This is a genomic window from Peribacillus muralis, from assembly GCF_001439925.1.
In the GTDB taxonomy this organism is placed as follows: Bacteria; Bacillota; Bacilli; order Bacillales; family DSM-1321; genus Peribacillus; species Peribacillus muralis.
Genome location: NZ_LMBV01000007.1, coordinates 138561 through 196231 on the forward strand (window position 1 = coordinate 138561; position 57671 = coordinate 196231).

Annotated in this window: 57 protein-coding genes, 1 pseudogene and 2 riboswitches (1 of these 60 only partly in view); of the genes and pseudogenes, 56 read left to right on the forward strand and 2 right to left on the reverse strand. The window is 40.2% G+C overall.

The features are described 5' to 3' along the window. The 29 genes from ASU00_RS11575 to ASU00_RS11700 form a co-directional block, all read left to right on the forward strand. A partial coding sequence (locus tag ASU00_RS11575) for an RHS repeat domain-containing protein (RefSeq protein ID WP_330219534.1) occupies positions 1–1544 on the forward strand: 1544 nt, incomplete at its 5' end. 20 nt (positions 1545–1564) lie between these two features. Beyond that, positions 1565–2032, forward strand: a complete 468-nt coding sequence (locus ASU00_RS11580; protein WP_057913618.1) for a hypothetical protein — start codon at positions 1565–1567, stop codon at positions 2030–2032. A 273-nt stretch (positions 2033–2305) separates the two neighbouring features. Next, a complete protein-coding gene (locus ASU00_RS11585; protein WP_057913619.1) occupies positions 2306–2632 on the forward strand; it encodes a hypothetical protein in 327 nt (108 codons plus the stop codon). A gap of 560 nt (positions 2633–3192) precedes the next feature. Next, the gene (locus ASU00_RS11590) at positions 3193–3771 is read left to right on the forward strand and encodes a hypothetical protein (RefSeq protein WP_057913620.1); all 579 of its coding nucleotides are present in this window, start codon (positions 3193–3195) and stop codon (positions 3769–3771) included. A gap of 97 nt (positions 3772–3868) precedes the next feature. After that, complete coding sequence (locus ASU00_RS11595) at positions 3869–4096, forward strand: Imm64 family immunity protein (protein ID WP_057913621.1); 228 nt, start codon at positions 3869–3871, stop codon at positions 4094–4096. Positions 4097–4255: 159 nt separating this feature from the next. Beyond that, entirely contained in the window at positions 4256–4405 is a 150-nt protein-coding gene (locus tag ASU00_RS26925; protein WP_152983741.1) for an Imm64 family immunity protein, read from the forward strand. A 285-nt stretch (positions 4406–4690) separates the two neighbouring features. Continuing rightward, the gene (locus ASU00_RS11600; protein ID WP_057913622.1) at positions 4691–5209 is read left to right on the forward strand and encodes a hypothetical protein; all 519 of its coding nucleotides are present in this window, start codon (positions 4691–4693) and stop codon (positions 5207–5209) included. Positions 5210–5257: 48 nt separating this feature from the next. Then, entirely contained in the window at positions 5258–5965 is a 708-nt protein-coding gene (locus ASU00_RS11605) for a CPCC family cysteine-rich protein (protein ID WP_057913623.1), read from the forward strand. 319 nt (positions 5966–6284) lie between these two features. After that, complete coding sequence (locus tag ASU00_RS25420; RefSeq protein WP_161809727.1) at positions 6285–6443, forward strand: hypothetical protein; 159 nt, start codon at positions 6285–6287, stop codon at positions 6441–6443. A 170-nt stretch (positions 6444–6613) separates the two neighbouring features. Next, positions 6614–7270: a hypothetical protein gene (locus tag ASU00_RS11610; RefSeq protein WP_057913624.1), complete on the forward strand. Its 657-nt coding sequence runs from the start codon at positions 6614–6616 to the stop codon at positions 7268–7270. Positions 7271–7718: 448 nt separating this feature from the next. Beyond that, a complete protein-coding gene (locus ASU00_RS11615) occupies positions 7719–8510 on the forward strand; it encodes a PhzF family phenazine biosynthesis protein (protein WP_057913625.1) in 792 nt (263 codons plus the stop codon). 241 nt (positions 8511–8751) lie between these two features. Continuing rightward, a complete protein-coding gene (locus tag ASU00_RS11620) occupies positions 8752–9339 on the forward strand; it encodes a YdeI/OmpD-associated family protein (protein ID WP_057913626.1) in 588 nt (195 codons plus the stop codon). Positions 9340–9483: 144 nt separating this feature from the next. Next, on the forward strand, positions 9484–9960 hold the full coding sequence (locus ASU00_RS11625) for a GNAT family N-acetyltransferase (RefSeq protein WP_057913627.1): 477 nt from the start codon (positions 9484–9486) through the stop codon (positions 9958–9960). Between the two features lie 225 nt (positions 9961–10185). Then, positions 10186–10461, forward strand: a complete 276-nt coding sequence (locus ASU00_RS11630; RefSeq protein ID WP_057913628.1) for a hypothetical protein — start codon at positions 10186–10188, stop codon at positions 10459–10461. A 75-nt stretch (positions 10462–10536) separates the two neighbouring features. Continuing rightward, positions 10537–11316 carry a VOC family protein gene (locus ASU00_RS11635; RefSeq protein ID WP_057913629.1) on the forward strand — a complete coding sequence of 260 codons (780 nt, stop codon included), beginning with the start codon at positions 10537–10539 and terminating at the stop codon, positions 11314–11316. Between the two features lie 140 nt (positions 11317–11456). Then, entirely contained in the window at positions 11457–11921 is a 465-nt protein-coding gene (locus ASU00_RS11640) for a GNAT family N-acetyltransferase (protein ID WP_057913630.1), read from the forward strand. 245 nt (positions 11922–12166) lie between these two features. Continuing rightward, positions 12167–13648: a helix-turn-helix domain-containing protein gene (locus ASU00_RS11645; RefSeq protein ID WP_057913631.1), complete on the forward strand. Its 1482-nt coding sequence runs from the start codon at positions 12167–12169 to the stop codon at positions 13646–13648. Between the two features lie 241 nt (positions 13649–13889). Then, positions 13890–15566: a urocanate hydratase gene (hutU, locus tag ASU00_RS11650; protein WP_057913632.1), complete on the forward strand. Its 1677-nt coding sequence runs from the start codon at positions 13890–13892 to the stop codon at positions 15564–15566. Continuing rightward, entirely contained in the window at positions 15563–16861 is a 1299-nt protein-coding gene (gene hutI / locus ASU00_RS11655) for an imidazolonepropionase (RefSeq protein ID WP_057913633.1), read from the forward strand. The genes hutU and hutI overlap by 4 nt, the downstream gene beginning before the upstream one ends. Before the next feature lie 245 nt (positions 16862–17106). Further along, positions 17107–17259 carry a hypothetical protein gene (locus tag ASU00_RS25760; RefSeq protein WP_169792910.1) on the forward strand — a complete coding sequence of 51 codons (153 nt, stop codon included), beginning with the start codon at positions 17107–17109 and terminating at the stop codon, positions 17257–17259. Between the two features lie 325 nt (positions 17260–17584). Further along, positions 17585–18970, forward strand: a complete 1386-nt coding sequence (locus tag ASU00_RS11660; RefSeq protein WP_057913634.1) for an MFS transporter — start codon at positions 17585–17587, stop codon at positions 18968–18970. A gap of 83 nt (positions 18971–19053) precedes the next feature. Next, positions 19054–20613, forward strand: coding sequence for a histidine ammonia-lyase (gene hutH, locus ASU00_RS11665; RefSeq protein ID WP_057913635.1), 1560 nt, complete (start codon positions 19054–19056; stop codon positions 20611–20613). Positions 20614–20707: 94 nt separating this feature from the next. Continuing rightward, the gene (solA, locus tag ASU00_RS11670) at positions 20708–21835 is read left to right on the forward strand and encodes an N-methyl-L-tryptophan oxidase (protein ID WP_057913636.1); all 1128 of its coding nucleotides are present in this window, start codon (positions 20708–20710) and stop codon (positions 21833–21835) included. Positions 21836–22088: 253 nt separating this feature from the next. After that, positions 22089–22847, forward strand: coding sequence for a LamB/YcsF family protein (locus ASU00_RS11675; RefSeq protein WP_057913637.1), 759 nt, complete (start codon positions 22089–22091; stop codon positions 22845–22847). 115 nt (positions 22848–22962) lie between these two features. Beyond that, on the forward strand, positions 22963–24102 hold the full coding sequence (locus ASU00_RS11680; protein ID WP_152983744.1) for an NRAMP family divalent metal transporter: 1140 nt from the start codon (positions 22963–22965) through the stop codon (positions 24100–24102). Between the two features lie 74 nt (positions 24103–24176). After that, the gene (locus tag ASU00_RS11685) at positions 24177–24968 is read left to right on the forward strand and encodes a putative hydro-lyase (protein ID WP_057913639.1); all 792 of its coding nucleotides are present in this window, start codon (positions 24177–24179) and stop codon (positions 24966–24968) included. Positions 24969–24989: 21 nt separating this feature from the next. Further along, the gene (gene pxpB / locus ASU00_RS11690; protein ID WP_057913640.1) at positions 24990–25769 is read left to right on the forward strand and encodes a 5-oxoprolinase subunit PxpB; all 780 of its coding nucleotides are present in this window, start codon (positions 24990–24992) and stop codon (positions 25767–25769) included. Then, a complete protein-coding gene (locus ASU00_RS11695; protein WP_057913641.1) occupies positions 25732–26724 on the forward strand; it encodes a 5-oxoprolinase subunit C family protein in 993 nt (330 codons plus the stop codon). Before pxpB ends, ASU00_RS11695 begins: the two co-directional genes overlap by 38 nt. A 101-nt stretch (positions 26725–26825) precedes the next feature. Beyond that, a complete protein-coding gene (locus tag ASU00_RS11700; protein ID WP_057913642.1) occupies positions 26826–27581 on the forward strand; it encodes an IclR family transcriptional regulator in 756 nt (251 codons plus the stop codon). A gap of 78 nt (positions 27582–27659) precedes the next feature. Here ASU00_RS11700 and ASU00_RS11705 read toward each other — a convergent pair whose 3' ends face one another. Then, the gene (locus ASU00_RS11705; protein ID WP_057913643.1) at positions 27660–28550 is read right to left on the reverse strand and encodes a LysR family transcriptional regulator; all 891 of its coding nucleotides are present in this window, start codon (positions 28548–28550) and stop codon (positions 27660–27662) included. A gap of 122 nt (positions 28551–28672) precedes the next feature. On the opposite strand from ASU00_RS11705, the gene hutG reads away from it, so the two are divergent. The 8 genes from hutG to ASU00_RS25430 all read left to right on the forward strand — a co-directional run bounded on the left by hutG (position 28673) and on the right by ASU00_RS25430 (position 35921). Continuing rightward, positions 28673–29647, forward strand: coding sequence for a formimidoylglutamase (hutG, locus tag ASU00_RS11710; protein WP_057913644.1), 975 nt, complete (start codon positions 28673–28675; stop codon positions 29645–29647). Positions 29648–29853: 206 nt separating this feature from the next. Continuing rightward, positions 29854–30009: a hypothetical protein gene (locus tag ASU00_RS25425; RefSeq protein ID WP_161809728.1), complete on the forward strand. Its 156-nt coding sequence runs from the start codon at positions 29854–29856 to the stop codon at positions 30007–30009. Between the two features lie 61 nt (positions 30010–30070). Further along, the gene (locus ASU00_RS11715; protein WP_057913645.1) at positions 30071–30742 is read left to right on the forward strand and encodes an SOS response-associated peptidase; all 672 of its coding nucleotides are present in this window, start codon (positions 30071–30073) and stop codon (positions 30740–30742) included. 354 nt (positions 30743–31096) lie between these two features. Further along, positions 31097–31203, forward strand: a riboswitch (SAM riboswitch). 107 nt (positions 31204–31310) lie between these two features. After that, positions 31311–32630 carry a Na+/H+ antiporter NhaC family protein gene (locus tag ASU00_RS11720; protein WP_057913646.1) on the forward strand — a complete coding sequence of 440 codons (1320 nt, stop codon included), beginning with the start codon at positions 31311–31313 and terminating at the stop codon, positions 32628–32630. 200 nt (positions 32631–32830) lie between these two features. Then, positions 32831–33034, forward strand: coding sequence for a YozQ family protein (locus tag ASU00_RS11725; RefSeq protein ID WP_057913647.1), 204 nt, complete (start codon positions 32831–32833; stop codon positions 33032–33034). Positions 33035–33607: 573 nt separating this feature from the next. Beyond that, positions 33608–35125 carry a cobyric acid synthase gene (locus ASU00_RS11730; RefSeq protein ID WP_057913648.1) on the forward strand — a complete coding sequence of 506 codons (1518 nt, stop codon included), beginning with the start codon at positions 33608–33610 and terminating at the stop codon, positions 35123–35125. Between the two features lie 189 nt (positions 35126–35314). Continuing rightward, positions 35315–35587: an HU family DNA-binding protein gene (locus ASU00_RS11735; protein ID WP_057913649.1), complete on the forward strand. Its 273-nt coding sequence runs from the start codon at positions 35315–35317 to the stop codon at positions 35585–35587. 166 nt (positions 35588–35753) lie between these two features. Further along, positions 35754–35921, forward strand: coding sequence for a hypothetical protein (locus ASU00_RS25430; protein ID WP_161809729.1), 168 nt, complete (start codon positions 35754–35756; stop codon positions 35919–35921). On the opposite strand, the gene ASU00_RS11740 is transcribed toward ASU00_RS25430, so the two are convergent. Then, the gene (locus ASU00_RS11740) at positions 35918–36697 is read right to left on the reverse strand and encodes a protein kinase domain-containing protein (RefSeq protein WP_236712707.1); all 780 of its coding nucleotides are present in this window, start codon (positions 36695–36697) and stop codon (positions 35918–35920) included. The genes ASU00_RS25430 and ASU00_RS11740 overlap by 4 nt on opposite strands. Before the next feature lie 497 nt (positions 36698–37194). Here ASU00_RS11740 and ASU00_RS11745 point away from each other — a divergent pair. The 19 genes and pseudogenes from ASU00_RS11745 to thiO form a co-directional block, all read left to right on the forward strand. Then, positions 37195–37440 (forward strand): annotated as a pseudogene (locus ASU00_RS11745) (flavin reductase family protein); the annotation flags it as partial. A 175-nt stretch (positions 37441–37615) separates the two neighbouring features. Next, on the forward strand, positions 37616–39097 hold the full coding sequence (locus ASU00_RS11750) for a 4-hydroxyphenylacetate 3-hydroxylase family protein (protein WP_057913651.1): 1482 nt from the start codon (positions 37616–37618) through the stop codon (positions 39095–39097). Between the two features lie 36 nt (positions 39098–39133). Next, positions 39134–39883 (forward strand): IclR family transcriptional regulator, encoded by a 750-nt coding sequence (locus ASU00_RS11755; RefSeq protein WP_057913652.1) that lies wholly within the window; start codon positions 39134–39136, stop codon positions 39881–39883. A 40-nt stretch (positions 39884–39923) separates the two neighbouring features. Next, complete coding sequence (locus ASU00_RS11760; RefSeq protein WP_057913653.1) at positions 39924–40484, forward strand: 3-hydroxyanthranilate 3,4-dioxygenase; 561 nt, start codon at positions 39924–39926, stop codon at positions 40482–40484. Next, positions 40469–41515: an amidohydrolase family protein gene (locus ASU00_RS11765; protein ID WP_201786290.1), complete on the forward strand. Its 1047-nt coding sequence runs from the start codon at positions 40469–40471 to the stop codon at positions 41513–41515. Before ASU00_RS11760 ends, ASU00_RS11765 begins: the two co-directional genes overlap by 16 nt. Further along, positions 41478–41939, forward strand: coding sequence for a RidA family protein (locus tag ASU00_RS11770; RefSeq protein ID WP_057913655.1), 462 nt, complete (start codon positions 41478–41480; stop codon positions 41937–41939). The genes ASU00_RS11765 and ASU00_RS11770 overlap by 38 nt, the downstream gene beginning before the upstream one ends. 46 nt (positions 41940–41985) lie before the next feature. Further along, positions 41986–43461 carry an aldehyde dehydrogenase gene (locus ASU00_RS11775; RefSeq protein WP_057913656.1) on the forward strand — a complete coding sequence of 492 codons (1476 nt, stop codon included), beginning with the start codon at positions 41986–41988 and terminating at the stop codon, positions 43459–43461. 17 nt (positions 43462–43478) lie between these two features. After that, a complete protein-coding gene (locus ASU00_RS11780) occupies positions 43479–44261 on the forward strand; it encodes a 2-keto-4-pentenoate hydratase (RefSeq protein ID WP_057913657.1) in 783 nt (260 codons plus the stop codon). Between the two features lie 16 nt (positions 44262–44277). Then, the gene (locus tag ASU00_RS11785; RefSeq protein WP_057913658.1) at positions 44278–45162 is read left to right on the forward strand and encodes an acetaldehyde dehydrogenase (acetylating); all 885 of its coding nucleotides are present in this window, start codon (positions 44278–44280) and stop codon (positions 45160–45162) included. 31 nt (positions 45163–45193) lie between these two features. After that, on the forward strand, positions 45194–46213 hold the full coding sequence (gene dmpG, locus ASU00_RS11790) for a 4-hydroxy-2-oxovalerate aldolase (RefSeq protein WP_405388258.1): 1020 nt from the start codon (positions 45194–45196) through the stop codon (positions 46211–46213). Then, a complete protein-coding gene (locus ASU00_RS11795) occupies positions 46210–46983 on the forward strand; it encodes a 2-keto-4-pentenoate hydratase (protein ID WP_057913660.1) in 774 nt (257 codons plus the stop codon). Before dmpG ends, ASU00_RS11795 begins: the two co-directional genes overlap by 4 nt. 784 nt (positions 46984–47767) lie before the next feature. Further along, the gene (locus ASU00_RS11800) at positions 47768–50518 is read left to right on the forward strand and encodes a pullulanase (RefSeq protein WP_057913661.1); all 2751 of its coding nucleotides are present in this window, start codon (positions 47768–47770) and stop codon (positions 50516–50518) included. Positions 50519–51044: 526 nt separating this feature from the next. After that, entirely contained in the window at positions 51045–52082 is a 1038-nt protein-coding gene (locus tag ASU00_RS11805) for a LacI family DNA-binding transcriptional regulator (RefSeq protein WP_057913662.1), read from the forward strand. A gap of 381 nt (positions 52083–52463) precedes the next feature. Continuing rightward, a riboswitch (TPP riboswitch) is annotated at positions 52464–52591 on the forward strand. 130 nt (positions 52592–52721) lie between these two features. Next, entirely contained in the window at positions 52722–53405 is a 684-nt protein-coding gene (gene tenA, locus ASU00_RS11810) for a thiaminase II (protein WP_057913663.1), read from the forward strand. 15 nt (positions 53406–53420) lie between these two features. Beyond that, the gene (locus tag ASU00_RS11815; RefSeq protein ID WP_057913664.1) at positions 53421–54005 is read left to right on the forward strand and encodes an ECF transporter S component; all 585 of its coding nucleotides are present in this window, start codon (positions 53421–53423) and stop codon (positions 54003–54005) included. Between the two features lie 12 nt (positions 54006–54017). After that, a complete protein-coding gene (locus ASU00_RS11820) occupies positions 54018–55499 on the forward strand; it encodes an ABC transporter ATP-binding protein (RefSeq protein WP_057913665.1) in 1482 nt (493 codons plus the stop codon). Then, positions 55496–56272 carry an energy-coupling factor transporter transmembrane component T family protein gene (locus ASU00_RS11825; RefSeq protein WP_057913666.1) on the forward strand — a complete coding sequence of 259 codons (777 nt, stop codon included), beginning with the start codon at positions 55496–55498 and terminating at the stop codon, positions 56270–56272. Before ASU00_RS11820 ends, ASU00_RS11825 begins: the two co-directional genes overlap by 4 nt. 35 nt (positions 56273–56307) lie before the next feature. After that, positions 56308–56919 carry a thiamine phosphate synthase gene (locus tag ASU00_RS11830; RefSeq protein WP_057913667.1) on the forward strand — a complete coding sequence of 204 codons (612 nt, stop codon included), beginning with the start codon at positions 56308–56310 and terminating at the stop codon, positions 56917–56919. A gap of 1 nt (position 56920) precedes the next feature. Beyond that, on the forward strand, positions 56921–57671 hold the 5' portion of the coding sequence (thiO, locus tag ASU00_RS11835) for a glycine oxidase ThiO (protein ID WP_057913668.1). The gene runs 374 nt beyond the window's last position; 751 of the gene's 1125 nt are visible here — the first part of the coding sequence; its start codon is at positions 56921–56923; its stop codon lies off the right edge, out of view.

Below are 57671 nucleotides of genomic sequence, written 5' to 3' on the forward strand. Positions count from 1 at the left end.
TATCTGCGTATGATAAAGGGTTAAGTGTGAAGAAGGAAACATTATTTAAAGATAAAAGTGATGATATCGATCATGTGAAATATGGTGTGGATGATGATATCCTACATGATTATCAATATGATAAAAATACAGAAGATAATCAAAGCATACTTAACTTGAATGATGGTGTCTTAAAGCAAACTTCACAATTTAATGATGCAAACTTATTAAGTTCATTAACGTACACAAGTAAAACAAAACAACCATTTGAGATTAAATATGATTACACAAAAAATAGTAATATCTCCAAAGAAGCAGTAGATGGTAATGTTTCAGTGTTTGAATACGATAAAAATGAGCAATTAACGAAGGAAACATTACCAAATGGCGATGTGAATACGTATGAATATGATGCAGTTGGTAATCGTACCAAATCCTATTTGAAGAGTAAAGAATATACATTCTCTTACAATGAAGCGAACCAAATTATAAAGAAAAATGCCACAGCATACAAATATGATGGCAATGGCAACTTATTAGAAGATGAAAACTACAAGTATGCGTACAATGAGCGTCAACAATTAACAAGTGTTAAAACGTCTGCTGACAAAGTTATCGCAGTCTATACGTATGATGAAGATGGTTTGCGTTTAACAAAAACAATTGGTACTACAACACATGAATACTTCTATAATGATGAAGTATTAGAAATGGAAATTGTCAAAGAAAATAATCAAATTACCCAGTACCGTTCCTATGAATGGGATGGTTACACAGCCCTTGGAATGATCATAAAAGAAAAAAACGCCAATGGCAGGTTCCAAACAAATCCATACCAATTCATTACGAACCACCGTGGCGATGTACTAAGCATTCGTGATGCAGATGATAAAGAAGTGGGTTCTTACGAGTATGATGCCTATGGTAATGTGTTAGCAGTTGAAGGGAATATCGGAAAAGAAAATCCTATACGATATGCTGGATATTACTATGATGAGGAAACCAAGAACTATTATCTTCAAGCACGTTACTATAACCCTGAAAATGGTGCATTCTTAGCATTAGATCCACATCCAGGGGATGAAGACGAACCTTTGTCACAAAATGGGTATACTTATGCGAATAATAATCCGATGAAATTTATAGATCCTGATGGCGAATATGCATGGGTAATTAAATATATTGCTAGATATGCTTTAAAGATGGCCTTAAGAAATCCTAAAAATATAAAATTCGTTTCAAAAAAAATAGCGTCCTTTGTTAAACAAAAACATGTGCAAAAGGCTTTAAAGAAAAGCGGATATAGTGTACAAACAAATTTAAAAGGTGGGTATATAATAAAGGTAATGCATAAAAATAAAAGAATGTTATCAATCGATTATCATGGATTATCTATTTTCAAAAAGAAAGGCGTAGATACACAGCGATACTCTATATTTCATATTCATCTAGGGGGCAGTAAAACCCACTATATTCCTAGGTCAATGATTCCTTCTGGGTTTAAGGTTAAGCCAAAATATATTAATAATAAGAATTACATTTTCATTTCAGAATTCCTATTTTAAACAAGGGAGGAATCCTATTAATGTATTATTCAAAGAAAGAAATTGAACATATGGAAGACCGATATGAAAACGAATTTTCACTCTCCATATTAACAGATAGAATCCCAGAAAGAATTTGTGAGATAGAAAACCCTAATTGGAAAGAATTTTTTTATAATTTCATGTCTCAGAATTACTCTTTACTAATACAGATACCGAATATGTTTCCAAAGAAAATTTTGATGAAAGAAAAAATCATTGAAAATAATGAATACTTCTCCTTGTTGAATGTTTCTAAAGAATCATTCAATGATAAGGTATTAGACTTTTTAGTTGAAAATGAATATATTAACGGTTTTAATTTCTTTTTAATCAAAAGAATTACTAACGTGGATTTCTCACTTCCCTTATCAACTATGAATAGACTAGAAATAAAAAGTTTGAAAGATAATGATATTTATATAACGAGAATAGATTTAAATGAAATAATTAAATTAGAATGGAAATAAGAGAAAAAGGCCAGACTTCTCTCCCATGCGAAAACCGTTATCTTCCAATAAATCGGAAAAGCGGAAGGTTAATAAAGAACGTCGGATAGAAATAAAATATAAATCTTATTAACCTTAATATGGGTATATTTGAAAGTGAAAACTAAAATCCACGCGGTTGCCCGTTAAAACTCCCATTCTGGCCCGTAAACTTATGGCCAGTCTTTTAAAAGGGAGATAGGAACGGAAGAATAAATAAAATGTTACATTCTATTAAATTGAGGTTATATGCATATGAATACATTCTTATTTTATAGTGTCTTAGGTTTATTTGGGATTCTATTGATTGCCAATTCAAGTGATCGGTTTATTAAGGATCATATTTTTTTAAAAATTGCGTTCGGTGTTATTGCCGTATTAAGCAGTTGTATAATTTTATATGCGTTTTTAGGACAAGATGAAGACTCTATTGTAAATGCGATACATTACTCTTTCGGTATGGGAGCAGCAGTAATGTTGCTACTTACGAGAAAATTTGAAGATGAACCTGATAGTAAAAAGAAAACTGGTGTATATGTAGGTTTTGTTATATTTATGCTATTAACAGTAATCACGAGTTAAGTATTTTAGGTGCAGTTTTATAGCTGCTTTAACAAAATTACCTTAGACATTTGAACTGTACCCGGGATAACGGACAAACATAAAAGTGTCCCTTATCCGGGGTTTTTTAGTTTCGATAGGTGCAATGAGTCTGGACGGAAGTTTTGATGAGTAAAAATATATATAGGGAAATTCAGATGGAAGGAAAAAAGTATATCACTATTGGATGAATTAACGTGGTGTTGTGGTAAACAGGAATAGCTAGTGAAAAGTACCTTGAAAAATTAGTCGGTGATGAATCACAAAAATATTATAAGACTAGCCTAGGGAGAAGGTATATTGACCAATATGCTAAAGGTATTGCACATGAGTCCAAAGTTGGTTATACTACGCTGTCAAAAAGAATAAAAACAAAGGTAAAGAAAGATGCGGAACTCATAATAAATAAGAAGATAAGAGGCGCTGTATGGCACTTCTTTAGGAGTGCTAGAACTGGGAAAGTAGGAGGGTCAAAAAACTTGTTAAATTAACTTAATAATCGCAATATTGATTATATCATTTATGATTAGGAGTGAAGATATTTGGACTACTCTTTAATGGACCCACCCTTTGAGGTAAAACCTTTTGAGAAAATGTCAGCCAAAGAAGCGAAGAAACACTTTAAATGGTATGTATTAGAAGTGCCCAATCGAATTAATCTTTTGTCGGTTTTATTTACTGCTACTGGGGGGAAGGGGAATTTACTGGATTTTTCGCCTATGTCATTAATTAGTTTATGGCAATGGTTCTTAACCCATATTAAAACTACCGTAAAGACCAAAGAAGAAATAGATAATGAACTACAGAATACTCCAGATTGGCTTAAAGAGGAAGTTAGAAGTAACAATAAAAAGTTAAGTTTAGGGAGTACCACCTTGGCAATGGATATAGCCATTTATTTTGCAGAAACAATTATAAAAAATTGTGATATGAAAGTAAAATGGGGATACATTACAAAACCTAAATCATTAGAGTATGTTAACAGCCCTGTTTTAGTGGGGTTCAAATATAATATGGAACTAAATCCAAGAGCTGTAGTTTACAATTTAACACTTGATGTAATTGATGGTAAAGGTAGTAAAGAAGCACTTTTTCAAGTAAGTATTCAATGTTTGGCTTGAGGATGTTTAATACATTTAGCTATGTATTTATAAATATCCACTTTACTTATGTATATTCCCGAAATAAGTTCTACTTTGGAAATAGAAAGAGGGAATCATGACAAATATCTTATCTCTTGGGATGGTATATGATTATTCATTTAATAAATCTGAAGAGTTACAAAGTATAATTCAATATTTTTTGACTTTGAAGAGCGATATATTTGGTATAAAGGTAAGTATGGATGAAGATGGTGAGAATTGGGTAGAAAGTCATCGGAATGAGAAGAATTTTCTTTTAGACTATACCTTATTAACAGAACACTTTTTCGGAGAAAGCAATTAATTGAGTTTTGGAGTCTAAATGGCTTATCTTTGACACTACGCATTGTTAAAGAAAAGGATTTCTTTGGGTATTTATTAGAATTTGACATGGAGCAGCTTCTAAATCAATATAGTCTGGGTTTAATTAATGAACTGATTATTAATTTAGTAATAGATACCTATGGCATATCATGATTCAGAAATCGAATACTCTCCTTCATATAAGGATCTGGTGAAAGTCTACTCAATATTAATGTTGCCAAGAGAAAAAAATGGGTTTGAAGTTATAAAAAACAATTGGCAAATAGATGGTATTACAAGTAGAAGTTAAATATAAATAGTTCTGAATTAGAATTAGGTTGAAAGAGTAAAGTGAACAATAGCTGTTCAAAAATGAACTAACCAAAGATTTTTGGACTTAGAAAAACACCAAACTACCCTGTTCCCTTTATTCTAAGAAAAATCCTCCTCATTCGTATAAACGCGGCTCATGGAGGTGCCTATGCTTGTCTTTGGGTTACCTTAAGGATTTTTATTAGAGCTTTTGTTAGTTAAGAGGTGCTTTTCAATTAAAAGCACCTCTTATATAAATCACCAAAAACTAGGAGAAAACAAGATGTTTAACGGTATTCTATCTATCATGTTATTGCAATTTCTATTAGTCTCTCCAGCAAGATCCTATTATAAAAGCTATGATAATTTAAGTTTACATAAAGTGCTCAAAATATATCTATTTTATATTGTTATTAATTTTCTTCTTTTATTATTGTTCGTGAAAGTAAATCCATATTGCCTAGCATTAATTTTACTTGTTAATGGATTAGTCATTATTATCATACATAGTAAGAAGGGTGAAAATTCAATATTAACTGACGATATGGACCCTAAGTATCAAAAAATCTTACTTTTGAATCAGAAAACGGATTTATTATTAGCTGGTGGATTATTCTTAATGTTGATGATTTCGTTTATAAGATTTCATACGGTGCTTGATGATTTTTTTGGTAATAGTAAATCACTTCTCATATATACGATGGTGTTAGCTGGAGTGACTTCTGTGAGTTACCTATACTATTATTTTAAATCAATAAAGGAGATAAAGAGATTCTTTGAAGGTATAAGAAATAAAATTTAGTGCGTTAAGCTGTATACGATTTTATAGGATTATTAAGGTGGGGTTTATGTGCAACGTGAAAAATGTCCTTGTTGTGGCTTTCCGACATTAGAAGAGCGTGGTGGTTATTATATTTGTGAACTTTGTAACTGGGAGGATGATGGACAAGACGATCCATATTCAGATGAAGTTTGGGGTGGTCCAAATGGAGATTATTCTCTTGCAGAAGCAAGAAGGAATTTTAAGAGAAATAGCATTATGTATCGAGATAATAGAAATATATTTAGACAAAACGAAAAAGAATTAGAAACCAAGAAATCTTTAATTCTTGCGTTTAAAGAATTAGATCAGTGTGAATCGGATTCAATGGAATATTTGTTACTTTGGCGCAAAATAGCGTCATACGAGAAGGTCTTAAATGAAATTGTTCATGATAAGAATCAAAAATATAGTAAAAATATAGAAAAAAATGAAGAATCCATCAATCTTATAAATTCCGAAGTTATAGAAGAAGTTATTACTGGCTTATTGAGGTTGGTTGGAAGTTCTAATAATCTAGATTTTGTTCAGGACATTATGATTGATTTCAGTGAACATGAGGATGCTACTATTCGGGGAACAGCTATACGGTGTTTTGGTCATATAGCAAAAAAATATGAAAAGATAAACAAAAATCTGATTTTGCTCATGATTAATCAAGGTTTACAAGATAAAAGCACTTTTGTAAGAAAACAGTCTCGTTCTGCATTGGTGGACATAAATTTCTACATAAAATAAAAGAGAAGAAATTAAATGAACAGGGATGCGATGAAATGGAGGCAAACCATATATTATCAAGTTTAAGACATTCAAGTGATGAAGTAGATTGAGATAAATATCACTCGTCGCTGGAGTTATATGGATGTGTTACGCAGCATGCGAAAAGATGTAAGAGTAAGCGGAAAGCAAAAAAGTAGTTTCCGGTAACTTTAAAGCCTACCTCATAAAAATGAAAGAACCTTGGAAGTGAGACGTCTACCAGGTTCTTTCGTTACGCCTGGATAACTACACTCCTGAGGAGATAAAAAGCTTGTGCCAAATGATAGGATGTGTACTTATGAAAGAAATTTTTCCATTATTTTTATTAGCATGGTTAATAATACTTGTAGTGCGTTTGATTTTCAGAGACTCAACTATGGTGGTGGATATTTGTGATTTTTCATTTATTGCAGTGGTCATTGTTTATATGGTTTTAAAAAAGTATAAAAAAATATAGTTGTATGTAAAAGGGGTGATGTTTGATGGCAAGCATCTCTTTTGTACTTAAAGTCGTTTATTTCCCCTATGTACATAGGGGAAATTGGTTTAAGGCATGCTCAAAAAAATTACTTTCATCGCTTTTTGGTCCAAGGGAAATATGTATATTTCTACAAAGAAGGAGATTAAATGTTTAGTATTAGTACAAAAAACTTATTATCTCAATTAGTTAAGTATGACTTTTATGATTGGGAGCAAAATGATGAAATAGAAGAATATATATTAAAATTCGGAATGCCGAATAATCTATTATTAAACGTAAATAATTTTTATGATTCATGGGGGTTTGATGCCGTTCAAAATGAGTTTGCCAATCCCTCGTATACCACTGAAGAGTGGCTGGAATTAGAAACGGTATTTTTTGATTGGTTAGGTAAGGCAGGAGATTTTCTTTTCCCTAAAGGAAAAGTGATAGCAACACCTAACTTAGAAAGAAATTGGTATTTAAATGGGGAGCAACCGCCCATATGGGATAATAAAAACAAATGGATGAAATCAGATTATGATAAATATATTTCATTATTACATAAATCCGAAGTTATTGAAGAAGGACCATCATTAAGAGAAGAATATAGAGCAGTAATGATTGAAGATTTCTCAGAGGTAAGAACACTAGGGAAACTTTCTGTGAAAGGCGTGCCTTTATTATTCTTTTTAGATGAAGATAAGGTCATAACTTTATCAGAATATTTGTCAGTTATCATTTATTTTAGAAATCCAACACTTTTAGAACAAAATAAAAATCACTTAAAAAGAATGCTTGATATAAAAATTTTGGAAGATTGAGATATTAATAGCGTGTGGATTATAATATATGTTGAACTTGGACGGCACGAATATGATTTAAATTTATTTACCAAAAACGGAAGATACGGTGAGTTTCGCTGTTGATCATGAACAGATTTATTTCTTCAAACCTATCAATTCCCATTAATATTTTTGGAGTAACAATGTAAAGCTGGTCATACTGATATTATCCCCTTAAAGTAGACAGTGTAAAAAGACCATGAACAAACATGGGTGTTACACTTATTTGTAGGGGATTTTTTTTTCTGAGAATAAGTTAAGTTTCAACCTATTCAGTATAACATTCCACTATGAATGCCCTCAGTTTTGGAGAATTTAAACTTTGACTGTATCATTCCGCTGGGATCGAAAAGGGTATGTTAGTTTAATGATGTGTTGTATAATAATGGATATTTAATTTAACTCATTTTGAATTGGGGGAAAGTATTTGAATAACCGAATTTATTTTATTAATGCTTTTTCTAAAGAAAAGTTCAAGGGGAATCCTGCGGCAATCGTTTTCATGAGCGAGAAAAGATCGGAAGAGTGGTTAAAATCATTAGCAGCAGAACTCAATCAACCTATCACAACTTTCATTACACCAAAAGGTGGAAATAGCTATCAGCTGAGATGGTTCACACCGACTAATGAGATTGATTTATGCGGGCATGGTACATTAGGCGCTGCTCATATTTTGTGGAGTGAGGGTTTCTCTTCGTCAGAGTCAGCCATAAACTTTTATACTCAGACAGGACTTCTTCGCTCTGAGTTGTTAGGACAACAAATAATCCTGAAGTTTGATATTAAGGAATCAACTAAAACAGAAGTGACTGAGACATTAAAACGCGTCATTCAGCTTCCTATAAAAGATGCTGCTTGGGCGGAAGATCGGTACATTTTAGAACTGGAAAATCAGCATTTGGTTCATAAAGCAGTGCCTAATTTGGAAGCAATTAAAGAACTGGACGGTCCAGGGATAATTATTACTAGTATTGGCTCAGATAAATATGACTTTGTATCAAGGGTTTTTGCTCCAAAGATAGGAATTAATGAAGATTACGTTACTGGGTCTGCACACTGTGCGTTAGCCTCATATTGGGGCTATCGTTTAAATAAAAAAGAATTTATGGCTTACCAAGATTCAAAGCGCGGCGGTGAAATAAAACTAAAGATAATGGGAGAAAAAGTCGAGTTGATTGGAGACTGTATAACTTTACTCAAGGGAGAACTTTATAATTAGTTGACTTGCGCTTCAAAGTACATTGTACGTTGGAGTCTGACTAACGGGGCAGATTAACGACATAGACCTAAGCCAGATCTGCTTGACACATCACCAATTCATGTCCTATTGTAAACCAGAAACCAACTGAAATTCAGGTACTAATAAATTGAAGGTTTGACCAGACTAGAAGTGGTCTGACTCGTCCGGGTGCAGATCTGAAAAAAAGATGATGAGTTATGTTAAAGAGGGGTGTTCTTTGATGACAAACAGTAAAACAAATTCTAAGGTTGATGAATTTTTAAATAAAGCTAAAAACTGGCAGGAAGAATATGAGGTATTGAGAAGGATTGTACTTGATTGTGAGCTGACTGAAGAATTTAAGTGGATGCATCCTTGTTACACTTATGAGAAAAAAAACATCGTTTTAATACACGGGTTTAAAGAGTATTGTGCGCTGCTGTTTCACAAAGGTGCTCTATTAAAGGATGTCAATGAAATTCTCATTCAACAAACGGAGAACGTCCAAGGGGCACGCCAGATTCGGTTCACCAATGTTCAGGAAATCGTTGCGATTGAACCAATCTTGAAAGCTTATATCCAAGAAGCCATTGAAGTTGAGAAGGCCGGTCTGGAAGTGGAGTATAATACAGAAATCATCATTCCAGAAGAGCTGCAAAATAAATTTGATGAACTCCCTGCCTTGAAAACTGCTTTTGAAGCATTGACGCCAGGACGGCAAAGGGCATATTTTCTTCATTTTTCTCAACCGAAGCAATCGAAAACTCGAGTTTCAAGGGTTGAAAAATGTACGAAGCAAATTCTCGACGGAAAAGGATTAAAGGATTAGTCTTTAGTGATTTGAAAAAAACAGCATGCAAACAAAAGTGTACTGTTTGGTACGCTTTTCTTTACTTAAAAGCTAAATGAGTTTAATTTTTTATGGACAATGAAATTCGGCAGTCTATTTAAACATATGGGTAGGAGGTTTTGTATGAATACATTGGATGAGGTAGTTTTACAGAAATATAAACCAGAACACTTGGAGTGGTTAAAAGCATTTGAATTACCAAAAGAACAAGAAAAATTCACCGCATTACCAACCAAGATGCTGGAAATAACGAAAGAGCGACATCCGATAGTAATTCTTAATCATAATGAACCAGTAGGTTTTTTCGTATTACATTCAAGTGATAGGGTAAAAGATTATACAAATAACCCTAAAGCCATGTTATTAACTGCACTTTCAATAAATCATTCCCATCAAGGCAGAGGATTTGCATATAATGGGATGAAAAAAATACAGAGCTTTGTCAATCAACAATTTTCAAATTGCGATGAAATTATATTAGCTGTAAACCATAAAAATGTTCCTGCTCAGAAGTTATATGAAAAAGTAGGTTTTAAAGATACTGGTACAAGGAAGATCGGAAAAATCGGAGAGCAATACATATATAATTTCATTTTTTGATAAAAAAGGGAATTTCGTTACCAAAGGTTGCAGACGCAGCCTTTTTCTTGTGTCACTAAAACGAGGAATTCATAGTAAATTCATTTTACTTTATAAGCTAGTAGTTTAGAAAATTCAATCTCGATTTATAAGGGAAAATATTCAAGTAATCCAGTGAATGTTGTGTTAAAATATGGATGTTGTCACAGGTGTTTCTAGTTAAAATTTGTTTAGGAGGTTAAATCCATGAATAAAAAATCAACTTTAATTGTTGGTTTTGGAGCAGTTCTCGCTCTATCCTATTTTATGAAAGACTTGCAGAGTACAGACGTACTTATACGAGATGAACTCCCAAAAGTTGAAGACCGGCAAACTAGCACGAATGGAAGAGATTCAAACATAGTTGTAACAACTGAAGAGCAATACAAGGTGGAAAATATCGTGAAACTGATGTCTGCCAAAGAAGTAGGGGTTTTAAATCAAGAGGGAGGGACAGCGGTCTTTTTCAAAAAAGCGAAATAAGTGTAGAAATGTGCTCACGAAGTTGCTCTGTTTACAAATAGGTAGGGTACCACCTCATATTTAGGGGGAAAGAATTTGATTACTCATTTCTCGGATTTAGAATTAACAACAGTATCTTTAGAAGGTGTAAAGCAATGTTACGCTAACAGACTGCAACTCCCCATGATCTATGAATCTAATGATTTTATTCGGTTTCAGCTTACGCCATTTACGACATTGAGTTTTAAAGAGTCCTACGAACCGGTGCCTCCAGCGCATTTTGCTTTTCAAGTATCATATTCCCTTTTTGATGAAGTAGCAGCTTTTTTACAACAATCTGGATTATTGATTCTAAGACAAGAACATGGTAAATATATCGACGATACAAATGGAAGGAAAAATCTATATTTTCGTGATGGAGACGGTCACCTTCTTGAAATCATTGCACATGATTATATAAATGAGGATGTAATAAACCCAACTGGGAAGTTAAGAACTCTCTATATAAGAGAGATTGGTTTTCCTGTTGATAACGTACCAACTTTTCGCGATTGGCTGAAAAAGGACTTTGGTATGAAAACGGGAAAAGAATCAAATATCTTTAATTTTGTAATAAGTGGAACAGCCCATGTTATAGTGGTTTCAAAACAAAGACCTTGGATTCCCATTGCCATGAAGGCATTACCGCCAAAGATGGTAGTGACATTTGGCACACCGCATGCAGAGTTTATTGAAACCCTCTCGAAAAACATGGAAAACTCTGTTTTAAAAGAGAAACTACATATAACGAAGGATGGTTATACTTTTCGCATTGAGCATTCTCCTGATTTTACCGCCTCTTTGACAGAAAATTTAAATTTACCTAAGTTTCATTGAGTTAAGATTGAAATGCATGATAGATATTTTACTAAGCTCAGTACAATCTGAAATTGAGGGTATTACTAAGGGAGTGAATATAACCGAAGGACAGGAATTCTTCTTTGTTTTAAGAAATAAGTTTATGAAGGGAAAGTCATATGCGAATTATTAGCGTGAGAGAACATCCGGAGTATAAAGAAAAAGCAATTAAATATTTTCAGTGTAAATGGGCAAACGAAAGCAGTAAGAAAGTATATGAGGACTGTATTACACACAGTATAGCAGCAGAATCTCCGTTACCTATTTGGTATGTAATGGAGGATTCGGGTGAAACTATTGGCTGTGCAGGTCTTATTAGCAATGATTTTATTAGTCGTATGGATTTATGGCCTTGGATATGTGCCCTATATATCGAAAATAACTATCGTGGTAGGTCTTTAGGCAAAGAGATGCTGATACGTGCTAAAGCTGATGCAAAAAAAGCGGGGTTCAGTAAAGTTTTTCTTTGTACGGACCACATAGGATTCTATGAAAAATATGGATTCACTTATATAGGTGATGGATACCATCCTTGGGGAAGTAGTTCAAGGATTTATGAGAGTAATATTCAAAGTGATTCATAATTGTTTGTAGGATTCTTAACGAGACTTGTTAGTATTACTAAGGGTCCATTGCTTTTTCCTTAAAAAACCTTAGTGATTCTAGTGTTTCCATATATATTTTCATATAGTTATATCATTAATAAAGTGAAGAAATTTATGATGGTAGTTCCTAAACGATGGATTTTTTGCCTCGATGACTTGTTCAAAGCATTCGCCTTCGAATAGAATGGAGAAAAGGCAGTGCTTCTTAGAAATGAGGTGATTGGTTGGAAATCCATTTGGTGGCAAAGGATGAGATAGAGGCTCAAGGAATTCGGTGGATTGTGGAGTCCCAGCTTACCGGAATTGAATTGATCCTATGGGAGACGATAGAAGAGTTTGATAGGGAGATGCGCAACCAGCAGCCGGAATTCGTCATTTTGGATATGGATATGTGGACAAATGAAAGTGAAGCGTTGGGTGTGTCATTAAAACGGAGGGGAATTCGATGGTTAGGCATCTCATCTGAGCGAATCTTTCAAACGGCTTATCGGGCCTTGAGTTTTCGTGCTGAAGATGTTTTATTCCGCCCCTTTTCTTCAGCGGATTTGGTAAAGCATATTCAACAACTGCGTTATCAATTGAGAAATGGGCAAGGAAATCACGCGACGAACACAATGGGTGAAGAGCATTCATTGGATATCGATTATCCGGATTTCTTCCTGACAGAGCGGAGGTATGATCATCGTATTACCATGGCAGCTTTTTTGACGCCTGATAATAAAACACTTCCTCTCGTTTATGATGAACTGCAGCGTTATTCCTTTATAGGGAAAAATCAAGTATTCGCTTTATCGGATTTTATTTTATGTGTACAGGAATCAAAGGGGGGCGAGGTATTCAAGGAAGAATACCAAGCATTCCTCGCTCAATGGAAAGAGAAAATGGATGAGCCTCTTGCCATCATCATCAAAGGGGCCACGGCTGCTGATTCTTTAAAAAAGGTCTATCAGCAAACACGTGAATTGACGAGACAAATCTTTTTTGATGGTTATGATATCATCTTAGCTGAAAGTGAACAAATGTCCCCGGTTGAGATGGATCCATTCCTTACTCCTCTTGAACAAAGACTATGGATAGAAATGCTCGAAAGACGTGATGCGAAAGCGATCAAGGACTGGATCGAACGGGAATTCCTTACTTTCCAACGGCCATACCCCGACCCGGAAATCGTTCGCATTCGCCTTACAAGCGTCCTTGCGCAGATCCGCAGGCATATGAAATCATATAACCTGCAAAATGCTTCTCTAGAAACGATTTATTATGACGTCTTCCAGCAAATTATACATAAACCAGTCATTCATCAAATCGTAAAAGCGTTGCACTCGTTCATCATCCATTTGCTTCATCAAGATCATGAACAAGTTCAAGAAGGAGCAAACACTTTAAGCGAAAAAGCAAGGGAACTGATTGAGTCCAACTATTGGGATGCGCAGTGGAATTTATCGGCCTGTGCAGACATTCTGAGGATCAATAAAAGCACGCTAAGCCGCCGTTTCGCAGCTGAGTCCGGCCTATCATTCCGCAGTACGCTGCATAATGTGCGAATAAGGGAAGCAAAACGTCTTTTAAAAGAAACGGATTTATCATTGGAGGAAATTGCACAATTGGCCGGCTATTCCCACCAAACCTACTTTAATGCCAAATTCAAAATGTTTGAGGCTTGTACCCCTACAGCGTACCGGTCGGGATTTAAAGGTTCTATGTAACGTTAAAACTTGATGCAACATCCAAATGTGTAACCTCTACAAATACATTCGATTTCAACGATTCAGTCGCTGCTGAATCGTATTTTTTTGATTAAAATAATAAAATGATTAAAATTATTCGTAATTATATAAACGTAACTGTAAATGTGTGAAACTATTTATAAAATAATCATTAAATTATAAGAAATTATCTGAATTTTTCCTATAGAATGAAAATATAACGAAACAAGGAGGCAATACAATGAACACGATCGCTAATAAGGTTATCCGGTATAGAGGAACGGATTTGCATACAAAAGGATGGCAGCAAGAGGCAGTGCTGAGAATGCTAATGAATAATTTGGATCCCGAAGTTGCCGAACGCCCTGAGGATTTGGTGGTATATGGCGGGATTGGGAAAGCCGCTCGTAACTGGGAATGTTTTGACGCAATCGTCAAATCGCTGAAGGAGCTTGAAGGCGATGAAACTTTATTGGTCCAATCAGGGAAACCGGTGGCCATTTTTAAAACGCATACAGATGCGCCACGTGTCCTGCTTGCCAATTCCAACATTGTTCCTGCCTATGCGAACTGGGAAACATTCCATGAATTAGACAAAAAAGGCTTGATGATGTATGGGCAAATGACTGCTGGCAGTTGGATATATATCGGGTCTCAAGGAATTGTACAAGGTACTTATGAGACATTTGCCGAGCTTGCCAAACAACATTTCAATTCTTCGTTAAAAGGTACCATTACGCTAACAGCAGGACTAGGTGGTATGGGCGGGGCACAGCCGCTGGCTGTTACGATGAACGGCGGGGTCTGTATCGGTATCGATGTGGATGAGACAAGAATCGACAGAAGGATCGAGACTCGTTATACCGATGTGAAAACGGATTCATTGGATGAAGCGATTCGTTTAGCAACGGAAGCTAAACATGCAGGGAAAGCATTATCGATTGGCTTAATTGGAAATGCGGCCGATCTTCTTCCCGAAATGATTGCGCGGAACTTTATCCCGGACGTCTTGACGGATCAAACTTCCGCTCATGATCCGCTAAATGGATATACACCTTCAGGTTTGTCATTGAAGGAAGCAGCAGAATTAAGGGATGCGAATCCAGAAGACTATATTAAACTCTCCAAAGCTTCGATGGCCAAGCATGTAAGAGCGATGCTTGAAATGATGGAAAAAGGAGCGGTGACATTTGATTATGGCAACAACATCCGTCAAGTTGCCAAAGATGAAGGGGTAGAGAATGCTTTTGACTTCCCTGGTTTCGTTCCAGCCTATATCCGCCCACAATTTTGTGAAGGAAAAGGTCCATTCCGCTGGGTGGCATTATCTGGTGATCCAGAAGATATTTACAAAACGGATCAAGCGATTTTAAGCGAATTCGCTGATAATGAACATTTATGCAACTGGATTAAAATGGCTCAAGAAAAAATTCAGTTCCAAGGTCTTCCTTCCCGCATTTGCTGGCTTGGTTATGGGGAGCGCGCCCGCTTCGGTAAAATCCTTAATGATATGGTTGCAAGCGGTGAATTGAAGGCGCCGATCGTAATTGGGCGTGACCATTTGGATTCAGGCTCGGTCGCTTCACCGAATCGCGAAACCGAAGCGATGAAGGATGGTTCGGATGTAGTCGCTGACTGGCCAATCTTAAATGCAATGGTGAATGCAGTGGGCGGAGCCACTTGGGTATCCGTACATCATGGCGGCGGAGTGGGAATGGGATACTCCATGCATGCAGGGGTCGTCATTGTGGCTGATGGGACGAAAGAAGCAGGAGCGAGGATTGAACGCGTCTTGACGACGGACCCGGGTATGGGTGTAGTTCGTCATGTGGATGCAGGATATGAATTGGCAGAGGAAACGGCCCGTGAAAAAGGAATCAATATTCCGATGCTTAATAAAGGAAATGATCAGTCATGACAAAACCGATTTGGATAAAACATGCCGCACAGCTCGCCACACTTGCACAAAATGGAAAAGGTCCTCGTTCCAAGGAGGCAATGTCTGAGCTGGGCTTGATTGAAGACGGCAGCATCTGGATGGAAGCTGGTTCGATTCAAGCGGTCGGTACAACCAAAGAATTGGAAGACCGCTATGCAGATAGGATCCATGAAGCTGAAGTGTTCGATGCCACTGGCCATTTGGTGACTCCAGGGCTAGTTGACCCTCATACACATGTCGTATATGGCGGGAGCCGGGAACGTGAATTTGAGATGCGTCTCGAAGGCGCGACATATATGGACATCATGAACGCAGGTGGGGGCATTCATGCCACCACCCGCATGACCCGTGAAGCAAGTGAACAAGAACTGATGGAGCAAACCACACGTCGCCTTGATTCATTTCTCGCCCATGGTGTGACAACGGTAGAGGGAAAAAGCGGCTACGGGATGAATGTGGAAACGGAATTGAAGCAGCTGAGGGTGATGAAGAAGCTGCAGGAAGAGCATCCAATCGATTTAGTTCCTACGTTTATGGGAGCCCATGCGGTTCCTGGCGATTATAAAGGCCGTGAGGATGAATTTGTCGATCATTTGATTAATGATATGCTTCCCATTATTTCAAAAGAAAAGCTGGCTGAATTCAATGATGTGTTTTGTGAGAAGGGAGTCTTTACTCCTGAGCAATCGGAGCGGATATTACATGCGGGAAAAAAATATGGATTGATCCCTAAAATTCATGCCGATGAAATTGAGTCATATGGTGGCGCTGAATTAGCTGCCAAAATAGGGGCGATTTCAGCGGAGCATTTATTGAAGGCTTCCGAAGCGGGAATTACAGCGATGGCAAAGTCAGGAACGATTGCCTGCTTGCTTCCTGCCACCGCGCTGTACTTAAGGGAAGAAGCGGCCCCTGGCCGAAGGATGGTCGATGAAGGTGTGGCCGTTGCCATTTCCACCGATTGCAATCCAGGTTCCTCTCCAACGACTTCCATGCCGCTTGTCATGAACCTGGCATGTATTTCGATGAGGCTTACCCCCGCCGAAGCCCTAACGGCGGCAACATATAATGCGGCTTGTGCCATCAACAGACAAGACAATGTAGGATCGCTTGAAGTCGGAAAACAAGCAGATGTCGTTTTATGGGATATTGAAAACTATCAGGAATTGCAATATTTATTCGGGGTAAACCATGTTAAGTCTGTATGGAAAAACGGTGTGCAAGTCGTGAATGATAGAGTGAAGACTGATTCCAAAAGCCTGACTGGCCTTTAAAAATCACTAAAAAAGATACGGCCTCGATTCTCAATCAATATCTACCCATTCCATCCGCTGAAAAAATCAGGGGATGGAATGGGCTTTTAGAAGTATTTATCAAATGTAATGGTGCTGAATGGTAGGATGGTGGTTTATCATCCTACCCATTGCCAGCGTTAAACGCTTTACTGCTTTACAGTGAAATTAAATGAAAGTGTTTTAGGGAAATCGTGGAAATGAATCTTCCATGTGGAGGGAATTTTATGTGGATAATCACTATCCATTCGAAAGATGGCATAAAAATGTTTGAGTTTACCACAGAAAAGGAAGCTAGGGAAAAATTCGAGGTAATAGAAGGCTGTAAAATTCTTAGTGAAGTCATTTATTTCAATGATTTATGGTTAGTTGAATCTTAAAATTAAGAAGAGAAACTATATATTAATAGCTTAAAAGACAAAAAAGGTAGAAAAATATGAAATAAATTATAAAAAGATTATTATTTCATAATTCATTGTTGGATTTTCTTTTTAGTATTAAGCTTAATCATAAAATGAAAAGCTAGCTGTAAATTAAGTTTTAACATGCATGCAGGTGTACATTCCTTTTCGTAAGGTCAGTAAAATGTCATTATTTAGTGTGAACTGAAATCTGTTCATTTAATTTCAGGGTCACTGCCGAAGTATTGCAGTAATAGGTTTTTCGATACATAAATCTGATAAATCAAAAAACGGAGGGGATTCTTTGAACGAACAAAAATTCACTATAGACGATGCCCCATTTAATAAGTTTCATTTTCGAATTGCTGGACTTACATTCGGTTCAAGCTTCTGTGATGGCTATTCCCTTGGGATCATTGCGATGGCATTGACAGTATTCGGGCCTCAAATGAATATGAATGCAATGTGGACAGGGCTGATCGGCAGTTCTGCTTTAATCGGTCTGTTTGCCGGATCTTTAATACTTGGAAGACTTTCTGATCGTGTAGGCAGACAGAAAATCTTTCTCGTAAACTTTTTACTTATCACGATAGCTACTATTTTACAATTTTTTGTTAGTGGTCCAGAAGAACTTTTCATTTTACGGTTACTAATTGGTTTTGGACTTGGAGGAGATTATGCCGTCGGTACGACTCTACTCGCCGAGTTTTCACCAAAAAAGTATCGCTCCTCGCTCCTCGCATCTATAAACGTAGTATGGACGCTTGGATATGTAGCATCAAACTTTGTTGGTCATTACCTGGGGCAGGTTGGTTCAGACTCATGGCGTTGGATGCTTGTTAGTGCTGCCATTCCGGCTATTGTGGTTTTAATCTTAAGAATAGGAACGCCTGAATCACCAAGATGGCTTGTCAGCATGGGGCGTGTCGAAGAAGCTCGCCAGATTGTAAAAAAACACCTTGGATCAAACGTTGAAATGGGAGAAACGATTACTGGTACTGAAAATCAAAAGACTCTAGGATTTCGTGGACTTTTCAGTAAAAAGCTTCGTAAGCGTACGGCTTTTGGTGGAATATTCAAATTAACTCTTGTTATTCCGTACTTTGCAATCTACACTTTCCTTCCGTCTATACTAAGTACAATGGGTTTTGAACAAAACTTTTTTGCCGATACCATGTTAAATCTATTCTTGCTTGTTGGGGCAATTTTTGGTCTTTGGTTGCTTGCAAAATTTTCTCGTAGAGGATTTACCATCGGGGCTTTCACGATCCTTACCGTTTCATTGTTTTCACTCAGCTTCTTACACAATGGTTCTCAATTCTTAATGTTGATAGCCTTCTTGATCTTTACTTTTTTCATGTCAGCAGCATCAAACCTTACATTAGTATACCCAGCAGAGCTTTTTCCAACTGAGATCCGTGGATCTGGAATAGGTATGGTTACGGCAATTAGTCGAATTGGTTCTGCGATTGGTACATTTCTGCTGCCTGTTTCTTTAAGTTCATTTGGATTAAGTGCTTCAATGGCAGGAATGGCAGCAATTCTGCTGATTGGCTTGATCGTATCGATAGCCTGGGCACCTGAAACGAAGAATCTTTCTTTGCATGAAGCAAGTGACCCTTTGCTAGAAGCGGGAAACTTTTCGAAGGGAACCGATATTCCCTTTACAGAAAATAAGAAAATAACATAAGATTAATTTCCACTTAATAAATGAGAAGGACCAAAACTTTTTTTCTCCTTCTTGATGAGTCATAGGTGAGGAGATGTGTAAGGATGATAACGACCGATTTTTTACACCCTAAAGATATTAAAGAGGTTGCACTAGGTGATGGTGCAGTCTCAATCGAAGAGATAATAGCGGTTGCAAGATATGGTGCAAAAGTTACTTTCACCGAGGCATATTGTGAAAGGGTGGATAAATCACGAAGCTTAATAGAAAAATTTTTAGAAGATAATAGATTGATTTACGGTGTAACTACAGGTTTTGGCAGTAATATGACAGAAGTGATTTCTCCACAAGACGCAGAAACCCTTCAACGGAATATTGTTCGTTCACATGCTGTTTCAGTAGGGGAAACTCTTGAAAAAGAAGTCGTAAGAGCCATTCAATTGATGATACTCGTGAATTTAGGCCAGGGTTATTCAGGGGTCCGTTTACAAGTTTTAAAGCTTATCGCTTCACTGTTAAATCACGATATACTTCCCTATGTTCCAGGTGAGGGGTCAGTGGGGTATCTGTCTCCTGAAGCCCACATGTCCTTATTGGTGATCGGGGAGGGACGGGCGTGGTACAATGATGAGCTTCTTCCGGGAAAGGATGCGTTAGCACAATCTGGATTGAAGCCCGTTACGCTTGGGTGTAAGGAAGGACTTGCTCTTATAAGCGGAACTGCTTCCGTCACTGCGATGGCTGTCCTGGCTTTATACAATAGCATGCAAGCAGCAAAAACCGCGGACATTACGGGAGCTATGTCATTAGAAGTGCTAAAAGGTACAATAAAAGCATTTGATCCCCGTCCACATGCATTGAAAAAACATGAGGAACAGGCTAAAACAGCCAGAAATGTAACAAGGATTCTTGAAGGCAGCCAAATCATTGATACTTACAAGGAACATAGATTACAAGATGCACTTAGCTTACGATGCATTCCACAAGTCCATGGAGCCATAAAAAGAGTATTGAAAGACGCTGCTGTTTCAATCGAAAATGAAATGAACTCTGTAAGTGACAATCCTCTGATTTTTCCGGAAGAGGAAGATGGAATTGCATTAATGGCTGGGAATTTTGATGGGTCGTTTGTTGGGATATACGCGGATACGATATCCATAGCGTTAGCAAACTTAGCAAAAATAACAGAACGCAGAATAGATCGGCTTGTAAACCATCACCTTAGTGAATTACCTAATTTCTTAGTAGTTAATCCAGGTTTAAATAGTGGCTACATGATTCCACAATATACAGCTGCCGGGCTATTAAATGAAATCAGGGTGCTCTCGCACCCAGCCACAATAGATAATATCCCTACATGCGCAAACCAAGAAGACGTGATAAGTTTTGCCTATTTCGCTTCGAAGAAAGCCTATCGGATTTCGAAGAAACTTGAATATATTTTAGCCATAGAACTGATGACGGCAACCCAAGCAATGGATTTTCATCTGCCCTTGAAACCGTCGCCGGTTACGGAGGGGGTATATCATTTAGTTCGGACCGAAGTCCCGAAGGTTGAAGAAGATCGCTTTTTCCATCCTGACATTGAAGCGATTTATAGGCAAATTCATGAAGGTGAAATAGTGAAGCTCGTTGAAATGTCGATCGGGGAAATAGAGTTCTAAAACCATGTGGAAGCAGTTTTACTTTATTTAATAAGGTAAAATGGCTTCCTTTTTTTAAAATGAAGGATCATATTTAAAGGAGGAGGGATGTAAGATGCATTATGATGTAATTGTAATTGGAGCTGGATCGATGGGTATGTCGGCAGGTTATTACCTTTCCAAGGCTGGGAAGAAGGTAGTATTATTGGATTCTTTCGTCCCGCCTCATAATAAAGGCAGTCATCATGGAGAAACAAGGATCATTAGACATGCTTATGGGGAAGGGGAAGAGTATGTATCTTTAGTCCTTAAAGCCCAAGAACTATGGAATGACTTAGAACAACTTACCGAAAGACAATTATTTCTTCGGACTGGCGTTTTGAATGCTGGCAGTCAGCAATCGCCTTTTATTAAGCAAGTGATCGCGAGTTCGAATAAATTTGGATTGCCCTTGGAAGTCCTCGGTGCAAATCAGGTTCATGAAAGATGGTCAGGCATCTCCCTGCCTGAAGATTATATTGGTTGTTTTGAACCGGCTTCAGGTGTTTTAAAAAGTGAAGAGTGCATTCGGGCGTATCAGCAACTTGCTGAATCACACGGCGCTGTCATCAAAGTGAACAGCCCGGTAAGGAACCTAACTGTCCAGAGTGAAGGGGTCACAGTTATAACCGATGACCAAAGCTTTCATGCCGAAGCATTGGTCGTTGCAGCAGGAGCTTGGTCACCGAAGCTATTGGGTATGTTAGGGTTGCATGCTCCCCTGACCCCTATCCGGAAAACCTTCGCATGGTTTGATGCAGATGAGAAATTATATGGTCACAATACCTTTCCTGCATTCACGTTCGATACGCCTGCAGGTATGTTCTATGGCTTTCCAAGTATAAGTGGTACTGGTTTGAAACTTGGGAGGCATGACGGGGGAAACGCTATAAATATCGATGAAGCGATGGCCCGGTTTGGTGAACTCGAGGAGGATGCAGGAGATTTGGTGCGTTTCTTGAACCAATTCATGCCTACCGGTCAAACATTGAAATACGGAAAAAACTGTATCTATACGATGACGCCGGATGAGGACTTTATCGTCGATCTGCATCCTCATCATCCCCATGTTGTCATTGCAGCTGGTTTTTCTGGTCATGGATTTAAGTTCAGCAGTGTAATTGGTGAAAGTTTAAGTGACCTTATCCTCTCAGGAAAGACTGAGAATGATATTTCCCCATTTTCGCTAAATAGATTCCATTAAGTTTATAGCAATGCTAGCCGTTGATTCCATTTCAAGAGAATCAACGGCTTTTTATTGTATTTATATTGCTCTGATTGGTAGACATGCAATAAACGTTAATCAGGTTATCTCCCAACTGTTGTCTAAAAAAATAATGCGTGATAGAATAAAAATATTCCGAAATTTGAAACTAAAATTCCGAATTTCGGTATTCCGCTACATACTGTTAAGGAAATGATAATTTGATTTTTTTGTTTATGAAGGAGGAGGATCAATGAATGCCGTTGATTTGAATTGTGATTTAGGCGAGAGTTTTGGCGCCTATCGTATGGGAAATGACAAGGAGATTTTAAATTATGTCACATCGGTCAATGTGGCTTGTGGATTTCACGCTGGCGATCCGAGCGTCATGCGAAAAACGGTAAAGCTTGCCTTGGAAAAAGATGTGAGAATAGGGGCGCATCCAGGTTTACCGGATTTGATGGGTTTTGGCAGACGCAATATGAATATTGCCCCACAGGAGGCTTATGATATGGTCGTCTATCAAATTGGCGCATTAAATGGCTTCTTGCAGGCCGAGGGCAAAAGCATGCAGCATGTGAAACCGCATGGTGCTTTGTACAATATGGCCGCCCGAAACGAAGCGTTATCCTTGTATATTGCCGAGGCGATATACAAAGTGAATCCTGAGCTCATTCTTTTTGGGTTGTCAGGCAGTGAATTGATTCGCGCTGGTGAAGCAGTCGGCTTGCGAACGGCCAGTGAAGTGTTTGCCGACCGTACCTATCAACAAGATGGTTCATTAACTTCCCGAATGGAGAAACATGCATTATTGGAAAATGATGAGGATGCTGCTGCACAGGTGATCCGGATGGTAAAGGAAGGGAAGGTCTTGTCCCAACAAGGGTCCGATGTCGCTTTAAGGGCAGATACCATTTGCATTCATGGGGACGGCGCACATGCGTTGACCTTTGCCCAGCATGTGAAAAAGTCTTTGGAATTATCTGAAATAACAGTCAAGTCATTCTCTTAATCATAGTACATAGGAGGTCAGTCCATTGGAGCCAAACAAACTTACTTCAGCTCAGGAAAAGATACCCGCAAAGCCGAAAACAAACCGCACTTTATTGCTAGGTGCTGCCTTCTTAATGGCAACATCGGCAATAGGACCAGGTTTTTTAATGCAAACGACCGTATATACCCAAAGTCTTGCGGCAAGTTTCGGATTCGTTATTCTTATTTCGGTCATTCTTGATATTTTTGCCCAAACAAATGTATGGCGCATCATTGCTGTATCTGAAAAGCGCGGTCAAGAGATTGCCAACATGGTCCTGCCTGGACTTGGTTATGTCCTGGCCGCACTCATCGTCATGGGAGGCCTTGCCTTCAATATAGGTAATATTGCAGGAGCAGGACTTGGCCTGAATGCAATGATAGGGATATCGCCTACTGCGGGAGCCGCAATAAGTGCGGTCATCGCTGTCTTGATATTTGTCGTTAAAGAAGCAGGAAAGGCCATGGATCGCTTTACGCAAATCGCCGGCTTCTTCATGATCTGTTTGATGATTTACGTAGCCTGGACAACCTCTCCTCCAGTAGGGGAAGCGGTAGTGAGGACGTTTGCGCCTGTTCAAATCGATATCATCGCCATCGTAACATTAGTGGGAGGATCGGTCGGTGGCTATATAACATTTGCAGGGGGGCATCGTCTTTTGGATGCAGGCGTGAAAGGCGTTGGAGCATTACCTCAAGTTACTAAAAGCTCGATAGTGGGAATCTTGATCACAACCGTCATGCGCGTCGCGTTATTTCTGGCAGTGCTTGGTGTCGTATCGAAAGGATTGCAAATCAATCAGGATAACCCGGCAGCATCCGTTTTTCAACTGGCTGCTGGTGACGTAGGATACCGCATATTTGGGGTGGTGATGTGGGCTGCAGCAATCACTTCCGTTGTTGGAGCTGCCTATACCTCCGTTTCCTTTATCAGAACATTCAGCGAAACGATCAATAAAAAGGCGAACTGGATAATCATTGGTTTTATTATCGTCTCGACAGTTTGCTTCTTGTTAATTGGCCAGCCGGTTAAAGTACTGCTTATAGTAGGCGCCATAAATGGATTGATTTTGCCAATCGCGCTTGGGACACTATTGATTGCCGCATATAAGCGAAATATTGTCGGCGATTATAAACATCCACTATGGTTAACGATATCCGGAGTTTTTGTCGTAATCGTCATGGCGTTAATGGGAGGATATACAATAATCAAACAATTGCCTGCACTATTTTAATAGAAATGAAGACAAATATTATAAGCAGGAAGGTTGTTTCAAACCTGCCAGTCTTGAATAGGAGATGTTCAGATATGATCGATCTGTCTCAAGTGACCCCTGCTGAGTTGCGTTCAATGATTCGGAATGATGAATTGGTAAAACCGACCGCAGGTATGGCTACCGGGTATGCACAAGCAAACGTAGCCATTTTAAAAAAAGAACATGCTTTTGACTTCTTATTATTCTGTCAGCGCAACCCAAAATCATGTCCATTGCTGGACGTAACGGAAATTGGTTCACCCATTCCCGCATTTGCCGCTCCCAATGGGGATATACGTACAGATATTCCTAAATACAGGGTATACAAATACGGGGAATTGGTGGATGAGGTAACGGACATAGCAAAATACTGGGAAGATGATATGGTTGGTTTTCTAATTGGGTGCAGCTTTACATTCGAACACGCTCTTTTAAATAACGATATTCCGATTCGCCATATTGAAGAGAGCTGTAATGTACCGATGTATAAAACCAATATTCCTTGTATCGAGGCAGGAATTTTCCATGGCAAAATGGTGGCTAGCATGAGACCGATTCCACAAGAGGATGTGGTGAGGGCTGCTCAAGTGACCTCGCGTTTTCCTGCCGTTCATGGCGGACCGATCCATATTGGTGACCCTGAAGCAATCGGGGTGTCCAACATCCAGCATCCGGACTTTGGTGATCCCGTAACGGTGCATCCGGGGGAAGTGCCAGTCTTTTGGGCATGCGGCGTAACGCCTCAAGCCATCGCCATGGAAACCAAGCCGGAGATCATGATCACACATGCACCTGGACATATGTTTGTAACGGACATCCGTGATGAAAAATTAGCTGTATTATAATGGTCAGAAAGAGATGAGTTTATGCCGAAAAATCTATTGAATGAAACTGCTTGTAACATGTCTCCCTTGGGCGATTCCGCCATCGTAATCACATTTGGGAATGGAATCGATTATAGCGTTCACAAAAAGATAAAATTGTTCATGGATTTGTTGGAAGAAGACCCTTTTGCCGGGTTTGTGGAATGCGTACCGGCTTTTACGAATTTGACGGTTTTTTATGATCCGCTCGTAATCTATAACACTCATAAGTCAAGCAATGAATCTTTTTCTCCCTATGAGGTGGTACGGTCGCTCTTAGAGGGGAAACAGAGGGATTCAATAGAAGATAAAAAGCTGTCACATCGAACGGTTTCCATTCCCGTTTGTTATGGAGGAGAATTTGGTCCGGATTTGGAATATGTAGCTCGTTATCATGATTTGACCACTGATGAAGTCATTCATATCCATTCTACGGGTGAATATTTGGCATACATGATTGGATTCGCTCCTGGCTTTCCGTTTCTGGGCGGACTTTCGGAAAACATCGCGACACCAAGGCGAGCTTCGCCGAGAATGACGATACCAGCAGGGGCAGTCGGGATTGCCGGTAAGCAAACAGGGGTATATCCGATATCAACACCAGGTGGATGGCAATTGATCGGACAAACGCCCGCTAAACTATTTTTACCGAATGTAAATCCCCCAAGCTTATTACAAGCGGGAGACATGGTGAAATTCCAACCAATCTCTGAACAGGAATATAAAGAAACCAAGGGGGGATCAGATGAGTCTTCGCATAATCAAGCCAGGATTATTGACTAGCATTCAAGATTTAGGCAGAAAAGGATTTCAGCAACATGGGGTGATCGTAGGGGGAGCGATGGATGGTTATTCATTACGAATGGCCAATATGTTGGTAGGCAATGACCAAGGAGAAGCGGCCTTGGAAATTACCCTGATGGGCCCAACGATTAAAATGGAGAAAGATTGTCTACTATCGATAACGGGTGCGAATTTAACTCCTACAATCGACAATCATGCCGCTCCGATGTGGAAGCCCATTTATGTTAGGGAAGGATCGATTCTGCGTTTCGAAGGGTGTAAATCAGGCTGCCGGGCTTATTTATCCGTTGCCGGGGGATATGGTATTCCAGAAGTGATGGATAGTAAGAGCACTTATTTACGGGCTGGAATTGGCGGCTATATGGGAAGAGCTTTAAAGGCTGGCGATGTGCTGGCATGTGAACCTCGAAAAATTATCGATGGGCAGAAGTTGAAGGGCTCTTTTTCCTTTCCGATGTGGTTTGTCAATGAAAAAGAGTTCATGGGAGCACGAAATCCAGTCATTCGTTTCATTATTGGAAGCCAGTACGAGCATTTCACGAATGATAGTAAAGATCGTTTTGAAAAGGATTCATATAAAGTTTCCAATCAATCTGACCGCATGGGGTATAGACTATCAGGTCCGGCGCTTGAGCTGGAAAATAATAAGGAGTTGCTTTCCGAGGCGGTCACTAATGGCTCGATTCAGGTTCCGCCAGATGGAAATCCGATCATTCTCCTTGCGGACAGGCAAACGACGGGAGGATATCCTAAAATAGCTCAGGTGATTACCGCAGATTTACCAATGATCGCTCAAGTTAAACCAGGGGAGTCGATTCAATTTTCCCGGGTGACCTTAAGGGAGGCAGAGCGCCTGTATCTTCATAAAGAACGACAAATGAAAGAATGGAAGGCTTCGATTACATTGGCCTTGAATAATTGGCTTCTCAATTAGTTCCAGCAGGAGGTTCCCGGATTGGGTGCCTTCTTTTCCTGTTTCAGATCGTTTTTTCGTTTATAATAGAATGAGAGATGAACCTTGAAAGGAGACAATGAATGCAAGCACATAACAAAACCGTCGTCAAATCGATGCAGATCCTTACCCTTTTCATCAATCATCCGAAACTTACCTTTAATGAAATGATGGAATACGCCAACCTGCCTAAAACCTCATTGCATCGGATGGTGGGCTCATTGGAGGAAATGGGGTTTTTAACGCGGGATGAATTCGGCTATTATTCACTAGGCCTAATATTCTTGCAGTTTGGTCAGCTGGTGGGGGAGCGTTTGGATATCAGATCAATTGCCTATCCCATCATGAAGGACCTTCGGGATGACGTTGAAGAGGCCGTGAATTTAATTGTGCGGGATAAGGACGAAGCTATGTATATTGAAAAGGTGGATACGTTGCAACCCGTTCGGCTTTATACCTCCATTGGCAGGCGTTCACCACTGTATGCCGGCGATTCTCGGATCATTCTCGCGTATATGCCTGAAGAAGAACGTGAAGCGTATATCGACAGCACCGACCTTAATCCAATAGCGATGGGAACGATCACCGATAAAAAAACACTCCAACATTCTTTGGATGAAGCGAGGTTGAACGGCTACACGATAACTTCATCAGAATTGGAGAATTATACAAAATCGGTCAGTGCACCGATCCTTAACGGAAAAAATCAAATTGTCGCTGCCATTAGCGTCGCTGGGATTGAAGCGAGATTTCAGGAGGATCGTCTGCCTGAATTAATAGATAAAGTAACGAAAGCTGCCAAAGAGATTTCCATGAAACTAGGTTCACAAACTCAATAAGTAAAGTTTATTTACATAAACGAACATACCGCCTTAGTGAAAAGGGGGTATGTTTTTTCGGAATGGGTGAAGATACCTTTATTCCTTGCTCTTGAAAAAGCTCTCGATCTCATTAACCAACTTATATACAGAAGGCGGCAAATATCGATCCTTCAAGTAAGCTATATAAACCGTTCTTTGCAAAAACTTTGAATTTATTTCAAGTGTCGCAGTATTCGCATATGCAACGGATTTAATATAGCTTTCCGGTAGTATCGTCACGCCCAAGCCTTCGTCCACCAAACTGCAAGCTGTTTCCAATCTTTCAACTTCGTAAAAGATGTTTGGGGTAACCTTTTCATTTTTGAATGCCTCCATTATATCATCTCTTGTTTGAAATCCAGCTGTACTGATGATCAATTCTTTATTTGGAAGGTCTAGGAAAGTGATGACTTCTTTTTCATTCAAGTCGTCATCTTTATGGACCAATAGCTTGAATTTTTCATTATAAAGGGGAGTGGATGTGATTTTGTCATCGTTTATCGGCTGATTCGTGATCGTGAAATGAACTTGATATTGATTTAGCGAATCGATAACATGTTCTTCGCCCAAGATCTCCCGGACCTTTAAATGGATTTTAGGATGATCGAGTTTAAACGTCCTGATGATTTTCGGAAACCAAATTTTGAACGATTCAATCAAACCGATAGATATTGTTCCGCTTCCAGCCTGCTTCATTTCCTCAAGCTCCACTTGCATATTATTGAATCTTCTCAGCAAATCCTGAGATCTTGAATAAAAAATGGCACCTGCCTCCGTAAGCTCGATTCCCCTTGTGTTACGTTCCAAAAGTTGTAAATCAATTTCTCTCTCCAATTTCATGATCGCATTGCTTAAGGAAGGCTGAGATATATGCAAAATCTTAGCTGCTTTAGAGTAGCTCCTCTCCTCGACAATGGTAATGAAATAACGAAGTTGGCGAAGATCCATACTAGTCTCCTTTTATAGTTTTAAACTATAGATATATTGAATTTTGATATTAGCAATTATATATCATCTCCATTATAATGTAAAAAAAGATATTTCTGAATTTTGTAATTAAAGGAGAAACCATGTATAGTAAACCGACTTTGACATATTGGAACGGCAGAGTGGATTCCGAAACGGACTTGGAGAGCTTCAGATACCACCAAAGAGTGATAGTGACGCCAATAACGGATTTAACCATCCCTGCCAAAGGATTAAACGCTTTTGGAATGATTGGCTTCAAATGTGATGAAGGAGTCAAAAGGAACAAAGGAAGGATCGGTGCTGCAGAAGCCCCGGATTTTATCAGGCAGTCATTGGCAAAGCTGCCCTGTCATTTAACACGGGAAACGAAGCTGGTGGATGTTGGCGATGTCGTATGTGAAGTCGAGGAAATGGAGACCGCCCAAGACCAATTGGGCACAGCTGTTGCCAAGGTTTTGGAGAGTGAAGTGACTCCCATCATTTTAGGCGGCGGACATGAAACCTTTTATGGCCATTATCTTGGGGCTAGGAAATTCCTTGGACCAAAGGCTAAATTGGGAATGATCAATATTGATGCCCACTTTGATATGCGTCCTTATGAAAAAGAAAGCTCATCAGGCACGATGTTCAAACAAATCTTGGACAATGATCAAAATAGTAGATATTTATGTGTGGGAATTCAAAAGCAGGGCAATACTAAGGCCCTATTTGAAACGGCCGAAACAAATAAGGTCGACTACATATTGGAAGAAGAGTTGTCCTTGAAAGTATTGGATGATACTAAGCATGAGATCAACGAATTCATTAAGGAAAATGATTTCATAATTCTCACCTTATGCACCGACGTCATCGATTCAGCTTATGCACCTGGCGTAAGTGCGCCATCGCCGTTCGGGCTCGATCCGAAATTGGTACGTAGCCTGCTTAGGCATGTCGTTTCAAATGATAAGATTCTTTCCTTTGATATCTCGGAAGTGAATCCAAGTTTGGACGAAAACAATAAAACCGTTACATTGGCGGCACATTTAGTTAATGAGGTGTTGCTTCACTTTACAAAAAGAACCAATGATTGTTGAAATCATGGGTTGAAGCATTTCTTTCTATTTCAATATCATCTCTTTTTCTGTATATAAGTAAGATCGAGACTGGGCGTGAACGATTCACGGCAGTCTTTTTGGTTAGAGGGGAGGAAGCGAAGACCTCGCTATTAATGATACATGATGCTACAAGGATGTTTATGGTTTATATTATCTACCATCCAGGAATATAAGGGGGGATCTTTTTGAATGAATATCATGTAACGGTCAGGAATGGCAGTACAATGATTCTGTCAGAAATCATCGTAGCTGAAGATGAAAGGGAAGTGCTGGGAACGCTTTTAATTACCAGTGAATTATTTAATCAACCATTCACAGACATTAGGATTTTAGAACGCTGATTTGTTCCTGTGCTGACAATTTGCTACACTGTAGTAAATCATTAGGACGGTAGGCGATAGTATGTGCGGACGTTTCACCCTTTTCACGGATATGGAAGAGATAAAGGAACGCTTCGATATCCAATGGTCATCTGATGCAGAATACAGTTTCAGTTATAATATAGCGCCTTCCCATTCCGTGCTTTCCGTCATTAATGACGGGACAAGAAACCGACTTGGATACCTTCGGTGGGGACTCATTCCATTCTGGGCCAAGGATGAAAAAGTGGGCTATAAAATGATCAATGCCAGGGCGGAAACCATTTCAGAAAAGACCAGCTTCAAAAATGCGTTTAAGAAGAAACGGTGCTTGATAATCGCTGATTCCTTTTATGAGTGGAAGAAGACGCCGGAACGAAAAATACCGATGCGAATCAAATTGAAGGATGCCACTCCATTTGGTATGGCAGGTCTGTTTGAAACCTGGAAATCACCAGAGGGCATCAGCATCCATACATGCTCAGTTATCACGACTGCGCCCAATGAGCTGATGACGGGAATCCATGATCGCATGCCAGTCATCCTAAAACCTGAAGATGAAAAAGCATGGTTGGATCCTTCGATTCATGATACGGCATATTTGCAGCGATACTTAAAGCCTTTCAATTCTGATCAGATGGAAGCATTTGAGGTATCGACTGATGTGAATTCGCCAAAAAACAACTCGCCTAATCTTATCCAGCAAATTTGCTGAGTGGTGGTTGAGACTTACTCAAACTGTATACATGCTTGAACCGCCCCGTACATGTTAGACACCAACCTAACATGTACGGGTGTTTTTTTATGGCTAATTTCGTTTGGACTTTGTGCGTTTCATTCCATTCATTGAAGCGCTAAGGGATCAATGGTAGTCCAATGGAACTTGGAAATGTCGGCCATTCTTTAGGGACAATCGAAATAGCCCTGAATAACTTCTTTATAAACATTTTAAGAACCGAAGTGGAAGACTTTTAAGTTAGCCCTTGCGAAAATATAAAAAATAATGTACTCTTAAATTTGCTTTTCGATGCGACTTTCGATGTCGTTGCTATCATTATACAATATAATCTTCTTATCAAGAGAGACGGAGGGACTGGCCCGAGGATGTCTCGGCAGCAGACTTTTCTAGAGTGCTGTGCCAAATCCAGCAGGTTCATTTCGCCTGAAAGATAAGGAGGGTGTTTTTTATAAATTAAAAGACCTCTTCTTGTTTTACTGGAAGAGGTCTTTGTTTTTTCATTGGGTTTGATACAACACTAATAAACAAATAAAAGGAGTTCATCATGAATACAAACAACAAAGGAAATCCGTGGGCATTGATCCCGTTTGTCGTTTTTTTGATTTTATTTATAGGATCAGGAATCATTACAAAAGATTTTTATTCATTTCCAGTAATAGTGGCAATATCCATTGCATCAGCAGCTGCATTGGCCATGAATCGTAAAGAGTCATTCAATCAAAAGGTCGAAATTTTTTGTAAAGGAGCCGGCGACTCCAATATCATGTTAATGGTTATCATTTTCCTTTTGGCCGGCGCTTTTTCAGAAGTGGCGAATGGCATGGGGGCCGTTGAAGCAACGGTCAACCTTGCTTTAGCCGTCTTTCCGCAAAATCTTTTGATGGTAGGGGTCTTCATAATTGCCTGTTTTATTTCTTTATCCATGGGAACAAGCATGGGAACGATTGTAGCCCTTGCTCCAATTGGGGTAGGAATTAGTGAGCAAACAGATATAACACTTGCGCTTTCAATGGCAGCTGTTATCGGTGGTGCCATGTTTGGAGATAACTTATCGTTCATTTCTGATACGACGATTGCGGCAGTACGGACACAGGGAACGCAAATGAAGGACAAATTTAAAGTGAATTTTTTCATCGTCTTGCCTGCGGCTATCATCACATGTGTCATTCTAGGAATATTAACGGTAGGTGAAGAAGCAGCCATTACTCAACATTCCTATAATTGGGTGAAAATCCTTCCATACCTTTGTGTATTGATCACTGCATTGGCAGGTGTCAACGTGTTTCTTGTTCTTTCCGTCGGCATCGTATTTGCCGGTATCATCGGTTTAGCGGATGGCAGCTATAAAATATTGGAAGTCATTCAAAAGATGGGAGATGGAATGGCTGGCATGTATGAAATATCGTTCCTGGCGATTTTAATTGCAGGTATGGTAGCTGTCATCCAACATAATGGCGGCATTGATTACCTGCTCCATGTTGTCACTCAAAAAAGCAAATCAAAAAAAGGTGCTGAATTCAGTATTGCCGGACTTGTTGGTTTAACAAACCTATCTACGGCAAATAACACGATTTCGATCATCATTGCCGGCCCATTAGCGAAAACCATTGCAGGAAGGTATGGAATCGACCCTCGTAAATCGGCGAGCCTGCTCGACGTTTTTGCTTGTTGTATCCAAGGATTAATTCCCTATGGCGCACAATTGCTCGTTGCAGCGGGAGTGGCAAAAATTTCGCCAATAAGCATCCTGCCATATTCATATTACCCGATACTAATAGGGATTTGTGGAGTCATAGCCATCTTGATAGGATATCCGCGATTTCGGGCGGGAGAAGATATCGAAGTGAAAGAACGAACATCTTAATTCTGGTAAACATCCTGAGTGATCAGGGTGTTTTTTTGATTTGCCTGTAACTATTCGGTTTAAAGCGGGAGATAATTGTCATATTTTCTTATGCTTTTTTGATAATTGAATAATGCTTTATTTTTTGCATAAAATAGCCTTGTCTTTATGAATATCCGTCAAGTAATGATGGGACAAGTTAAAAATTGGGAGTGAAAATAATGGATAACAAAAAATCAAAAGAGGAAGCTTTAAATATTGCTGGAAGAGTGTATGATGTCAGTGATTACAAACGTGATGACACGTTATCATCCGGTCTTGCCACGACCCATGAACAAGTTTCTGATGCGTATAACGCTAGCGGGATAACGTCCACAGATCGAAATAAAAAGGATAGTGAGACGGAAAAAGAGGTAACTGAGTAAAAAAAAGAATGAAATATCGATCCCAGCCCCAAACTTGTTGAAATTTCCCAACAAGCTAGGGGCTTTGTTTTTATTATAGTTGCCCCACGATGGTCGGTTCATTAGGGTTATAGACCTTCTTCAGCAGAGTAATGTTGCCCTACCAAAACGCAGCTGATGCATGTGTTTGCGATAATCATGCTTTCCTGTCAGGTTGACTGCCAGAGTTGAATCATGTTTCCCTACATTGGAAGTTGTCTAACGTCGCCATACCCCATCGTTCTGCCTCCCAAAATACCCACAAAGAAGACTTCGTTATGATTGCAGGTGAATGAGTGATGCGCAAGGAATTATTCTGATATATACTGGAAATGGAACAGCTAACCATTTTGATTAGCTTGCAAAGCTCTTAAAGAGATAATTATAAGTTCCCGACGGGTATGTCTTGTCACTTGCTTAAGATTATTGAAGCCATTTTTATTGGTTCGGTATATGCTTGTGGCCATAACAGATAGATATGCACTGAACTGCGCTTAAGGAAATGGTAAGCATACATAGGCGCAGTCATAGACTTGGAGTTATAGGGGGATTGGAATGAAGGCACGATCGATCATGATACAGGGGACGGCATCCGATGTAGGGAAGAGCTTGATTTGTACGGCATTATGCCGGGTTTTTTCCAATAAAGGATACCGTGTCGTCCCATTTAAATCGCAAAACATGGCTTTGAATTCCTATGTAACCTTGGATGGTGGTGAAATAGGACGGGCCCAAGGAGTGCAAGCTGAAGCGGCAAGGATTGTGGCAACGACCGATATGAATCCGATCTTACTGAAACCGAAGCAGGATATGGTGTCGGAGGTCATCGTGCACGGAAAGCATTTTCAGGATATGAAAGCCTTAAGCTATCGCAATCAATTTGTCGAAAAGGCGATGCCCATCGTCCGTAAGTCAGTGGAAAAACTGCAGCAGGAATACGACATCATCGTGCTCGAAGGTGCAGGTAGCCCAGCCGAAATTAACCTTAAGGACCGGGATATTGCAAATATGCGGATGGCCAAGCTTGCGGATGCCGCTGTCATTTTAGTGGCCGATATCGACCGTGGTGGAGTATTTGCGTCCATCATCGGGACACTGGCATTATTGGATGATGATGAACGCGATTGTGTAAAGGGAATCATCATCAATAAATTTCGGGGCATGCGTGAACTACTGGACGACGGCATCGAATGGGTGGAAAAGGAAACCGGCATCCCCGTTCTCGGGGTCCTTCCTTATTTGGACGTAAACATAGAGGCGGAGGACTCGCTCGCACTATCTTCCTTACGATTTAAAAAATCTAAAAGCGGAGAATTCCCCATTGACGTGGCAGTCTTGAAATTTCCGCACATCTCCAATTTCACTGATGTGGATCCTTTTTTCGATGAACCGGGAGTAGGTGTCAGACTAGTCGCAAGTGTTTATGAACTAGGTAATCCCGACCTTCTTATTTTGCCTGGTACAAAAAACACGATCGAAGATTTAAATTGGTTGAAACAGGTGGGGTTGGATCGTGCCATAAAGGAGCTGCGTGAACAAGGAACAATGATCTTTGGTATATGCGGAGGCTTTCAAATGCTTGGAACTAAGCTTTTCGATCCTGACGGGGTCGAAGGCAATGGGGAAAATGCAGAAGGTCTTTCATTGCTTCCCGCGGAAACTGTATTCCAAGCAGAAAAGAAAACGGTACAAATGGAAGGTGTCCTTTCTTCTGGAATATTGGCAGGTGAAATGAACCTGAGCGGATTCGAAATCCATTTAGGCAAGACGACATTGGAGTCACAAGTAAGGCCTTTTCTACAACTGAAGGATGGAAGACAGGATGGGGCCATAGCCACTGACAACAAGGTCTTCGGCACATATCTTCATGGGATTTTCCATAATCGCTTATTCACTAGACTACTGGTTAACCAAATTCGCCGCAGCAAAGGGCTGGATGAAGTGAGGGAAACCGTGCAAAGCGATTCGGAGTTACGAGAGGAAGCCTATAATCTTCTAGCCTCCCATTTGGAAGAAAATATTGATATGGAACCCATTTATCAATGGCTGCAGCTTGAGACACTGGGAAGTTGAAAAATGTAAGGACGAAAATCTGTCATCCTCCTGATTAAATCCTTTTATTCTACAGGAAATGGACAACAATACATTCGTCTAGGGTTAAACTGCCTTTTATTTAGCCATATTAAGTGACAGAGGCATATAAGATATGTTATGTTGTTTTCTCTACATACTTTAAAGAATATAAAAGGATGAGGTGTTACTATGAATAAAACAGAATTAGTGAGCAGTGTGGCAACACAAGCTGAATTGACAAAAGAAGAAGCAAAAAAAGTGGTGGATGCATTGTTTGAAACAATCACGTCTACACTTGCTAAAGAAGAAAAAATCCAATTAGTTGGTTTTGGTACTTTTGAAGTGCGCGATCGTGCAGCTCGTACAGGAAGAAACCCGCAAACAGGTGAAGAAATCCAAATTGCTGCAAGCAAAGTACCCGCTTTTAAAGCAGGTAAAGAATTAAAAGAAGCTGTAAAATAATAGATGAACGGAGAAAAACCCTGGCGCTGTAAATCGTCAGGGTTTTTTTCAGCACTTATAAAAAATGAACGAAACTTATAGTACATAATAATAAGGTTTATACTGTGACTATGTTAGGCTATATGAATAACAAGCTTTAAAACCAAAATAAATGGAGGTGAAAGAAATGCTGAAGAAAATCATGAAAAAAATCAAACAGCTTTCCCAGGGCAGCAGTGAGCGAAGACATGGTCATCATCGCCGCGGCGGCAGTAGCAGCAGCCGGGGGTATAAAAGATCCCCGATGAGCGGAAGTGACCGCTACAAGAGAAAGGGTCGGGGCAGCAGCAGCTAATTCAATTTCGTTATTGCAGTTTGCAGATCCATTGAGATTTCACGGATATCAGAATAAGGGGCTTGGATGCTCAATAACCTTTTCAGGATATGCACCGTTTCTTTTTCTAACGAAAGCTCTTCTGTCCAAGGAAGAGCTTTTTTGTCAGTGGGCGAATATGTTGTATAAAGAACAAATAGGAGTATTTCGCCCAAGTCATAAAAATCCTGCCGTTTCATTTCCAAAACAAGTTCATCTGGAGAATCTGCCGAAACGATACGTTTAGACAAACCAAAGTCTATTAAAATCGGCTGAGTGTTTTGAAGTAAAATATTGGGTATCCGTAAATCTTGATGGAAGATGTCATGATCATGCAGGTAAGAAACTAACCGGACAAGCTCATTAAGAAAATGTAGGGACTCCATTTCAGTGAACGTTATATGCTTGTTGAAAATGTGTTCTTCCAAATTATCAGTTTCAATGAAATCCATCACAAAATAAACATGTCCATCATGCGAGAACTTTTCGTGGAATTTTGGGATGTTTTTATGGTTTAACAATCGTAAAATGGACATTTCATTTTCAAACTGCTGCAGCTCTTTTTTGCTGCGGCGTTTACTATTCCGGAGCTGCTTAATCACGATATTTTCATTCGTTTTCCAATCATTGCAAAGATAAACAATACCGTAGCTTCCTTTTCCGATTACAGCCATTACCTCATAACGGTTATTCAAAACCGTCCCTTTTTTTAAAGGACCATCCACAAAAATTTGATAAATCTTTCTAACAGAACGCAAAATCGAAACTTCCCTCACCACTTTCATAGATTCTAAAACACACACAACTACTACAAATCAAATCATGGATAGTGTACCACTGAAATATGAAAAGGAGGTAATGAAAGAGACAGCAAAATAACGGAAATTATAAGCCTCCTAAAAAACCGCGAGTAAAATGGAGAGTAAACCTCCGAAATTGGCTATTAAACCGCTCAAACTCACGAGTAAACCGCTCAAATTACGAGAGAACCTTCCTATTTAATCAAAAATTCGCTCAAATTAGAGTAGAGGAAACCAATTCGTGAGCAAAGTGTCTAAATTCACGAGTAATCTCCCGAATTAGTAGATTTTCAATTTAAAAATTCTAAAAACTTTTTCTTTAAATTTCATAATGTGAAATTGAAGAATTTTTAAAATTATTAAGTTTAATATAATAAACTCATAATAAAAGCGTAGGAGGTGAAAAAAATAATGGGCGTGAGTTGAGTAATCGTTGTGGTTAATTCCCAACTCAAGTCATCATAGTGAGCTGGATTGATGGGAAAGTCCTAATAGGCATCACTGTAAATTTATTTACTTCGGTTTCCTTCGATCACCCGCTTGCTTTAGTATCCGTTCATAAAGATGCAAAAGACTGTACTAGCATGAAAGCTAAATTTTTTACCATCAATATTTTGTCGGTTGAACAAGATTCCATTGCATGGAAATTTGCAGCAAGAATGTTGGAAGTTGACTGCGATAACAAGGGGATATTGCCATAAATAAATGGAAGTGCTGCTTGGCTGGAGTGCTAACAATGGAAAGAGTATGACGCTGTTGATTATGTACTATTCATCGATGAGATCCAGGAGATATACTCCGAATATTTGGAAGCGCTTACTTATTATCGAGCAGAAATGGGTTCTACAAAACAATATGTAAGTTAGGGGAGAGTTTATGGGGATTAAAACCGGCGAAGAATATATTAATAGAATTAAATCCAGAAAGCCAGATGTCTGGCTTGGTGGAAGAGTGGTTGAAGATATCTATAATGAGCCCATTTTTAATCAGCCGATACAAGAAATTGCCAAGCTGTATGACATTCAACATGATCCGGAATATCAAGATGAAATCACCCACATTTGCTATGAAACCGGAGAACGTGTTAACAATGCTTTCTTATTCCCGAAGACAGCGGGGGATTTGCAAAAAAGAAGTAAGTTATTTGAAGTGTATGCCAGGATGACATATGGGCTAATGGGGAGAACGCCGGACTTTTTAAATGTCGTGGTCACTTCCATGGCACATAATTCCTGGTTCCTTGATAAATACAACAAAGATTGGTCTAAGAACATCCATGATTATTATACCTATATTCGTGATAATGATTTATTCTTAACGCATGCGATCATTAATCCTCAAAATGATCGAAGCAAGCAATCTCATGAACAAAAAGAAACATATACCCATTTAGGTACAGTTGAGGAAACAGAAGAAGGTATACTGGTTCGCGGTGCAAAAATGTTAGCCACCCTTGCACCTATTACAGATGAGGTGATTATCTATTCTTTCCCAGGTTTCACACCAGGGGATGAACGTCACGCGGTGGCATTTGCACTGCCGATTGATACGCCTGGACTGCGCATAATCTGCAGGGAACCAATGCAAGACGGAACACGCTCAATGTTTGACCACCCACTTGCCTCTCGCTATGAGGAAATGGATGCAATGCTTGTATTTAATGATGTACTGGTTCCTTGGAATCGCGTCTTCCTTTACAACAATGTAGAGGCGGCAAACCGCTTGTATCCAATGACTGGGATCGCTGAACAGCCTGCTCACCAATCAGGAGTGCGTGGATATATTAAACTGGCATTTGCCGTTGAAGTTGCTTGTAAAGTGGCAGACTCTATTGGAGTTGATGGATTCCTGCATGTACAGCGTGATCTGGGTGAACTTGTTCAATCCGTCGAAGTCATCCGTTCACTGCTTCGGGTAGCGGAATATGAGTACACGATTAATGACTACGGTGAGGCCCGGCCAAATCCTGAGGCTTTGGAAACGATTCGCGGCTTCCTTCCCGAAATGTATCCCCGTGCCATAGAGGTTATCCAGACCATTGGGGCTGGTGGCCTGTTGATGTCTCCGACAGGGGCAGATTTTGATAATCCGGAATTGCGCAGGGATATTGATAAATATTATGGAGGACGCAGCGGAGTGTCAGCCCAAGATCGGGTAAGGGTGTTTAAACTTGCTTGGGACTTATGCGGTGAAGCATTTGGGCAGCGCCTTCTTCAATACGAGCGTTATTATACGGGTGATCCGGTTCGGAAAAGAGCCATTTTTTATAATAAATATAAGAAACACAAGACCTTTACCATGGTCGATGAAGTGCTTAACAAACCGATTCAAGTAGCCATCGATGTGGTTAAACATTAATTTTAATAGTTGAATAGGGAGGGGGGGGGGACCGTCATGATTTCGTCGGTTGAGAAGGTAATAAAGATACTGGATCTATTCACTAATGAAGAACCCTCACTTGGAAATAAGGAAATAGCTGAAAAATTGAATATGAGTCCAAGCTCTTCTCATCATCTTGTGAAAACGATGTGCAAGGATGGAATGCTGATCCAAGGAAAAGATCGAAAGTACCGGCTCGGATGGAAGTTACTTGAGTGGGGCAGTAAAGTCATGTATCAACAGGATATTCATTATGAGGCAGGTCCAATTATCAGTAACCTTGTCCTGCAATTTAGAGGAAATTCTCACATTGGCATGTTTCACGAAGGCGAAGTCAGGTTTGTGATGAAAATGTCGTCCCCTCATGCTGAGCATATGACCACATATATAGGAGCAAGAAGACCAGCTCATTGTACGAGCAGTGGGAAAGTATTACTTGCCTTTAATCCATCCTTTATTCAGCCTACGCTTGCGAAAGGGCTATTGAAGCACTCAACTAATACGATTACTTGCATCGATCAATTCAATGAAGAGTTAAAGGCCGTACGTAAGCAGGGATTTGCGATTAGTGATGATGAAAATGATTTTGGGTTATATGGAGTTGCTGCACCCATTAAATCCTACAATGGCCAAGTAATTGCAGCCCTTAACCTTGTCGGGGATCGAAATTATATGATTGGAAAAGAAAAAGCAAGAATTATTCAGTCGGTGATTCGTTCGGCACAAATGATTTCAAAACAGGTTGGTTATATGTCGATAATGTAAATTTTCAAAATATTAAGAAAAAATAGGAGGTAATTTACTTATGAAGGAAGTTGCTCAATCTTTAAAATTACAGGCTAGGTCATTAAACCTATTGAAAGTAATTGAGGACAATAAAAATTTATTGAAGCCGCCGGTCAATAACAAAGTGCTTTGGGAAGATTCCGAATTTATTGTGATGCTTTTGGGTGGCCCGAATTATCGGCGGGACTTTCATGTCGATCCTTCTGACGAGTTGTTTTATCAGATAAAAGGCTCGTGCTATGTAGAATGCATCAATCAAAACGGTGAGCGTGAAGTAGTGGAGGTAAAAGAGGGGGAATTGTTCATGCTGCCAGCTGATGTACCGCATTCCCCTCACCGTGTATCGGATACTTACGGCATTGTGGTAGAACGTAAGCGCGCAAAAGGTGAGCTGGAAGATTTTGTTTGGTTCTGCGGGAATTGTAACCATGAGATGCACAAAGTTACGGTCCAATTGACCAATATTGAAGTTCAGGTGAAGGAAGCCATTGAAGCTTTCAACGGTAGTGAGGAATTGCGCACTTGTAGTGAATGCAGTCATGTCATGTCAGAGAACGTTGAGGCTTGGAAATGCGAATAGATTTTCATACACATATTCTACCGTTGGATCTGCCAGACTTAACGGATGAATGTGGACAGGGTCGCTGGCCGGTACTAGATCAGAAATGTTCTTGTGGAGCGGATATCATGGTAAGCGGAAAGCTGTTCAGGAAAGTGACTGACCAAGTATGGGACGCTGAAAAACGCATTCAGGATATGGATGCGGAAGGGGTCGATATGCAGGTGCTCTCACCGGTGCCAGTGACATTTTCATACTGGGCGCCAATCGACCAGGCGCTATACATGTCCAAATTCCAGAATGATTTCATTGCTGAGACTGTGAACAGGCATCCTGATAGGTTCATCGGTCTTGGTACCGTACCTCTTCAGGATATGGAAGTGGCGATAGGCGAAATGGAACGCTGTAAATTTGACCTTGGCCTGGCGGGGATCGAAATCGGTACGAACGTAAACGGAGAGAACCTGGATTCACCTGTTCTATTGGAATTCTTCCAGTTGGCTGAAAAATGGAATGTCCCACTGTTTATACACCCATGGGAGTCAATGGCAAAAGACCGCACGGAACGTCATAACCTCATGTATACAATAGCGATGCCGAGTGAAACGGCATTGGCAGCAGCAAGTATTGCATGGAGTGGCGTCATGGAAAGATTTCCAAACCTGAAAATCTGTTTTGCACATGGAGGTGGCTCATTTCCATATATTTTACCGCGCATCGATCAGGGATGGAAAGTATGGCCTGAATTAAGGAAAACATCAATGCCACCAAGCTATTATGCACAAAAGTTTTATTTCGATTCCCTGAACTATGATACCCGTAATATTCAGCATTTGATTGACCGTTTTGGCTATAAGAAAGTGCTGATGGGATCCGACTATCCATTTTTATTGAGAGAAAAGCCTCCAGGTAAAGTGATTGATGACACTCTAAATCTATCAGATGAAGTGAAAGTGAATCTTTTAGGGGGAAATGCATTGAGGTTTTTAAATTTGGAATCTCGAGAGGAGAAGCATGGAAAAACAGATAAAAGCACCAGAACAAATCCTTGAAGAACTTGGAATCAAGCTTGAACCGCCAAGGAAAGCGGTCGGCAACTATGTCAGCCACGTCCGGGTGGGAAATTTGATTTTTACATCCGGACAAGGTGTTGATGAGTATCACGGCAAGCTGGGCATAGAGCTGACGGAAGAAGAGGGGTACCAGGCAGCGAGGCAGTCCATGATTAATCTTCTGCGGGTGCTGAAGGAAGAGCTTGGAGAATTATCCAAAGTGAAAAAGGTAATCAAAATTCTCGGAATGGTTAATTCAGCGGAAAATTTCACAGGCCAGCCGAAAGTATTGAATGGCGCGTCAGACCTGCTTGTTGCCGTATTCGGAGAGAGGGGTAGACATGCTCGGTCAGCAGTGGGAATGGCCCAGCTTCCGAATAATACGGCAATTGAAATTGAAATGATCGTGGAAATACAAGATTGAGGCACTTGTCTAAGCCAATACCTCAATAAAGGGAGAGGGATGTTTCATGCAAGCAGCAAAAGATAGTAAATATACAGCTAAATCTATAGATTGCCGGCACTTTATTAACGGGGAATTCCTGAATCCAAATCAATCCAAGACTTTTGATAATATCAATCCCGCAATGGAAGAAAAACTTGGATGGGTTGCAGAAGGTGGAAAAGAGGAGGTGAATCTGGCTGTTTCTGCAGCAAGGCATGCACTTAAAGGTCCTTGGAAATCTTTTAGCGATAGTGAACGCTCTAAGGTTTTAAGGAGAATTGGCGATCTCATTTTGGAAAAGAAAGAAGAACTGACAATTTTGGAAACACTTGATACAGGGAAACCATACAGCCTTGCACTGGAAATGGATATCAAGCGTTCAGCTCACAATTTCCACTTTTTTGCGGACTATATCACTACACTTGGTAATGAATCTTTCAATCAGGATAATATTGCCCTTCATTATTCGATTAGGCGGCCTGTAGGTGTTGTTGGAATGATTAATCCGTGGAATTTACCTTTACTATTGTTGACATGGAAATTGGCACCATGCCTGGCAGCTGGCAATACAGCGGTTCTGAAACCAGCTGAACTGACACCGATGACAGCCACTAAGTTAATGGAGATATGTAAGGAAGCAGGGGTTCCTGATGGCGTTGTCAACCTTGTTCATGGATTTGGTGTAAATTCAGCCGGAGCTGCTCTAAGCGAACATCCGGACGTCGATGCGATAACTTTCACTGGAGAAACTAAAACGGGAACGGCGATTATGAAAGCTGCCGCACCTACGTTGAAAAAAATCTCTTTTGAACTGGGCGGGAAAAATCCGAATATTGTGTTTGCAGACTCGAATCTTGATGAAGTAATCGAAACGACATTGAAATCCAGCTTCATGAACCAAGGTGAAGTTTGTTTATGTGGTTCACGAATTTATGTTCAACATGGATTGTATGACGAATTCCTTGAAAAGCTGGCTTTACGAACAAAAAAATTAAAAGTTGGCGATCCGTTTGATTCCGAAACGGAGGTAGGGGCTGTAATAGGAAAAGAACATTATAAAAAAGTGATGAGTTACATTGATTTGGCGAAAGAAGAAGGAGCAAGAATAGTAACGGGTGGAAGAAGAGCCGGACAGTTTGAAAAAGGCTTTTACATTGAACCGACTATCATTGCCGGGGTTACGCGTGAATCCCGTTGTGTACGGGAAGAAATTTTTGGTCCTGTAGTAACGGTCATGCCTTTCGAAACGGAAGAAGAAGTACTAGATCATGCGAATGACACTCATTACGGACTGGGGGCAACGATCTGGACCAATGATTTAAGGAGAGCGCATCGTGTCGCTTCTAAAATAGAAGCGGGCATTATCTGGGTGAATACGTGGTATTTGCGTGATTTGCGTACACCTTTTGGTGGTATGAAGCACAGTGGCATCGGCCGTGAAGGAGGATCGCATAGTTTCGAATTTTACAGTGAATTGTCTAACGTCACGATTAAATTATAAGGACGGAGGAAAGAATCGTGAACACTAGTTTAATAGAATGGTCTTCCAGGTTTTTGGAAGCGGAAAAAACAAGAATTGGAATAGCGGCCCCCACCAGTGTAATGCCGGATTTGGATGTGGAAAATGCCTACCGGATTCAGCTTGAAACGATTCGAAGGAAAATCCAATCTGGTCATGAAGTATCAGGCAAGAAAATAGGCCTGACTTCTAGAGCCATGCAGGAGGTTCTGGGAGTGAATGAACCAGATTACGGACATTTACTTGATGTGATGAGGGTGGACAATACTGGCTGCATTTCCTGTTCACGGTTGCTTCAACCGAAAGTGGAGGCAGAAGTAGCTTTTATTTTAAAGCAAGATCTGCATGGTCCCAACATTACGGTTAATGATGTAATTGATGCCACGGACTATGTGGTTGCAGCAATCGAAGTGGTTGATAGCCGGGTGATGGACTGGAAGATAAAACTTGCGGACACTGTGGCGGATAATGCCTCATCAGGTTTATATATTTTGGGGGATCGCAAAATCAAATTACGTGATATCGACCTCCCTTCCGTCCATATGAGTTTATATAAAAATGGTGATTTCATGAACGAAGGAACAGGTGAGGCAGTATTGGGAAATCCAGCAGCATGTGTAGCTTGGCTTGCCAATAAACTGCATGCGTTTAAGGGTACATTGAATGCAGGTGAAGTCATACTATCAGGTGCATTATCCGCTGCAACTGAAGCGAATCCGGGTGACCATTTTTCTGCTGACTTTGGAGAAAAACTTGGAATAGTCTCGGTTAATTTTGAGTGAAAGGAGCTCAAGCGACATGAAAAAGCTAAAAGTAGGCATTATCGGATCAGGGAATATCGGGACGGACTTAATAATGAAAATCCATCGGTCGGATGTTCTCGAAATGTCGGTAATGATTGGTATTGATAAGGAATCAGAAGGTTTAATGAGGGCTAGAGCGCACGGACATCATATCATTGCAAATGGCCTGGATGGATTTTTGGAAAAGCCGGAGCTTGCAGACATTTTGTTTGATGCCACCTCCGCGAAGGCTCACGTGATGTTTCACTATGAAGCTCTGAAAAAGTTGAACAAAAGGGTCATAGACTTAACTCCGGCCGCGATCGCACCCTTTGTTGTTCCTTCTGTCAATTTACAGAACAATATGGATGAAATGGAAGTTAATATGATTACGTGCGGCGGTCAGGCGACAATCCCAATAGTTCATGCGATCAGTCAAGTGGCCCAGGTCGAGTATGCCGAAATAATCGCGACCATTTCCAGCAAGAGTGCCGGTCCCGGAACTCGGGCTAATATTGATGAGTTCACCCAAACGACGGCAAGGGCACTAGAGCAGGTAGGTGGAGCGAAAAAAGGAAAAGCTATCATTCTGCTAAATCCGGCCGAACCGCCACTTATTATGAGGGATACGATTCATTGTCTGCTTCAATCGGATTCTTTTGATGTGAAAGCGATAAAATCGTCCATTAATAAGATGGTGGAAAAAGTATCTGAATATGTGCCTGGCTATCGTCTGAAGACAGAGCCGATAATTGACGCGAAACAAATAACCGTATTTCTTGAAGTGAAAGGGTTAGGAGATTTTCTCCCGGTATATGCAGGTAATTTGGATATAATGACGGCTTCGGCTGTAAAAGTGGGGGAAGAAATCGCTAAAAGCCAATTGGAATATTATGTTTGAAGAAGAAATCAACTGTAAAGGTGGGGTTCATTTGCGTAAAGATGTATTGGTCACTGAAGTTGCATTGCGGGATGGGAGTCATGTAGTGGCACATCAATATACGATCGAACAAGTCAAGAACCTGACAGGAAAACTAAGTGCTGCAGGTGTCCCTTATATAGAAGTGTCGCATGGAGATGGCCTAGGCGGATCATCCTTGCAATATGGTTTCTCAAAGGTGAATGATATTGAATTAGTTGAAGCGGCTGTTGAAGTGGCTGGCGAATCCGCTATTTCAGTGTTATTAATTCCGGGTATAGGGACAATCGATCAATTAAGAGAAGCCGCTCACGTTGGAGCGAAAATGGCACGAATTGCAACACACGTAACCGAAGCGGATGTATCGAAGCAACATCTGGAGGCTGCGAAACATCTTGGTATGGAAGCAATTGGATTTTTAATGATGTCGCACATGGCATCCCCGGAAAAGCTTGTTGAACAAGCCCTTTTAATGGAATCCTATGGAGCGGATGCTGTGTATGTGGTTGATTCCGCAGGGGCTTTTTTGCCCCAAGAAGTGAAGACGCGAATCAATTTATTAAAAACAAACCTGAATATCGATATCGGTTTTCATGCTCACAATAACTTATCACTCGCTGTGGCAAATTCACTTGTAGCAATTGAAGAGGGGGCGAATCGAATTGATGGCAGCATCCGCTGTCTCGGTGCAGGAGCTGGTAATACCCAGACGGAAGTGCTTGTTGCCGTTCTGGATAGGCTGGGTATCCGTACGGATATCGACTTATATAAAATGCTTGATCTTTCGGAGGAAGTGGGAAATACAATTATGCAAAAGCCCCAGGTAATAACAGATTCGAGTTTAATCATGGGATATAGTGGCGTGTACTCCAGCTTTTTATTGCATGCGAATAAAGCGGCGAAAAAATATGGAGTCGACGCACGGGATATTTTAATGGAGCTTGGTCGACAAAAAGTGGTTGGTGGACAGGAAGATACGATTATTGAAGTGGCTGAGCAAATGGCGTTACAGAAAGAAGGGACTCTAAGATGAAACTAGGTCAACTGGCAAAAAAAGTAGCAGAATCGCAAAGAAATGCCCATGAGATGGATAAACTTACATTATCCAATCCAGAATTAACGGTACCTCAAGCATATGAAATTCAGAAGCTGAGCATTAATGAGACGCTCAACGATGATAACAGATTGATTGGGTGGAAGATGGGCTTGACGAGCAAAGCCAAACAACAGCAAGTCGGGGTAGAGGAAGCGATCTATGGCAGGCTGACATCTGACATGGAACTAACTCAACCAATATTAAAAGTTGGGGAATTCATTCATCCAAGAGTGGAACCCGAATTTGCTTTCATGTTCAAAAACGAGCTGAAAGGTGCAAATATAACGGCCAAAGATGTCTGGCCGGCTGTAGAATGTGTTTTTCTAGCACTAGAAGTTATTGACAGTCGTTTTAAAAATTTTTCCTTTACACTTACCGATGTAGTAGCGGATAACGCATCCTCAGCAAAGATCCTGCTTAGCAATCAAGCTTATTCTCCATATCACACCGACTGGGCTCAAGCAGAAGTTATGCTTTATCAAAATGGTGAAATGCAAAAGAAGGGGCTTGGTGAAGCTGTACTCGATCATCCGATTCATTCGATTGTGGAACTTGTAAAAATGATTAGCCGTGAAGGACTTTCGATACAGCCTGGAATGATTGTTTTAGTAGGTGGGATTACAGATGCCGTTTCCATTCAAGCAAACGATGAAATAATAGCAGATTACGGTGACCTGGGGAAATTGACATTACAAGTTATATCATGATCGATTTGCAAAGATGAGGGAGTTAATTGCGAGAAGTTAAGTCTCCGGAAGTGGTAGGCAATAGCAATTTTGGCAGTTTTCAAATGTTGGTATTTATGTGGTATTTGTTGCGTTTAGTTCAACAAGACACCATAAAATGATCGAACTTTTAAAAAACAATATTTACATTAAAAACATGTAAATGATGTGAGAACCATTTAAATTTCAATAGTTCTCACATCTTAACAGTGCTAATGGGTCTAGCCCTTGATATCACAACGAAAAGAGAACCTTCATTATCATCTCCTTATCTTTTTGTTCTATTAATATCCAATTTTCTGGTCCGGGCTTTCCCCATCTCGTCCACATTCCCTTGTTACGTGACTTGATCTCCTCCGGAATATGGCTTTTGGGGTTTCTACGAATTCATTACTTAATAGTTTCCTAGCATCCGAGGAGTCTGGTACTCATTCTCACTCGATGAATCAGGATACATCTCTCTCCCAACTTCTCACCCAGAAGTTTCGATGAAGGAAGATGACTCTTTTGCTTTAGGAGAAAAATTACCAACCAAACTTCTAGAAGATAAAATGAGGCTTTGTTCGCTCCCCTCATATCTCAAAAGAGTCACAAACTAGGAATAAAAGATCAGGTCTTAGTGAGTGTTTCATACTTTCCTGGAAATAAAATTCAGAAAATGGAGAATTATGTTACAATAAATTTGTTTGAAAGCGTTTTAATAAAGGCGCCTTTTTATTTTTCTGCTTTGATTAAACGTTTAATCAAAAAAAGGAGGAGAGGAAACGTGCACAAAAAGAAAGGTTGGTTAAAAGTTGTCCTTCAAATTACGATGATTTTACTTCTTAGTTTATCACCCTTGCTGGCTTGGACAGGTACTTCCCCAAGTTATGCAGAAGGCACATCATTGTCAGAAGTATCTGACGATTATATGCGTGTTCATTACAAACGGTTAGACGGCAATTATGAGGGGTGGGGCTTGCACTTGTGGAATCAGAATCCTAGCAGCCCGGCAATTGAATCCGAGAGCGATTTCAGTTCTCCAGTCCTATTTGATGAAACATCCGAGTGGGGGAGATATGTGGACATCCCTGTCATCGAAATTAAAAATGGGCTGAATTTTATCGTACACAAAGGAGACCAGAAAGATACGACATCCGACCGGAGTTTTCCTGCCACAGGGGAACGAGAATTCTGGATTGTCCAAGGAGACACAAATGTATACTTAGATGAACCATATGTAAGTACTAGTGTAAAAATGGCAAAAATCACAAGTGATCGAGAAATAATTGCCAATCTCAGTCAGGAGGTCGAAGATGCCAAAACCTCGGATTTCACTTTAGTTCGTGCAGATGGAAAAGAGATTCCACTGGTTTCACAACGAATTGAAGGGCAGGAAGTAACCTTAACAACATCCAAAAAGCTTGACTTAACTCAGGCCCATACATTAAGGTACCAAGAAACATCCACCAACGTGAAAGTGGACTGGAAGCTTATTGATAAAAAGTTTGCTTACGATGAGGAATTGGGAGCTATCCCCCACCAAGACGGCACAGCGACACTGAAACTCTGGTCACCAATCGTAACCAATGTGGAAGTCGTTCTTTATGATAAGGATGACCAGTATAAAGTGATTAAAGACGATATCGCTATGGAAAGAGGGAAGAATGGCGTATGGGAAGTCACATTAGATCAACGCAATACAGGGATAAAAGATTTAAATAGTTATTTTTACCAATATAAAATTGAAGCCTACGGTGAAGAAAAACTGGCGCTGGATCCTTATGCAAAATCAATGGCAGCATCCAATAATGAAGACAATGATGAGGTAGGAAAAGCGGCGATTGTTGATCCGTCATTGATTGGACCAAAGCTAGATTTTGCTAAAATCAAAGGATATGAAAAACGGGAAGATGCGATCATTTGGGAAGCTCATGTGCGTGATTTCACTTCAGACCCAAGCATAGAAGGCGAATTAGACTCCCAATTTGGTACCTTCAATGCCTTTGTTGAGAAATTGGATTACTTGAAAGAGCTTGGGGTCACACATATACAGTTGCTTCCAGTGATGAAATATTATTTCGGTGATGAACTGGACAGCAGTACCCGAGAGATGGAGTATTCGGCTCAGGACAACAATTACAACTGGGGCTATGACCCACATTCGTATTTTGCTCTTTCCGGAATGTATTCAGAACGTCCGCAAGATCCTGAAGAGCGGATCGCTGAATTTAAGCACCTAATAAAAGAAATCCATAAGCGTAAAATGGGTGTAATTTTGGATGTTGTCTATAATCACACAGCCAAAGTAAGTATCCTTGAAGACCTAGTTCCAGGTTATTATCACTTTATGGATGAAGAAGGCGGCGTGAAAGTCGGTTATGGCGGTGGAAAAGTGGGAACCACCCATGAGATGTCGCGCAAGTTGATGATCGACTCCATCAAATACTGGGTAGATGAGTTCAAGGTGGATGGCTTTCGTTTCGACTTGATGGGGGACCTTGATGCCAAAAGTGTGCAGATGGCTTACGAGGAAGCGAAAGCGCTGAACCCGGATATATTAATGTTAGGGGAAGGCTGGCGCACATTTGTCGGTGATGGCAGTTCAGGTGAAGGTGTTACTCCAGCAGATCAGGATTGGATGGACGAAACCAATGGAGCTGCTGTCTTTTCTGATGAAATTCGTAATGAATTGAAATCAGGATACGGAAGTGAAGGAGAGCCTCGTTTTATTACAGGCGGTGCAAGAGACGTCCAAACCATTTTTAATAATATAAAAGGAAAGCCTGGAAATGTGTCAGAAGATGACCCTGGTGATGTCGTGCAGTACATTGCTGCTCATGATAATCTCACATTACATGATGTGATCGCCCAATCGATTCAAAAAGACCCAGCCAAGCATGAGGAAGAAATCCAAAAGCGCATTAAAATCGGGAATTCCATGGTATTGACAAGTCAAGGTATCTCCTTCCTTCACGCAGGCCAGGAATACGGAATTACCAAACAGTGGAAAGGTAAAGAGAAGCCAGAGGCGAAGTACACATACATGACTGATGAAAATGGAAAACCTTTCGAAAACCCTTATTTCATTCACGATTCTTACGATTCTACGGATGTTATCAACCAATTTGATTGGGAGGCTGTAACAAATGATACGATTCATAAGGAAACAATGGAATATACAAAAGGGTTAATTGAACTGAGAAAATCGACCAATGCGTTCCGATTGGGTTCTCGCACTCTCGTGGATTCTAATGTAACGATGATTGACGCACCTGAGATTGAAGAGACCGATCTGGTCCTGGCCTATAAAAGTATCTCCACAGAGAAAAAAGGAAAAGATACCTACTATGTGTTCATCAACGCCGATGAGAAACAGAGATCGCTTACATTAGATGAAGATTTAAGAAAAGGTAAGGTACTTGTCGATGATGATGAAGCGGGCCGGAAGCAAGTCAAGAAAGTATCAGGCTTGACGGTGAATAAAAACCAAATCACCATCGATCCTTTAACAACGGTTGTGATTAAGCAGAAATAAGTGAAATGAACCCAAAAAGTTAGACACTTTATTTAGTTAGGCAACCTTTAGGGCATGAACCCGGAAATCATCCGGACTCATGCCTTTTAATTTCACTTTAATTCACTGTTGCTTGTAATAATGGATATCATCTTCCGGCCTTGTTTGAAATGCACCGCAGCAGTTTCACGGAGAGACGTCCCCTGTAAGTTCATATATTCTAGTACTTTCAGTATATCTTCTACCAAAAGTTGTATAGCGTTTTTCAAATGCACGTTCTCCATGAGATTGATACAGACGAATTTAAGTAATAATATTTCAGAGGATACTCCAATGGACTAGCTATCCTTTTATGCCCCTCTGTACCTTGAAAATATCTTTGTACAGCTTGTACTTAAAGTTGTGGTGTGAATTTGGCCATAAAGAATCTGCACCTCCAATAGATAGACGTTTTTTTCTAAAAATTGGGGTGCAGTTCAGATTCCTGCCTGCGTTTTTTTGAAAATTATGCTACGATTTGTTTATTAAAAAGTCGGAGGGTTGGAAGATGCTTCAGGAAAATATCAATATAAAATTCATCGCGGAGAAGGCGAATGTTTCCATCGCTACCGTATCAAACGTGATCAATTCTAAGGGCAGGGTATCAGTGGAAACAGCCCTTCGTGTGAAAGAAGTCATCGACAGTTATCAATATAGCGGGAACCTGGCTGCCAAAAATCTTCGGACAAGGAAGTCCTACCTATTTGGAGTGGTCGTTACTCTTTTACAGCCGGAAGGTAGGATTAAGAATAACCCGTTTTATTGGGAGTTGGTCTCAGGGATTGAATCAAAGGCAAGGGAAAAATCATTTGATGTTGTCCTTAAGGGAATTGAATCCTCCGAAGAACTGACAACCTTTATAACTCAAAGGAACCTGGATGGACTGATTCTTGTAGGTGCGAAATCGGATTCGCCAGTTGTAGCAAAAGTGAAAGAGCTTGATCTTCCGATTGTGTTTTTGGACAGTTACTTGGATGAGTCGGCTCCTTTTCAAGTAGGAATTGATGACGCATTCGGCGGACACGTCGCAACCGAGCATTTGTTATCACTTGGTCATCAGCGCATAGCCCTCATCACTGGGGACTTGGAGCCGGACTCTGTGAACGGACGGCGATTTCATGGATACCGTTCTGCGCTTCAGGAACATCGCAGCTTTGACCAAAATCTCATATTCGAATCAGACACGTCCGCTCAAGGCGGTTTTGAAGCGACTGAAAGCATAATATCAGAAACAAACGCCACTGCCATCCTGTCTTTTTCAGACGTGTCCGCCTTAGGGGTGTACAAGTGCCTGAACGAAAAAGGTTTTAAAATTCCTGACGATTATTCTGTAGTAGGGTTTGATGGATCTTACTTTTCTACTTTTATGACGCCGACATTAGCAACAGTCAAACAGGATGTAGGGGAAAAAGGTGAAAAAGCCGTAGATTTACTCTTTTTACAAATAGAAGATGCAAATCGTGTCAAACAACAATCGCGAATATCGCTGCCTGTTACATTTATGGTAGGCAATAGCACAGCTCCTCCTAGATCAACACGCCGCTGATTTGGTGGAGGGGACCTATCTTTTCCGCTTTGATTCCTATTCCAACGACAAACACCGAGGAAATGATTGATTGATACACAGATTAATTTTATTCGGCTCAATGAATTAAGAACAAACGATAATATCCAAAATATTAATTAAAGTTAATTGGTGAAAAACCCAGCAGCTAAGAAAGATACTATCGTTAAACCAACTCTGAAAATCATTGAATATTCAAAAATATCTTTAAGTGCCATATGAGTCCATATTGACGAGCAATCCGCCAACCTTGGCAATCTAGCAAATCCAACCTTATAAGGTATCGGCGAGAAAACTTTTCTAATCTGTTTGACAATTTAATTTATCGTGTTAATATAAAGGCAACTGCATGATATATACAATTTGTACCACTAGGGGTGCTTTATTGGTAAAAGCTATTTTACCTGAGAAGCTGAGATTAAAGTATGACTTTAAGACCCTTAGAACCTGATCTGGTTTAAACCAGCGTAGGGAAGTGGGGTCTGGAACAATACGTTTTTGTATTATTTCAAGTACAACCACTTTCTTACGTCAAAGAAAGTGGTTTTTTATTTGTCAAAAAAGAGGAGGTCTTTTCACGGTTCAGTCTTTGAAAAGAATAAAAATTTGGAGGTAATGATGATGAAGTTTTCAGAGGAAATTCGTCAGGAAGTGGATTATATTTGGGCAGCGAGTTTTAATCACCCATTTGTTAAAGGAATAGGTGATGGTACATTGCGATTGGAGTGTTTCCGTTTTTATGTTTTGCAAGATGCTTATTATTTATCACACTTTGCTAGAGTTCAAGCTTTAGGGGCAGTCAAAGCTCCAGATTTACATACAACCAGCAGGCTTGCCGGACATGCACAAGGTACATATGAAGCGGAGTTGAAGCTTCATGAGAATTTTTCTGAGAGATTGGGGATCACAAAAGAAGAAAGGGATGATTTCAAGCCTGCACCGACTGCTTATGCCTATACTTCCCATATGTATCGTGCGGCTTATTCGGGGCATTTAGGCGATGTTATTGCAGCGATCCTGCCGTGTTATTGGCTGTATTATGAAATAGGAGAAAAGCTGCAGGGGTGCATACCCGATGAGTCGATTTATCAAGAATGGATAGCGGCTTACGGCGGAGAGTGGTTCCGCACCTTGGTGGAAGAACAAATTGCGAGGCTTGATGAGATTGCTGAAAAAGTAACGGATGCAGATAGAGAACGGATGAAAGAGCATTTTATCCTTAGCAGCCAGTATGAATATTCATTTTGGGAAATGGCTTACGATTTGGAAGCATGGCCGGTGCAAAAGGAAAAACTAGAAGTGTAAAGGAGATTAATAAGCATGAAAAAAGGGTTGAAATTATCGGATGTTTTAGTCACGATCGTGATTGCTGTAGCATTTGGGATCATCTATATCCTCTGGGGTTCGATTTATTATTTCGCTAAACCATTGGGGTTACATGTAGATCAACTAATTTATGGAATGTGGTTTATTGCTGGACCCGTAGCCTTTTTAATTTTACGGAAGCCGGGTGTGGCACTTCTGGCGGAAATAGCTGCAGCTTCCGGTGAATTCTTTCTAGGTTCGCCATGGGGGCTGACCGTCCTCTTATATGGGGTCGTGCAAGGGTTGTTCGCGGAGCTGGTGTTCATGGTGTTCAGATATAAAAAATTCAATATGTCAGTGGCTGTTTTAGCGGCGATCGCTTCTTGTTTGGGATCAGTCCTCATGGATTTTGCATATGGGGAAATAGGAGCGCTCTCTACTTGGAATCTATCGTTATTCATGATAGCGAGGTTCATAGGTTCCGTTTTCTTTGCCGGTTTGACTGCTTACTACTTAGTTAAGGTTTTAGAAACAACAGGGGTAACGAATCTTGTACGTCCAGTTTCAAGTAAAGATTATGCAGAGCTGGATCAAAAGTAGAGGTTGATGTGTATGGAACAAATCATTTCTGTTGAGAAGTTAAGAATGAAATTTCCTGGTGAGGAGTCCATGATCTTCAAGGATCTATCGATCTCATTTGGGAAAGGTGAAAAAGTGTTATTGTTGGGACCATCAGGATGTGGAAAGTCCACTCTTTTACAAGTGTTAAGTGGATTGATTCCGAATTCCATTGAAGTGCCGTTGAAAGGGGAAAAATTGAAATGTCCTTCCTCATGGGGATATGTTTTTCAAGATCCTGATAGTCAGTTTTGCATGCCATTTGCCGATGAGGAAATTGCCTTCGTTCTCGAGAATCTTTCCGTCCCTAAGCAAGAGATGAAAGAGAAGATCCAACATCACCTTCATCAAGTTGGATTGAACTTAGGAGCCATTCATACAAGTATTGATACATTATCAGGGGGCATGAAACAGCGTCTGGCAATCGCTTCAGTACTGGCCCTTGAACCAGAAGTTCTATTTTTAGATGAACCGACTGCCATGCTCGATCCGGAAGGAACAAAAGAAATGTGGGAATTATTGAAGGAAGTCGGTAGAGATAAAACGGTTATTGTAGTGGAACATAAAATTGACCATGTTTTAGAATTCATTGATCGAATCGTGCTTTTTAATGATGAGGGTCAAATCATTGCTGATGGCCCAAAAGACACCATTCTTTCACGGTATAAAAATGAAATGAAAGAACATGGGATATGGTTCCCTGGTGTTTGGGATGAGTATGTTAAGAATCATGCACCTGTTCGTAAACAACCATTCACCGATGATGTTCCCCTTATTCAAGTCCAAGATTTTAGCGGTTTTCGGAATAAAGAAGAGAAAATCAAGGTTAATGAGCTCCAGGTCACTTCAGGGGAATGGATTGTAATCAGGGGAGAAAATGGAGCGGGTAAGAGCACTCTTTTGCATGCACTGATGCAATTCATTAAAACGAGTGGTACGTATGCTTTAATGGGGACCCCCATTAAAAGAGTGGAAAATCCAACCGAGCATATGACGTTTGTGTTTCAAAATCCTGAGTTTCAGTTCGTTGCAAATACGGTATATGAAGAAATTGCTTATTCATTGCGGATAGATAAAAGGCCGCAACAAGAAATAAATGAGAGAGTCCGCTCATTGCTTAAAGTGTTCCGCCTTGAGGCACATTGGGGTAAACATCCATTTCAATTATCAATGGGTCAAAAGCGTCGCTTAAGTGTTGCCGCCTCAATCGTTAAAGACAAGAAACTCATTCTCCTGGATGAGCCTACCTTTGGCCAAGATTCGAAGAATACCTTTGCTTTACTGAAATGGCTAGAGGTATATCGAAGCCGCGGCGTAACCGTGATCATGGTTACGCATGACGATCATATTTCAAAAAACTTCGCAACCAGGATCTTGACGGTTCAGGATGGAAACGTAATACGTGATGAAAAAGTCATCCAGCCAGGATGTATGGAACCGAAGTTTCTCAATATAAAAGGAGTGTCATGTAGATGACCGTTACAAATGCAGAAACATGGCTCTATAAGATTAATCCAAGTCTTAAACTTTTCGTATTGATGGTGTTATGCATAGTGGCATTATTCATCGATGATCTGAATTATATGATCAATGTGACCATGGGTGTTTTACTCATATTTTTGTGTTTTACCGGGCATTCGATAAAACGTATCATACTCTTGTCCATCCCATTTAGTTTCATTTTTATATCGACTTCTCTAGCGATGATTTTTTTTGGTAAAGGTGAGACACTTTGGTTTGAGTGGGGTCTTATATCGATTACAGAAGAAAGTTTCATGAGAGGATTACTTGTAGGCTTTCGAGCTTTGCTTTTTGCGGCACTCGGTTTAACGTTTTCCTTAACGACGAGACCTGTGAACTTGTTTTATTCGTTAATGCAGCAAGTTAAGCTTAAACCAAAATATGCTTATAGTTTCATGGCAGCATTAAGGCTAATTCCGATCATGATGCAGGAGTTTCAAACAATACGAAACGCGATGAAGGTACGCGGTTTTGAAAGAGGAACAGGAGTTAAATCAATCTATTTCAAAATTAAAGCCTATTCCATTCCGCTGTTATCCGGAAGCATTAGAAGAGCTCACAGAATCGCCGTTGCAATGGAGGCGAAGCGATTTACAGATACGAGGGATCGAACATATTATTATGATTTCGGGTTTTCAAAATACGACCAAGGATTCATCTTATATTTCATCATCCTGCTGCTGGCCGGGTTTTTTCTATCGATTCAATTCCCTTTAGTATCTATTTAATTTTACGAGTATATAACAGTTAAGGGGTTCTTCGTATGAATGCACAACAATTGCATATTATTTCTACCGGGAAACAGCCAATAGAAAAGTTCATAGAGATCGCTTCGCATATTCATGAACATGTTGATTACTTTTATCTAAGAGAAAAGCAAAGCAGTGCCTCGGAACTTTATCGAGCAGTGACCCTTTTACATGATAAGAAGATTCCACTTTCCAAGATCATCATTAATGACCGGGTGGATGTAGCATGGGTACACAAGGTCTTTGGTGTGCAATTGGCTTTTCATAGTTTAGATGCAGGGGTCGTAACAGCAGCATTTCCAGGGATGAGTGTTGGCTGTTCGATCCATTCCATGGCTGAAGCGAAAGCCGCATTCAGTAAAGGGGCCCATTACGGGATTTATGGACATGTTTTTGAAACGAATTCGAAACGCGGTCTTCGTCCTAAGGGAATTGAGGAACTTCATGCAATCACAAGAAGTGTCAATCTTCCGATTATTGCGATAGGAGGAATTACACCATCCAATTGTCAAGTCGTCCTGGATGCAGGGGCACGGGGAATTGCGGTCATGTCAGGTGTGCTTGAAGCTAAAGATCCGATTAAAGCCGTTAAAGAATATGCGAAGTCTTTAGGAAAGGAGACATAAGATGAATTCCATATATGATGCAATCATTGTTGGGGGAGGAGTGATAGGTGGGTCGATCGCTTTTCAATTAGCCAAACGAGGTAAAAAAGTCCTGTTATTGGAAAAAGATAGACTTGCCAGTAAAGCATCCAGTGCTGCAGCCGGGATGTTAGGAGCGCAATCCGAGTTAGATGTCGATCAGCCCCTTTTTAGATTGGCAACCGAAAGCAGGGAGATGTTTCCGGAACTGGCCGAAGAATTAAAAGACACAAGCGGAATTGACATTGAATTGGTGAACAAAGGTATGTTCAAGGTGGCATTAACGAATGATGGGGCATCCATGTTGAAGAACAAAATCAAAACCCAGCAAGCTGCCGGCCTTGAGGCCCACTGGTTATCGATTGCCGAAGCAAGGAAAGCGGAACAGCTTCTTTCGGATGAGCTTAAAGGAGCCATGTATATTCCGAAAGATGGACAAGTTTCAGCCACTAGACTGTCACTCGCTTTTACTAAATCTGCAGCTGCCCTAGGTGTGGATATAAAGGAATTTGTACATGTCTCAGATTTACGTACAAAGGACGGAGCAGTTAAAGGCGTGGTCACGAATATAGGCGAATTTTCAAGTGAAAATGTCATTGTAGCAAGTGGGGCTTGGAGCGCATTCCTCCTAGAGAAATTAGGGGCTACCCTCGACACCTATCCGGTAAAGGGAGAATGCTTTTCCGTTCTGACGAATTCACCATTGCTTGAAAGAACGATTTTTTCGGATGGTT

Bases quoted from the DNA above. Each gene is read 5' to 3' on its own strand.
- ASU00_RS11680 (WP_152983744.1), top strand. From the start codon at position 22,963: ATGGCAACATCGGCAATAGGACCAGGTTTTTTAATGCAAACGACCGTA.
- ASU00_RS11825 (WP_057913666.1), top strand. From the start codon at position 55,496: ATGACCGTTACAAATGCAGAAACATGGCTCTATAAGATTAATCCAAGT.
- ASU00_RS11585 (WP_057913619.1), top strand. From the start codon at position 2,306: ATGAATACATTCTTATTTTATAGTGTCTTAGGTTTATTTGGGATTCTA.
- ASU00_RS11580 (WP_057913618.1), top strand. From the start codon at position 1,565: ATGTATTATTCAAAGAAAGAAATTGAACATATGGAAGACCGATATGAA.
- ASU00_RS11730 (WP_057913648.1), top strand. From the start codon at position 33,608: ATGAAGGCACGATCGATCATGATACAGGGGACGGCATCCGATGTAGGG.
- ASU00_RS11640 (WP_057913630.1), top strand. From the start codon at position 11,457: ATGCGAATTATTAGCGTGAGAGAACATCCGGAGTATAAAGAAAAAGCA.
- hutG (WP_057913644.1), top strand. From the start codon at position 28,673: ATGTATAGTAAACCGACTTTGACATATTGGAACGGCAGAGTGGATTCC.
- ASU00_RS11750 (WP_057913651.1), top strand. From the start codon at position 37,616: ATGGGGATTAAAACCGGCGAAGAATATATTAATAGAATTAAATCCAGA.
- solA (WP_057913636.1), top strand. From the start codon at position 20,708: ATGCATTATGATGTAATTGTAATTGGAGCTGGATCGATGGGTATGTCG.
- ASU00_RS25430 (WP_161809729.1), top strand. From the start codon at position 35,754: ATGCTGAAGAAAATCATGAAAAAAATCAAACAGCTTTCCCAGGGCAGC.
- ASU00_RS11675 (WP_057913637.1), top strand. From the start codon at position 22,089: ATGAATGCCGTTGATTTGAATTGTGATTTAGGCGAGAGTTTTGGCGCC.
- ASU00_RS11770 (WP_057913655.1), top strand. From the start codon at position 41,478: ATGGAAAAACAGATAAAAGCACCAGAACAAATCCTTGAAGAACTTGGA.
- ASU00_RS11775 (WP_057913656.1), top strand. From the start codon at position 41,986: ATGCAAGCAGCAAAAGATAGTAAATATACAGCTAAATCTATAGATTGC.
- ASU00_RS11815 (WP_057913664.1), top strand. From the start codon at position 53,421: ATGAAAAAAGGGTTGAAATTATCGGATGTTTTAGTCACGATCGTGATT.
- ASU00_RS11630 (WP_057913628.1), top strand. From the start codon at position 10,186: ATGAATAAAAAATCAACTTTAATTGTTGGTTTTGGAGCAGTTCTCGCT.
- hutH (WP_057913635.1), top strand. From the start codon at position 19,054: ATGATAACGACCGATTTTTTACACCCTAAAGATATTAAAGAGGTTGCA.
- ASU00_RS11755 (WP_057913652.1), top strand. From the start codon at position 39,134: ATGATTTCGTCGGTTGAGAAGGTAATAAAGATACTGGATCTATTCACT.
- ASU00_RS11705 (WP_057913643.1), bottom strand. From the start codon at position 28,550: ATGGATCTTCGCCAACTTCGTTATTTCATTACCATTGTCGAGGAGAGG.
- ASU00_RS11715 (WP_057913645.1), top strand. From the start codon at position 30,071: ATGTGCGGACGTTTCACCCTTTTCACGGATATGGAAGAGATAAAGGAA.
- ASU00_RS11735 (WP_057913649.1), top strand. From the start codon at position 35,315: ATGAATAAAACAGAATTAGTGAGCAGTGTGGCAACACAAGCTGAATTG.
- ASU00_RS11830 (WP_057913667.1), top strand. From the start codon at position 56,308: ATGAATGCACAACAATTGCATATTATTTCTACCGGGAAACAGCCAATA.
- ASU00_RS11760 (WP_057913653.1), top strand. From the start codon at position 39,924: ATGAAGGAAGTTGCTCAATCTTTAAAATTACAGGCTAGGTCATTAAAC.
- ASU00_RS11795 (WP_057913660.1), top strand. From the start codon at position 46,210: ATGAAACTAGGTCAACTGGCAAAAAAAGTAGCAGAATCGCAAAGAAAT.
- ASU00_RS25420 (WP_161809727.1), top strand. From the start codon at position 6,285: ATGAAAGAAATTTTTCCATTATTTTTATTAGCATGGTTAATAATACTT.
- hutU (WP_057913632.1), top strand. From the start codon at position 13,890: ATGAACACGATCGCTAATAAGGTTATCCGGTATAGAGGAACGGATTTG.
- tenA (WP_057913663.1), top strand. From the start codon at position 52,722: ATGAAGTTTTCAGAGGAAATTCGTCAGGAAGTGGATTATATTTGGGCA.
- hutI (WP_057913633.1), top strand. From the start codon at position 15,563: ATGACAAAACCGATTTGGATAAAACATGCCGCACAGCTCGCCACACTT.
- ASU00_RS11595 (WP_057913621.1), top strand. From the start codon at position 3,869: ATGACAAATATCTTATCTCTTGGGATGGTATATGATTATTCATTTAAT.
- ASU00_RS11725 (WP_057913647.1), top strand. From the start codon at position 32,831: ATGGATAACAAAAAATCAAAAGAGGAAGCTTTAAATATTGCTGGAAGA.
- ASU00_RS11720 (WP_057913646.1), top strand. From the start codon at position 31,311: ATGAATACAAACAACAAAGGAAATCCGTGGGCATTGATCCCGTTTGTC.
- ASU00_RS11625 (WP_057913627.1), top strand. From the start codon at position 9,484: ATGAATACATTGGATGAGGTAGTTTTACAGAAATATAAACCAGAACAC.
- ASU00_RS26925 (WP_152983741.1), top strand. From the start codon at position 4,256: ATGGCATATCATGATTCAGAAATCGAATACTCTCCTTCATATAAGGAT.
- ASU00_RS11820 (WP_057913665.1), top strand. From the start codon at position 54,018: ATGGAACAAATCATTTCTGTTGAGAAGTTAAGAATGAAATTTCCTGGT.
- ASU00_RS11805 (WP_057913662.1), top strand. From the start codon at position 51,045: ATGCTTCAGGAAAATATCAATATAAAATTCATCGCGGAGAAGGCGAAT.
- ASU00_RS11600 (WP_057913622.1), top strand. From the start codon at position 4,691: ATGTTTAACGGTATTCTATCTATCATGTTATTGCAATTTCTATTAGTC.
- ASU00_RS11700 (WP_057913642.1), top strand. From the start codon at position 26,826: ATGCAAGCACATAACAAAACCGTCGTCAAATCGATGCAGATCCTTACC.
- ASU00_RS25760 (WP_169792910.1), top strand. From the start codon at position 17,107: ATGTGGATAATCACTATCCATTCGAAAGATGGCATAAAAATGTTTGAG.
- ASU00_RS11785 (WP_057913658.1), top strand. From the start codon at position 44,278: ATGAAAAAGCTAAAAGTAGGCATTATCGGATCAGGGAATATCGGGACG.
- ASU00_RS11685 (WP_057913639.1), top strand. From the start codon at position 24,177: ATGATCGATCTGTCTCAAGTGACCCCTGCTGAGTTGCGTTCAATGATT.
- ASU00_RS11620 (WP_057913626.1), top strand. From the start codon at position 8,752: ATGACAAACAGTAAAACAAATTCTAAGGTTGATGAATTTTTAAATAAA.
- ASU00_RS11610 (WP_057913624.1), top strand. From the start codon at position 6,614: ATGTTTAGTATTAGTACAAAAAACTTATTATCTCAATTAGTTAAGTAT.
- pxpB (WP_057913640.1), top strand. From the start codon at position 24,990: ATGCCGAAAAATCTATTGAATGAAACTGCTTGTAACATGTCTCCCTTG.
- ASU00_RS11695 (WP_057913641.1), top strand. From the start codon at position 25,732: ATGAGTCTTCGCATAATCAAGCCAGGATTATTGACTAGCATTCAAGAT.